Origin of the sequence: Bradyrhizobium nivariense (assembly GCF_029846695.2) — a bacterium.
In the GTDB taxonomy this organism is placed as follows: Bacteria; Pseudomonadota; Alphaproteobacteria; order Rhizobiales; family Xanthobacteraceae; genus Bradyrhizobium.
Genome location: NZ_JARWCR020000059.1, coordinates 1 through 56,186 on the forward strand (window position 1 = coordinate 1; position 56,186 = coordinate 56,186).

General features: G+C 61.3%; 53 protein-coding genes and 8 pseudogenes (1 of these 61 running past the window's edge). 10 read left to right on the forward strand and 51 right to left on the reverse strand.

What is annotated here, in order from left to right; all coding sequences use genetic code 11:
- Positions 1-107: 107 nt before the first annotated feature.
- The 3 genes and pseudogenes from istA to ald all read right to left on the reverse strand — a co-directional run.
- A pseudogene (gene istA / locus QCM77_RS33865) lies at positions 108-1,142 on the reverse strand (IS21 family transposase); the annotation flags it as partial.
- A 486-nt stretch (positions 1,143-1,628) separates the two neighbouring features.
- Positions 1,629-1,904, reverse strand: a complete 276-nt coding sequence (locus QCM77_RS33870) for a hypothetical protein (protein ID WP_279686344.1) — start codon at positions 1,902-1,904, stop codon at positions 1,629-1,631.
- Between the two features lie 523 nt (positions 1,905-2,427).
- On the reverse strand, positions 2,428-3,540 hold the full coding sequence (gene ald, locus QCM77_RS33875; RefSeq protein WP_279686345.1) for an alanine dehydrogenase: 1,113 nt from the start codon (positions 3,538-3,540) through the stop codon (positions 2,428-2,430).
- Between the two features lie 314 nt (positions 3,541-3,854).
- Between ald and QCM77_RS33880 the strand changes: the two are divergent.
- The 3 genes and pseudogenes from QCM77_RS33880 to QCM77_RS33890 all read left to right on the forward strand — a co-directional run bounded on the left by QCM77_RS33880 (position 3,855) and on the right by QCM77_RS33890 (position 6,272).
- Positions 3,855-4,573: pseudogene (locus QCM77_RS33880) on the forward strand (helix-turn-helix transcriptional regulator).
- A gap of 54 nt (positions 4,574-4,627) precedes the next feature.
- Positions 4,628-5,257 (forward strand): annotated as a pseudogene (locus QCM77_RS33885) (acyl-homoserine-lactone synthase); the annotation flags it as partial.
- 61 nt (positions 5,258-5,318) lie between these two features.
- Positions 5,319-6,272: a LysR family transcriptional regulator gene (locus QCM77_RS33890; RefSeq protein WP_279686348.1), complete on the forward strand. Its 954-nt coding sequence runs from the start codon at positions 5,319-5,321 to the stop codon at positions 6,270-6,272.
- On the opposite strand, the pseudogene QCM77_RS33895 reads toward QCM77_RS33890, so the two are convergent.
- From QCM77_RS33895 to QCM77_RS33940, 10 genes and pseudogenes are all read right to left on the reverse strand, one after another.
- Positions 6,269-6,487, reverse strand: a pseudogene (locus tag QCM77_RS33895) (DUF2274 domain-containing protein); the annotation flags it as partial. The gene QCM77_RS33890 and the pseudogene QCM77_RS33895 sit on opposite strands and share 4 nt — an antisense overlap.
- Before the next feature lie 6 nt (positions 6,488-6,493).
- A complete protein-coding gene (locus QCM77_RS33900; RefSeq protein WP_462804367.1) occupies positions 6,494-6,700 on the reverse strand; it encodes a TrbI/VirB10 family protein in 207 nt (68 codons plus the stop codon).
- Positions 6,679-8,621: pseudogene (gene trbE / locus QCM77_RS33905) on the reverse strand (conjugal transfer protein TrbE); the annotation flags it as partial. The pseudogene trbE (QCM77_RS33905) and the gene QCM77_RS33900, both read right to left, overlap by 22 nt.
- An 8-nt stretch (positions 8,622-8,629) precedes the next feature.
- Positions 8,630-8,893, reverse strand: a complete 264-nt coding sequence (locus QCM77_RS33910; RefSeq protein WP_279686349.1) for a VirB3 family type IV secretion system protein — start codon at positions 8,891-8,893, stop codon at positions 8,630-8,632.
- Entirely contained in the window at positions 8,893-9,216 is a 324-nt protein-coding gene (locus tag QCM77_RS33915) for a TrbC/VirB2 family type IV secretion system protein (protein WP_280095909.1), read from the reverse strand. Before QCM77_RS33915 ends, QCM77_RS33910 begins: the two co-directional genes overlap by 1 nt.
- Positions 9,217-9,218: 2 nt before the next feature.
- A pseudogene (gene trbB, locus QCM77_RS33920) lies at positions 9,219-10,185 on the reverse strand (P-type conjugative transfer ATPase TrbB).
- 618 nt (positions 10,186-10,803) lie between these two features.
- A complete protein-coding gene (dctA, locus tag QCM77_RS33925; protein ID WP_279686350.1) occupies positions 10,804-12,099 on the reverse strand; it encodes a C4-dicarboxylate transporter DctA in 1,296 nt (431 codons plus the stop codon).
- 541 nt (positions 12,100-12,640) lie between these two features.
- Positions 12,641-13,855: a TlpA disulfide reductase family protein gene (locus QCM77_RS33930; RefSeq protein ID WP_279686351.1), complete on the reverse strand. Its 1,215-nt coding sequence runs from the start codon at positions 13,853-13,855 to the stop codon at positions 12,641-12,643.
- A gap of 87 nt (positions 13,856-13,942) precedes the next feature.
- Positions 13,943-14,647 (reverse strand): MFS transporter, encoded by a 705-nt coding sequence (locus tag QCM77_RS33935; RefSeq protein WP_279686352.1) that lies wholly within the window; start codon positions 14,645-14,647, stop codon positions 13,943-13,945.
- A gap of 631 nt (positions 14,648-15,278) precedes the next feature.
- Positions 15,279-15,503: an amidase family protein gene (locus QCM77_RS33940; RefSeq protein WP_462804364.1), complete on the reverse strand. Its 225-nt coding sequence runs from the start codon at positions 15,501-15,503 to the stop codon at positions 15,279-15,281.
- A gap of 389 nt (positions 15,504-15,892) precedes the next feature.
- On the opposite strand from QCM77_RS33940, the gene QCM77_RS33945 reads away from it, so the two are divergent.
- From QCM77_RS33945 to QCM77_RS33955, 3 genes are all read left to right on the forward strand, one after another.
- Positions 15,893-16,615, forward strand: coding sequence for a helix-turn-helix transcriptional regulator (locus tag QCM77_RS33945; RefSeq protein ID WP_279686353.1), 723 nt, complete (start codon positions 15,893-15,895; stop codon positions 16,613-16,615).
- Between the two features lie 94 nt (positions 16,616-16,709).
- On the forward strand, positions 16,710-17,342 hold the full coding sequence (locus tag QCM77_RS33950) for an acyl-homoserine-lactone synthase (protein WP_279686354.1): 633 nt from the start codon (positions 16,710-16,712) through the stop codon (positions 17,340-17,342).
- Between the two features lie 72 nt (positions 17,343-17,414).
- Positions 17,415-18,368, forward strand: a complete 954-nt coding sequence (locus QCM77_RS33955; RefSeq protein WP_279686355.1) for a LysR family transcriptional regulator — start codon at positions 17,415-17,417, stop codon at positions 18,366-18,368.
- On the opposite strand, the gene QCM77_RS33960 is transcribed toward QCM77_RS33955, so the two are convergent.
- From QCM77_RS33960 to QCM77_RS34035, 16 genes are all read right to left on the reverse strand, one after another.
- Positions 18,341-18,583 (reverse strand): DUF2274 domain-containing protein, encoded by a 243-nt coding sequence (locus QCM77_RS33960; protein ID WP_279686356.1) that lies wholly within the window; start codon positions 18,581-18,583, stop codon positions 18,341-18,343. The genes QCM77_RS33955 and QCM77_RS33960 overlap by 28 nt on opposite strands.
- 6 nt (positions 18,584-18,589) lie before the next feature.
- Complete coding sequence (locus QCM77_RS33965; protein WP_279686357.1) at positions 18,590-19,795, reverse strand: TraB/TrbI/VirB10 family type IV secretion system protein; 1,206 nt, start codon at positions 19,793-19,795, stop codon at positions 18,590-18,592.
- Entirely contained in the window at positions 19,792-20,766 is a 975-nt protein-coding gene (gene trbG, locus QCM77_RS33970) for a P-type conjugative transfer protein TrbG (RefSeq protein ID WP_279686358.1), read from the reverse strand. Before trbG ends, QCM77_RS33965 begins: the two co-directional genes overlap by 4 nt.
- A gap of 2 nt (positions 20,767-20,768) precedes the next feature.
- Positions 20,769-21,449 carry a conjugal transfer protein TrbF gene (gene trbF, locus QCM77_RS33975; protein WP_279686359.1) on the reverse strand — a complete coding sequence of 227 codons (681 nt, stop codon included), beginning with the start codon at positions 21,447-21,449 and terminating at the stop codon, positions 20,769-20,771.
- Between the two features lie 51 nt (positions 21,450-21,500).
- The gene (gene trbL / locus QCM77_RS33980; RefSeq protein WP_279686360.1) at positions 21,501-22,736 is read right to left on the reverse strand and encodes a P-type conjugative transfer protein TrbL; all 1,236 of its coding nucleotides are present in this window, start codon (positions 22,734-22,736) and stop codon (positions 21,501-21,503) included.
- 3 nt (positions 22,737-22,739) lie between these two features.
- The gene (trbK-alt, locus tag QCM77_RS33985; protein ID WP_279686361.1) at positions 22,740-23,114 is read right to left on the reverse strand and encodes a putative entry exclusion protein TrbK-alt; all 375 of its coding nucleotides are present in this window, start codon (positions 23,112-23,114) and stop codon (positions 22,740-22,742) included.
- Entirely contained in the window at positions 23,114-23,848 is a 735-nt protein-coding gene (gene trbJ, locus QCM77_RS33990; protein ID WP_279686362.1) for a P-type conjugative transfer protein TrbJ, read from the reverse strand. The genes trbK-alt and trbJ overlap by 1 nt, the downstream gene beginning before the upstream one ends.
- Complete coding sequence (trbE, locus tag QCM77_RS33995; RefSeq protein ID WP_279686363.1) at positions 23,845-26,286, reverse strand: conjugal transfer protein TrbE; 2,442 nt, start codon at positions 26,284-26,286, stop codon at positions 23,845-23,847. The genes trbJ and trbE (QCM77_RS33995) overlap by 4 nt, the downstream gene beginning before the upstream one ends.
- 10 nt (positions 26,287-26,296) lie before the next feature.
- Positions 26,297-26,560 (reverse strand): VirB3 family type IV secretion system protein, encoded by a 264-nt coding sequence (locus QCM77_RS34000; protein ID WP_279686364.1) that lies wholly within the window; start codon positions 26,558-26,560, stop codon positions 26,297-26,299.
- Entirely contained in the window at positions 26,560-26,886 is a 327-nt protein-coding gene (locus QCM77_RS34005; protein ID WP_279686365.1) for a TrbC/VirB2 family type IV secretion system protein, read from the reverse strand. Before QCM77_RS34005 ends, QCM77_RS34000 begins: the two co-directional genes overlap by 1 nt.
- On the reverse strand, positions 26,883-27,803 hold the full coding sequence (gene trbB / locus QCM77_RS34010) for a P-type conjugative transfer ATPase TrbB (RefSeq protein ID WP_280095885.1): 921 nt from the start codon (positions 27,801-27,803) through the stop codon (positions 26,883-26,885). The genes QCM77_RS34005 and trbB (QCM77_RS34010) overlap by 4 nt, the downstream gene beginning before the upstream one ends.
- Positions 27,804-28,049: 246 nt before the next feature.
- The gene (locus QCM77_RS34015) at positions 28,050-29,084 is read right to left on the reverse strand and encodes an MFS transporter (protein ID WP_462804365.1); all 1,035 of its coding nucleotides are present in this window, start codon (positions 29,082-29,084) and stop codon (positions 28,050-28,052) included.
- Positions 29,030-29,347, reverse strand: a complete 318-nt coding sequence (locus QCM77_RS34020) for an MFS transporter (protein ID WP_462804366.1) — start codon at positions 29,345-29,347, stop codon at positions 29,030-29,032. Before QCM77_RS34020 ends, QCM77_RS34015 begins: the two co-directional genes overlap by 55 nt.
- 103 nt (positions 29,348-29,450) lie before the next feature.
- Positions 29,451-30,263 carry a ribbon-helix-helix domain-containing protein gene (locus QCM77_RS34025; RefSeq protein ID WP_280095886.1) on the reverse strand — a complete coding sequence of 271 codons (813 nt, stop codon included), beginning with the start codon at positions 30,261-30,263 and terminating at the stop codon, positions 29,451-29,453.
- Positions 30,264-30,499: 236 nt separating this feature from the next.
- Entirely contained in the window at positions 30,500-30,922 is a 423-nt protein-coding gene (locus tag QCM77_RS34030; protein ID WP_280095887.1) for a CopG family transcriptional regulator, read from the reverse strand.
- A 10-nt stretch (positions 30,923-30,932) separates the two neighbouring features.
- On the reverse strand, positions 30,933-32,909 hold the full coding sequence (locus QCM77_RS34035) for a conjugal transfer protein TraG (RefSeq protein ID WP_280095888.1): 1,977 nt from the start codon (positions 32,907-32,909) through the stop codon (positions 30,933-30,935).
- Positions 32,910-33,571: 662 nt separating this feature from the next.
- Here QCM77_RS34035 and QCM77_RS34040 point away from each other — a divergent pair.
- The gene (locus QCM77_RS34040) at positions 33,572-33,841 is read left to right on the forward strand and encodes a hypothetical protein (protein ID WP_280095889.1); all 270 of its coding nucleotides are present in this window, start codon (positions 33,572-33,574) and stop codon (positions 33,839-33,841) included.
- Between the two features lie 43 nt (positions 33,842-33,884).
- Here the strand turns inward: QCM77_RS34040 and QCM77_RS34045 are convergent, their stop codons facing one another.
- From QCM77_RS34045 to QCM77_RS34060, 4 genes are all read right to left on the reverse strand, one after another.
- Positions 33,885-35,612, reverse strand: coding sequence for a relaxase/mobilization nuclease domain-containing protein (locus tag QCM77_RS34045; RefSeq protein WP_280095890.1), 1,728 nt, complete (start codon positions 35,610-35,612; stop codon positions 33,885-33,887).
- A gap of 241 nt (positions 35,613-35,853) precedes the next feature.
- Complete coding sequence (locus QCM77_RS34050; RefSeq protein ID WP_280095891.1) at positions 35,854-36,549, reverse strand: lytic transglycosylase domain-containing protein; 696 nt, start codon at positions 36,547-36,549, stop codon at positions 35,854-35,856.
- A 204-nt stretch (positions 36,550-36,753) separates the two neighbouring features.
- Positions 36,754-37,260 carry a S26 family signal peptidase gene (locus QCM77_RS34055; RefSeq protein ID WP_280095892.1) on the reverse strand — a complete coding sequence of 169 codons (507 nt, stop codon included), beginning with the start codon at positions 37,258-37,260 and terminating at the stop codon, positions 36,754-36,756.
- Complete coding sequence (locus QCM77_RS34060; RefSeq protein ID WP_280095893.1) at positions 37,260-37,724, reverse strand: DUF2840 domain-containing protein; 465 nt, start codon at positions 37,722-37,724, stop codon at positions 37,260-37,262. The genes QCM77_RS34055 and QCM77_RS34060 overlap by 1 nt, the downstream gene beginning before the upstream one ends.
- Before the next feature lie 326 nt (positions 37,725-38,050).
- Here QCM77_RS34060 and QCM77_RS34065 point away from each other — a divergent pair.
- Positions 38,051-39,066: pseudogene (locus QCM77_RS34065) on the forward strand (IS110 family RNA-guided transposase); the annotation flags it as partial.
- A gap of 607 nt (positions 39,067-39,673) precedes the next feature.
- Here QCM77_RS34065 and QCM77_RS34070 read toward each other — a convergent pair.
- The 5 genes from QCM77_RS34070 to QCM77_RS34090 form a co-directional block, all read right to left on the reverse strand.
- The gene (locus QCM77_RS34070; RefSeq protein ID WP_280095894.1) at positions 39,674-40,576 is read right to left on the reverse strand and encodes a replication initiator protein A; all 903 of its coding nucleotides are present in this window, start codon (positions 40,574-40,576) and stop codon (positions 39,674-39,676) included.
- A gap of 3 nt (positions 40,577-40,579) precedes the next feature.
- Positions 40,580-40,858 (reverse strand): helix-turn-helix transcriptional regulator, encoded by a 279-nt coding sequence (locus tag QCM77_RS34075; RefSeq protein ID WP_280095895.1) that lies wholly within the window; start codon positions 40,856-40,858, stop codon positions 40,580-40,582.
- A gap of 124 nt (positions 40,859-40,982) precedes the next feature.
- A complete protein-coding gene (locus tag QCM77_RS34080) occupies positions 40,983-41,504 on the reverse strand; it encodes a DUF2285 domain-containing protein (protein WP_280095896.1) in 522 nt (173 codons plus the stop codon).
- Positions 41,505-41,562: 58 nt separating this feature from the next.
- Entirely contained in the window at positions 41,563-41,745 is a 183-nt protein-coding gene (locus tag QCM77_RS34085) for a transcriptional regulator domain-containing protein (protein ID WP_347882410.1), read from the reverse strand.
- Between the two features lie 158 nt (positions 41,746-41,903).
- The gene (locus QCM77_RS34090) at positions 41,904-42,182 is read right to left on the reverse strand and encodes a DNA -binding domain-containing protein (RefSeq protein ID WP_280095897.1); all 279 of its coding nucleotides are present in this window, start codon (positions 42,180-42,182) and stop codon (positions 41,904-41,906) included.
- A gap of 106 nt (positions 42,183-42,288) precedes the next feature.
- Here QCM77_RS34090 and relB point away from each other — a divergent pair, with 106 nt between their 5' ends.
- Positions 42,289-42,570, forward strand: a complete 282-nt coding sequence (relB, locus tag QCM77_RS34095; protein WP_280095898.1) for a type II toxin-antitoxin system RelB family anti-toxin — start codon at positions 42,289-42,291, stop codon at positions 42,568-42,570.
- A 161-nt stretch (positions 42,571-42,731) separates the two neighbouring features.
- On the opposite strand, the gene QCM77_RS34100 is transcribed toward relB, so the two are convergent.
- The 11 genes and pseudogenes from QCM77_RS34100 to QCM77_RS34150 all read right to left on the reverse strand — a co-directional run bounded on the left by QCM77_RS34100 (position 42,732) and on the right by QCM77_RS34150 (position 54,315).
- Entirely contained in the window at positions 42,732-43,052 is a 321-nt protein-coding gene (locus QCM77_RS34100) for a DUF736 domain-containing protein (RefSeq protein ID WP_275173028.1), read from the reverse strand.
- A 1,175-nt stretch (positions 43,053-44,227) separates the two neighbouring features.
- Entirely contained in the window at positions 44,228-45,151 is a 924-nt protein-coding gene (locus QCM77_RS34105) for a DUF2493 domain-containing protein (protein ID WP_280095899.1), read from the reverse strand.
- A gap of 329 nt (positions 45,152-45,480) precedes the next feature.
- On the reverse strand, positions 45,481-46,542 hold the full coding sequence (locus tag QCM77_RS34110) for a DUF7146 domain-containing protein (RefSeq protein WP_280095900.1): 1,062 nt from the start codon (positions 46,540-46,542) through the stop codon (positions 45,481-45,483).
- On the reverse strand, positions 46,542-49,838 hold the full coding sequence (locus tag QCM77_RS34115; RefSeq protein WP_280095901.1) for a strawberry notch family protein: 3,297 nt from the start codon (positions 49,836-49,838) through the stop codon (positions 46,542-46,544). The genes QCM77_RS34110 and QCM77_RS34115 overlap by 1 nt, the downstream gene beginning before the upstream one ends.
- A 343-nt stretch (positions 49,839-50,181) precedes the next feature.
- A pseudogene (locus QCM77_RS34120) lies at positions 50,182-50,899 on the reverse strand (ArdC family protein).
- A 492-nt stretch (positions 50,900-51,391) separates the two neighbouring features.
- The gene (locus tag QCM77_RS34125) at positions 51,392-51,574 is read right to left on the reverse strand and encodes a hypothetical protein (RefSeq protein WP_247438947.1); all 183 of its coding nucleotides are present in this window, start codon (positions 51,572-51,574) and stop codon (positions 51,392-51,394) included.
- A gap of 113 nt (positions 51,575-51,687) precedes the next feature.
- The gene (locus QCM77_RS34130) at positions 51,688-51,879 is read right to left on the reverse strand and encodes a hypothetical protein (protein ID WP_280095902.1); all 192 of its coding nucleotides are present in this window, start codon (positions 51,877-51,879) and stop codon (positions 51,688-51,690) included.
- Between the two features lie 33 nt (positions 51,880-51,912).
- On the reverse strand, positions 51,913-52,374 hold the full coding sequence (locus QCM77_RS34135) for a hypothetical protein (RefSeq protein WP_280095903.1): 462 nt from the start codon (positions 52,372-52,374) through the stop codon (positions 51,913-51,915).
- 158 nt (positions 52,375-52,532) lie between these two features.
- Entirely contained in the window at positions 52,533-53,297 is a 765-nt protein-coding gene (locus tag QCM77_RS34140) for an ImmA/IrrE family metallo-endopeptidase (protein WP_280095904.1), read from the reverse strand.
- Complete coding sequence (locus tag QCM77_RS34145) at positions 53,285-53,719, reverse strand: hypothetical protein (protein WP_280095905.1); 435 nt, start codon at positions 53,717-53,719, stop codon at positions 53,285-53,287. Before QCM77_RS34145 ends, QCM77_RS34140 begins: the two co-directional genes overlap by 13 nt.
- Positions 53,707-54,315 carry an RNA polymerase sigma factor gene (locus tag QCM77_RS34150; RefSeq protein ID WP_280095906.1) on the reverse strand — a complete coding sequence of 203 codons (609 nt, stop codon included), beginning with the start codon at positions 54,313-54,315 and terminating at the stop codon, positions 53,707-53,709. The genes QCM77_RS34145 and QCM77_RS34150 overlap by 13 nt, the downstream gene beginning before the upstream one ends.
- A gap of 337 nt (positions 54,316-54,652) precedes the next feature.
- Here QCM77_RS34150 and QCM77_RS34155 point away from each other — a divergent pair, with 337 nt between their 5' ends.
- Positions 54,653-54,940, forward strand: a complete 288-nt coding sequence (locus tag QCM77_RS34155; protein WP_280095907.1) for a nucleotidyltransferase family protein — start codon at positions 54,653-54,655, stop codon at positions 54,938-54,940.
- Between the two features lie 233 nt (positions 54,941-55,173).
- Here the strand turns inward: QCM77_RS34155 and QCM77_RS34160 are convergent, their stop codons facing one another.
- Both QCM77_RS34160 and QCM77_RS34165 read right to left on the reverse strand, forming a co-directional pair.
- Positions 55,174-55,362: a hypothetical protein gene (locus QCM77_RS34160; protein WP_187435958.1), complete on the reverse strand. Its 189-nt coding sequence runs from the start codon at positions 55,360-55,362 to the stop codon at positions 55,174-55,176.
- A gap of 335 nt (positions 55,363-55,697) precedes the next feature.
- Positions 55,698-56,186 carry the end of a redoxin family protein gene (locus QCM77_RS34165; protein ID WP_280095908.1) on the reverse strand. It continues 576 nt past the right edge of the window, so only the last 489 of its 1,065 coding nucleotides appear in the window; its start codon lies beyond the right edge, outside the window — the gene reads right to left on this strand; the stop codon is at positions 55,698-55,700.

Below are 56,186 nucleotides of genomic sequence, written 5' to 3' on the forward strand. Positions count from 1 at the left end.
TTGTCGGTCGAAGCGTCCGGCACCGCCAAACGTTGCTCACGATCGCCTGAAATCGCTGCTCACGATCCTCTGAAATCGTTGCTCACGATGCGCTGAAATCCGTGCTCACGATGCCGCGAAACGCGCATTGAAGGCACGGTATAGAACACGCGCCGCAGGATGAAGCCGCCTGACGACGTCACCGGGATTACCTTCTCCTCGAAGTCGGTCGTGCGGCCTTTCGGCAGTGGCGCCAGTGCTTCCTTCTCGAGCGCGATCCGCTTGGCGAGGTTGGCGTTGCGCCGGCCGACAATCTCGTCGACAAAAGCCCGGTAGGCATCGAGATTGGCGAAGTCGCGCGTGCCCCGCAGCAATAGCGCATCCTCCAGGGCTCGCTTGAGATGGCCGTGCGCACTCTCGATCGAGCCGTTCTTATGTGCGATGCCCGCATTGTTGCGCGTGGGTGCCATGCCGTAATGGCCCATCAATGCGGCGTAGCGCTGTGTCAGATCCTCACGCGCATCCGCCGCCAGATTGCGGAATGCTGCCGACAAGCTGTCGCTGCGATACTCCCGCGGCACGCCGCCGAGCGCCCACAGGGCGTTCTGCAAGCCCTCTGCCAGGGCGACGAAGCTTTCCCCGCCGAGCACGACATGGGCATGCTCGAAGCCGGAGAACGCCAGCCGGAAGTGATAGAGCCGGTGATCGAGCGCCTCACCCGCGATGGCAATGCCGAGCGCGCTCGTATCGGTAAAGTCGGACAGACCCAAACGGCCGGGCTCGTGCTCTTGGCGGAAGATCACGTCCTGTTCGGGGCCGTTGAGCGCTCGCCAGGCATTGATGCGTCGCTCCAGCGTGCGTCGGATGTTGGGGTTAAGGTCGGGATGCCGTCGGCGCAGCTCGTCCAACACGCCGATCACGCGGATGCCGGGCGCAGCCTTCAGGATCGGGACGATCTCGGCGTCCCAATAGGGCACGAGCGGATCTAACCGTCGCCGGCCCCTCGGCACCTTCTTCTGCGATGGCAGGCGCAAATCGTCCTCAATCCGATACGCGCTCGCTTTCGAGAATCCCGCTTTGGCCGCAGCGGCCTCGGGGGACAATGTCAGTCGGTAGTTCATGTACAGCCTCATCTGGTGGTCGGTGATGTGAAGGCCAGGCAAGGCGTCGATCCCCTCTTGTCGAGACGAATCAACAGCTTGCACCAGCCGCACCCGGCCGCCAGACGGGTTCGAAAGCGCGACGCCGATGGGGACGGTCCTTCGGTCGGGCTACGCCCTCCCTTCGGTCCGCCCCCATCGGCGCAGTCTCATCCTGATTGTCGCTAAGGTCTCACCTTGATCGCCGCCGCCCACCTGATCGCAACGAACTCGTCGAGGATGCGGCCCTTTCGACGCGGCTCGACATCCTGTAGCGCCGCGCCAATGCAGACTTCAGTTCCTTGCGCGTCGCCATACTCAATCGCCTCATCGTTGTCCCTGCGCTCCTTTGCCATTGGGGAGCAATTTACGTGAGGCAACAACTTCTGGCGACGCAATGCGCACAATCCAGCCCGCAGGTAGGGGCGGATCAGCCGCGGCACCCGTTGTCCGCAACCCGGCGCATCACTCGTGGCATGAGCGCGCCATGGTTCACCCAGTCGAAGAACTTCACCAAGTCGAGGTCGACGACGAAGCGTCCGCCCTCAGGCACATCCGATCGATGCCCGCAACGCCCTTGTTCGCTATCACCCCATGGTAGGCCGCCATCATGTTCACTCGGCTGACGATCTCCTCCGTCAGCCGCACTTCCACCTCCGAAGGGAAAGGGTGCTCTCTTGCCGTGGCGTTTGATGCACCCGACTCCTGCTCTGGCGGCTTCCGGCCGGTGCCCTCGGAGGGGGCATCACGCATCTCAGCGTCATCGTCTGCATCTGCGATCGCCATCGACAGACCGGCCTCCTCCGGCACTCGACGTTCGCCCCTTCACCGGCTCGGTGCTGCCGGCTACTGTGGCCCTCTGCCGACTTCTGCCGCCCCGTCGCCTTGCGACGTCGGTAACACACTCGTTGCCGGGGGCAGGACGGCAGACCTCCCAAGGTAAGTCGCGTGGCATTCGTGCCATCTACCTGTCGCATCTACGGCCGCGCCCTCCCGGGTGATACCGGCCCTCGGGAATTTGGGCTCCCTCGCGCGGATGCTGACGCCTCTTATTCGCCGGCTGTTCGTGAGGCCGGTACTTTGCTTACAGCTTCCTTCAGACCCCGCCTCGCGACGACGCCCTTGCTGTTCGGCTAACGGTTCCCATCATCAGGGTCCGCAGAGGACTCTCAACTCCGACGGGACACCACTCCGGTCAAATCGCGCCACTCACGCCGCTCCGCGCCATGCCTGGCGCCCCCAAAAAAAGGGCCACTCCGAGGAGTGGCCCCAAGTGAGGGAGGAAATGTCCCCGAGGGGACTTCTGGGATCAGGCCGCAGCCTCGTCGATTGGTGAGAAAGGCAGGCCGAGGCTCTCGGCCACCGCCTTATAGGTGAGACGGCCGCGATAGACATTCAGCCCCGCGCGCAGATGTGGATTTTCGAGCACGGCCGCAAAGCCCCTGTTGGCGAGAGCCAAGCCAAATGGGAGCGTAACGTTAGTCAGCGCTTGACTGGACGTCAGCGGGACGGCTCCTGGCATATTTGCGACGCAATAGTGGATGACGCCGTCTACATCGAAAGTTGGGTCTGCGTGCGTCGTCGTACGCGAGGTCTCGAAGCATCCGCCCTGATCGATAGCTACGTCCACAAGCACGGAGCCTTTGCGCATCGAACTCAGCATGCCGCGGCTGACAAGCTTCGGCGCGCTCGCGCCGGGAACAAGGACGGCGCCGATGACGACATCCGCCACGAATACCTCGTCCTCAACGGACTCTATGCTCGAGAACCTAGTGCGAACTCGCCCTTCGAACAGTTCATCCAGTTCGCGAAGTCGGGGGATCGAACGATCCAGGATCGTGACCTCAGCGCCGAGGCCTGTCGCCATCCGTGCAGCGTGAGTGCCGACAACGCCACCTCCGATCACCACGATCCGAGCGGGTTGGACGCCGGGCACGCCGCCAATCAGCAATCCCCGTCCACCGGCGTACCGCTTCAGCGCCGCACCCGCCGCTTCGATCGCAAGTCTCCCCGCAACCTCGCTCATTGGCGCAAGTAGAGGAAGTCCACCGCGCGCGTCGGTCACGGTTTCATAGGCAATTGCGGTGCAACCAGACTTGATAAGGCCTTTAGCCTGCTCAGGATCCGGAGCCAGATGAAGATAGGTAAAGAGGATTTGGCCTTCTCGCAGAAGTGTCCATTCGGACGGCTGCGGTTCCTTCACCTTGACGATCATTTCACTCGACGCGAACACCTCGCGAGCAGAGGCCGCAATCGCCGCGCCAGCTTTTCGGTAATTCTCATCTGTCGCGCCAATCCCGGCACCGGCGTTCGTCTCGACCAAAACGCTGTGGCCAGTGGCCACGTATTCGCGGACGGCCCCAGGCGTCAGGCCAACGCGGTACTCGTGCGTCTTGATTTCCTTGGGAACACCGACCTTCATGTGCAATCTCCTTGGTGAGTGGCTCTTTGTAATCGGAAGAGCGGTACAAACCTGCAACTCGGAAGTCAAAATAGCGCAGTAATCCGGCGATTTTCTGAGCGAACTTGCAGGACTTCAAACCAACGCCAGGCATAGCCTCGTTGGCAACGATCATACAGCGAAGTAATCATGAGAAACTCGGCGAGCCAATACCGCCTAAACACTCCTGTCCAGGCCCTCGCCATCAAGGTTGACCTACGCCTCGTTATTTTGCCTCATTCGCAGCGATGCTCGACCCGATTTTGGCGAATACCGCTGATGAGAGTTCATCAACGATGGATCGGGTTTTTCAAAATTTTGCTGAGCGACTGACCGAAAGCACACATCCAGATGCAGCTCAGAAGAGCATGGCCGATGTCACCGCTGCGCTGAAATTGTCTTGCTTCGCCTATCTTACGTTTCCGCGTGGGCCAGACCGTGTCCCCAACCTGATCTCGACATATCCATCCTCCTGGACGGCCCTTTATTTGCAGCGCGGGTACGAGTCCGTCGATCGGGTGGTACGTCGGGCGATCCACACGTATAAGCCCTTCCGATGGGGACTTGCATTCGAACCGCGAAATCAGTCCGATTCAGAACGCGTGCTGTTCGAAGAAGCAGCCAAATTTGGGATTCGCTGCGGATTTACCTTCCCAATTCATGATGACCAGGGCGCGATCGCCGCGTCGAGCTTGCGACAGACGAGCATCGACCGGGTTTTGAGCGTTCGTTAGTCGAGCACGCCCAGACCCTGCGGCTCATCGCAAGATTCTTCCATGCACATGCGAAGCGCTTTTGGATGACCGATCGCGGTCGGTGGGGTGGTGCTGTCTCCTCGCGAGCACGAATGTCTCGAATGGTCCGCGCGCGGCAAATCGGCCGGGGAGATCGGGATCATTCTCGGCATCGAGAGCGAACGGCGGGATTTCACCTGGACAACGCGCGTGCGAAGCTCGGTGTTAGCTCGCTTCGCCAAGCCATCGTGCTGCTAACCGAATCAAAATCTCGAAAATAAAGTGCCTGCCCGCCATGAATACTGCTTAGTTGCCGAAACAAAGCAGGGAGAAGGATGATGCAGCTTATCACACCGGAGCACTACGGCCAGTTCGTTCACGATCTCGCCGAGATGCACCGACTGCGCTGTCGCGTATTCAAACAGCGGCTGGACTGGAACGTCGAGATCAGCGGCGACATGGAGATCGACGAGTTTGATGTCCTTCGACCAGTGCATCTACTGAACCGCGCTCCTGCCGGACGTATTCAGGGCTGCGTCCGGCTTCTACCATCAACCGGCTCAACCATGCTGAGAGACACCTTTCCGATCCTTCTCGACGGGCAGCCGGCGCCCCGAAGTTGTCAGATATGGGAGAGCAGCCGATTTGCCCTCGATGTTCCAACGGATGCGCCGAAAGCGAGTGGCGGACTCGCTGCCGCCACTTACGAGCTGTTTGCGGGCATGATTGAGTTCGGCCTTTCTTTTGAATTGACCGAAATCGTGACTGTCACCGACGCGCGGATGGAGCGCATTCTTCGTCGCGCAGGCTGGCCCCTCCGCCCGATCGGAAAAGCTCGTCCTCTCGGAAGCACCATGGCGATAGCGGGATTCCTCGAGGTATCGACCGGTGCCTTGGAGCGTATCCGCAAGATGGGGCGCATCGCGGGTCCGGCGCTCTGGGCTCCGGTCATCCGAGCGGCCGCGAAGGACTTTTGGAGCAAGACTAGTTGCGGAATCGCTCCTTATCGGGATCCCACTGAGCAAGATGCACAGTTTCTTTCGATCAAGACCTTCTCTTCAGGCCGGCAAAGCGCTTGAACTGAAACATCTGAGATCGGCGGTTGCTGCGGCCGATTGCGGCAGCTTTCGTGGAGCCGCGGAGTTAGTGAGGTCGCAACAGTCGAGCCTCAGCCGGAGAATTGCCGAATTAGAACACCACTTGGGTATCGCTCTTTTTGAGCGACATAGCGGAGGTGTCCGCCCAACGCGGGCGGGCAGCAACGTTCTTCGGCTGGCTAGGACTATTCTGGAAGAATTCGACGCACTCATCGCGACTGCGAGATCCGCGGAAAACAGCGAAAGCGGGCGGCTGAGTGTCGGCTTCTGCCCTTCGCTTTCGCTAGGCAGTCTGCAACGCTCGCTACTCGAGTTCAAACACGCAGTCCCGCAGATCGAACTTGTCACAGTCGAGCGATCACGGACTCGCCTGGCAGCGGCACTTCGCAACGGCGGTCTCGATGTCGTGATCGTCACAGGGAAGCTGCCGTTACTCGACAACAAAGCAATATCGTTATGGAGCGAGCGTGTTCTTGTCGCCTTACCTCAAGATCATAGCCTCGCCGCGCGCGACATTGTCTACTGGACCGACCTACGCGGAGAGACGGTGCTGCTGAGCCATGACGATCCCGGAAACGAGTTGGAAGACCTGTTGATTTCCAAGCTCGCGTCACGCGAGGATCGTCCCAGAATCGAGCGGCATGACGTCAGTCGCGGAATGATCAAGGGCCTGATCAGCACGAACACAGGAATCAGCCTCGTGCTAGAATCCGACACGATCATCAACGATGCAGACCTCGTCTACTGCGAGCTGCGCGACGATGCCGGTCCGAGCCGTTTCGAGTTTTCGGCATACTGGCGAGCCGACAATGAAAATCCTGCCCTGGTCGCCTTCCTTAAGTTGCTCTCCGAGCGCCATCCCACACCTCCGCTTGGACGCTGACGCTGCCGGCGAGCCTTCCGGAAGCTCCTGTCGGCCGCCATGAACCGCTCCAACATGGGTGCGATAAGCTTGGCAGGATCTCCGACCGGTTGTCCTCTCTCTTTTGAGAGGATATCGGCGTAGGCCACGAGATCCCGGTGGATGCTCGCCGGCAGTTCGTGGGTGACCTTAACCGGCTTGTCGTCTTCGATTGCTCCGAGTTTGAGCTTCGGCATAGTTCTTCACCCTCTGTATGGCTCGAGCACCAAGTCGCGGTTTACAATCACGCGCACCGGAAATCCCGGACGGATCGTCAACGTCGGCTGGATGTTGAGATTGCGACGGACCACCTGCTGGCCCGTCTGATTGACCGATTCGCCTGCCCCGCGACGGAGCGCGGCGACGAGGTCGCTGTTGGCGTTACCGGTACCCTCATCGATAATAAGCAGCGTTGGACGACCATCGAAACGATCCTCAATCCTGTGGAACAGGTAGGCTAGCACTGCCGACGCGACGGGCGTCCCGATCAATCCGTCGGTCTCGAAGACCTGCACGGATGAATCCCCAAGCCGCTCGCCTTCGCCATCCAAGAGCCGCTGATATGGCCCACCTAAGCAATAAGGGTGTAGTGCGCGCTTCAAGGCATTGGATTGGAGAAGAACGGAAAGTCCCGTGAGCGTACGTTCTTGAAGGGGCGCCGAGGCGAGTGACGTCAGGGCCGATCAAACGTGATCCTTGGTTTCGGGGCCGACATCGATCCGTTCACGGGCGAGAATCGAGGCAATCCATTCGGATGCCCAGGCGCGCTCTGCGATATCATCGATGCGCGCAAGAGGCTGGAGAGCGACTAACTCACTGGTTTCGCTCCCAATCGCGCCGCCGAGATCGTGCCAGTCTCCTCCCATGGCGATGCTAGCTGCCCGGATCGACCCGCCAAAATCGAAGGCAAAGATCTGCGCATCGTCATAGCGGCGGAACTGCAGCGCCATGAGCGCGAGCAGAACCGACTTTCCGGCTCCCGTCGGCCCGACGACCAGCGTGTGCCCGACATCTCCAACATGCAGTGAAAACCGGAACGGGGTCGATCCCTCGGTCTTGCCGAAGAAAAGCGGCGGCGCTCTGAAGTGGTGGTCCCTCACCTCACCGGCCCATACGGCCGAAAGCGGGGTCATATGGGCGAGGTTCAAGGTGGAAAGCGGCGGCTGACGGACGTTGGCGTAAGTTTATCCCGGCAGGCTGCCGAGCCAGGCTTCCACTGCATTGACTGTCTCCACCATGCAGGTGAAGTCCCGCCCCTGGATCGCTTTCTCGACGAGCCGCAGTTTTTCGTCGGCGGCGCCGCCATCCCTGTCCCGGACCGTGACTGTCGCCGTGATAAAGGCCTCACCGATCTGATCCGAGCCCAGTTCCTGAAGGCGCTATCTGCATCAATCGCCTTGTTGTGAGCATCACTATCGAGAAGACTTGAAGCCTCGTTCGTCATCACCTCCTTCAGGATCGCGGCGATCGACTTCCGCTTGGCGGACCATTGCCGTCGGATCCGGGTCAGGACCCTTAAAGCATCCGCCTTGTCGAGCATGATGGCCCGAGTCGACCAGCGATATGGAAACGGCAGCCGATTGAGGTCGTCGAGAATCCCGGGGGTGGTCGCGGTCGGAAAGCCCACGACCGTCAGAACGCGCAAATGCGCCTCCCCCAAGATCGGCTCGAGCCCACCCGTGAGTGGCTGATCGGCAAGTAGCTCGTCGAGATACATGGGGATCTCAGGGACACGCACCCAATGCCGCCTGGCCGAGATCGTCGAGTGCAGGTAGGTCAGTGTTGCCTCATCATCGATCCTGCTGCATTCCGGCATAAAGCCTTCCACAAGCTGCAAGACGCGGTTGGTCCGGTCGATGAAGCCGCCCAACACCTCTCGTGCATCTACCACGCCCGTGCGATGACTGCCCTCGTACAGGAGCCGCTCAGCCATGGCGGCCCCCTCCGCTGGCGGCAAATAAAGGAAAGTCAGGTAGTAGCTTGATTCAAAATGAGCGCCTGTCTCTTCAAATTGCGCTTTCCGCTCCACGTCGACCAGGCTTGACGCCGCATCCGGAAAAGTACTCGCAGGGTAAGCCCCGGCCGAATGACGCTGAGCCTCGACGAAACTCGCCCAGCCAGAACCTAGCCGTCGGAGCGCATTGTTCAGCCGCCCAGCAACGGCGACGAGTTCAGCCGGAACGGCACTATCGAGATCTGGTCCACGGAACCTTGCCGTCCGCTGAAACGGGCCATCCTTGTTGAGAATGATGCTCTCATTCACCAGGGCCGCCCAAGGCAGGAAGTCGGCAAGGCGCGTGTTTGAACGCGATATTCGGCAAGATTCATCATATGCAACTCTAGGAGCTGAGGTGGCTTGGAATGCGGACGTGCCGGCGCACGACTTCCACGAAATCGGGATCGCGTTTTGCGGCCCAGACGGCGGCCATGTGGCCGACGAACCGGAAAAGAAGGCTGGCAACCCACAGGCGCAGCCCAAGACCGAGTGCAGCCGCTAACGTGCCGTTGGCGATCGCCACGGCGCGCGGCGCACCGCCCATCAGGATCGGCTCGGTGAGCGCACGATGCACGGGCGCGATAAAGCCTGCGACAGGCGCCTCCATCAGATCACCACGCCACCGCCGAAGGAGAAGAAAGACAGAAAGAAGCTTGATGCCGCAAAGGCAATGGACAGACCGAACACGATCTGAACCAGGCGACGAAAGCCACCAGACCTGTCGCCAAATGCGAGCGATAGCCCCGTCACGATGATAATGATGACGGCGATAATCTTGGCGACGGGACCCTCGACCGATTGCAAAATCTGAGTGAGCGGCTGCTCCCAGGGCATGTTTGAGCCAGCGGCCCAAGCCGGGACACTGCTCAGCCAAAGGGTCACAATGGCCGTGGCCGGAATGCTGGCGCGGCGGCGGCGAGATGAAGGCATCGTCATGACTGGTCTCCAATTGCAGATAGGATGTAATCACCTGATGCTCCTAAGCCGGTGACGCGGGCGAGCTCGCTCAAGCGGCGTTCGGCGCCGCGGCCGCTGAGCACCGCGATCACGTTGATTGTTTCGGCGATAAGCGGCCGCGGGACTGTGACGACAGCTTCCTGGACCAGTTGCTCGAGCCGGCGTAGCGCCCCGAGCGCCGTTCCGGCATGGATCGTGCCGATTCCGCCCGGATGTCCTGTGCCCAAGCCTTGAGCAAATCGAGCGCTTCGGCTCCGCGAACCTCACCAATGGGAATACGATCGGGCGCAGACGGAGCGACGAACGGACCAGGTCGGAGAGCGAGATCAAGCCGTCCTTCGTGCGGAGCGCCACGAGGTTTGGCGCCAAGCACTGAAGCTCGCGCGTATCTTCGATGAGAACGACCCGATCAGTCGTTTTAGCGACCTCGGCGAGAAGGGCATTGGTCAGTGTCGTCTTGCCGGTCGAGGTGCCGCCGGCGACCAGAATGTTCTTGCGGGCGCGAACTGCATCCCCCAATGCACCGGCCTGATCCGGCGTCATGATGCCGACAGCGACGTAATCCTCGAGGCTAAACACGGCAACCGTCGACTTTCGGATCGCGAATGTTGGCGCGGCAACGACCGGCGGCAGCAGCCCCTCGAACAGCTCCCCGTCTCGGGCAGCTCGGCAGAAATCCTTGGGCTCACCGGATGAACTCGGCACCAACGTAGTGAGCCACCAGGCGGATAATTCGCTCTCCATCAGAGGAGGATATATTCTCGCCAGTATCCGTAAGGCCGCTCGACAGTCGGTCGATACACAATCGCCTATTGGGATTGAGCATCACCTCGATGATTGCCGGATCTTCCAAATATCCTGCGATGGTGGGCCCCAGCGCGGTACGTAGCATGACGCGCTCCGCGCAAGTTCGCTTCTGAATCAAAAGGAATGGATCGCCACGATTGCCGCACGCTGCTGAGGCCGCTTCGGCGCCTCATCTAAAGGCAACTAAAAGGCAGGTCCTATATTACCGCAACAAAGGGAATATGCCGTTCGTAGCCTAGCGTAGAAGAAGAAGCATTTGAAAAGAGCTGGCTTGACGCGCCGACGCCGAGGCGAGAAATCAGCAATGACCAATGATCCAGCATTTACTATTTTTACGCCTCTCGCGGTAGCGACGTTTTGCTGAGGCTCCGTCGCTTTCTCCTGAAGCACTGTTCGCCCACGTGGGCACGATTGAGATCCCGCATTTTTTGAGGAATCTCAGCTCCGGGATAATGACCACGCCAGCCGGCGGGCTGCCGCAAACACCAATCCGAAAGGCTGGTCTGGTACACCACCCCGAGTGGCGCGCCCCCTGCAGGATCATTTCTTCCAAATCAGGACGGCCGACTACTGCGCGACAATTGCCAACGCAAAATGCAGGAGTTCAAAGAGTGATTTCTAGAAGTTCTGGAAATCTCAACGCCTTTAGCTGGCGCTCCCGAACAGGATTGAACTGCGACTTTGCTGACCCGCAGCATTACGTTGGCGACGGTATCGGCCGTCGCCGGGCCGAGCTGAGCTGAGCTCGCATATCTACTTGAGCTGCGCGTGTAGTGAGTCGTGATCCAGTTCGCCTTCCCACCAGGATACAAACACCGCGGCAATGCCGTTCCCGATGATGTTTGTAAGCGCGCGCACCTCGCTCATGAACTTATCGATCGAGAATACGATCGCAATGCCCGGCACAAGTTCAGGACTGACCACCGTCAACGTTGCGGCGAGGGTGACGAAACCAGCACCAGTAACACCGCTTGCGCCCTTCGAGGTGAGCATCGCCACAACCAGTATGGTGAGCTGCTGGCCGAAGTTGAGATCGACCCCGAGCGCCTGTGCGATGAACAAGGTCGCCAACGTCATATAAATGTTGGTCCCATCCAAATTGAAAGAGTATCCGGTCGGCACCACTAGGCCCACCACCGGCTTGGAACAGCCCAGCCGTTCGAGTTTTTCCATCAACTGCGGCAGCGCGCTTTCGGACGACGACGTTCCGAGCACGATCAGCAGCTCATCCTTAATGTAGACGATGAACTTTAGGATAGAAAAGCCGACCAAGCGCGCGATCAGGCCAAGCACAATGATCACGAAGAGCCCGGCTGTCGCATAGAACAGGGCAACTAATCCGATGAGTTTACCGAGCGCGGAGGGTCCGAATTCGCCGATGGTGTAGGCCATGGCACCGAACGCTCCGATCGGCGCGGCCTTCATCACGATCCTAATGACGCCAAACACCGCGTGCGCAGCATCGTCAACCAGACCGCGCATTCGCGCACCCCGCTCGCCAAGCGCCATCAGCGAGAACCCGAATAGGATGGCAAACAGCAGCACCTGTAGCACGTCGCCTCGCGCCAGGGCGCCAACCACGCTATCAGGAATGATATTGAGGAGGAAATCGACCGCCTTCTGCCCTTCCGCCCTTTTGACATAGTTGGCTACCGCCGCGGCATCAGCCCTGGGAGCGAGCCCATGACCGGCCTGAACTAGATTGCCCATCACGAGACCCAAGACGAGCGCGAAAGTTGACACGATCTCGAAATAAAGTAGCGCCTTGATGCCGACTCGGCCGACCTTTCGTGCATCCTGAACATGCGCAATTCCGGACACAACAGTGCAGAAGATGATCGGCGCAATCACCATTTTGATCAGCTTGATGAAACCGTCACCGAGGGCTTTGACCCAGCTGCTCGTGCCCACAGCAGGCCACAACCAGCCAACGAGAATGCCAATCAGGATCGCTATGAGTACCTGGACGTAAAGAACTTTGTACCAGGGGCCAGATGGCTGGGACAGGGCGGCGGCTTTGACAGAGCGGCGCTGGCGGCGATGGTACATCACGCTCGCCCCAGCGCCGTGGTAGCAAAGAGTGGTGTCAATGAAGGTACAGCTTCGCTCAGTGTTCCTTCGGTGCGGGGCGCAGGGGACTCTGACTGCTCCAGATGGACCCGTTCATTGCCGCGGATTGGCGCCTCTCCCGAATCAGCTTGCCGTCTAAGCGAAACGAGGTTCTGAATCGCTTCTGAGAGCAGCGATAGAATCTTGAGAAAGCTTCCTTGAGAGCTGGAAAGCATCGGCGTCACCACCCATTTCTATCTTTTTTGGTTGTTCGAAGATGCCATCCAGCAGCTTCTAAGACGCCAACCTTAGCAGCGGCGACCATTCTTCACTTCGACAGGCACTCTCGCCGCTATCGCGCCGGAGCGCGACGAATCTTGAGAAAACATTCGCCATAAAGAACTCGTGGTGGTGCGGCCTCGCCAGCGTTCACCGGCTCGCTCCTCCTGCCCTCAATTCATCGAATGCCCCGACATTCCCAATAGGCATCGATTTCGATCGCAAAACCACGAGGCCGAAAAGAAATGCCAAGCAAAATTGATCATGCTGCCTCCGTTCGCGATCTCGGTTCCGGTCTTTCGGGAGCCGTGTTTTCCGACGCTGAACAGCACTCCTCGTATGAGAGCTTCTCACTCCTGTAGCTGGCCAAGGCCTGGAGAGAGCCCTTCACGACGTCCCGTTTCGCACGATCCGAGGCAGGCGCTGCATCCAGCCACTTCAGCGCCAACTCGACCAGTTCGATCGCGCGATCCCTTTTACCGGTCTCGTAATAGTACTGAGCGATCGCCCCGTAAGACAGGAACTTCGCGCCCTCACTGCCTTTAGGCGGATTCGCCGCCAGGATGTGTTCGGAGAGGTCCTTGCCCATGGCAAAGCGCTCGGCATCTGGGAAACCGGAGTAGTCTTTCGCGGGGTCGAACAGTTGGCGGATGGCCACGCTCATCCAAACCACCGATTTCTTGTCGATCGCGTCGCGAACCAATTGGCGCAATACCGGCAGGCCGGCCCCCATGTCACGAATGTTGTGAAGCAACAATTCCGCATGAAGTCCACGGAAGGTGACCTCGTCCGGCATCAAAGCGAGTGCCTCCTCAACCTCTGAAACGGCTGCCGCCCAATTCTTACTCTTCATGGCGGAGTCAAGTCTGGCAAAGATCGGCTCCACCAGCGCTCGCTTCTGCGATAGTTCGCGCTTTCTGCGTCGGCCCATGTTTGTCCTGTCCGCATCGAGGGCTTTGGCTTCGTCGCTCACTGTCCAGGAGCCGTTCAGAACTTTGGGCAACACGTTATCGAGTTGCGTCGGATGGCCGACAAAGGCCAAGCGGCCGTCACGGTCGACCACGTATGACGTGGGAATCCCGACAGAAAAGCTGGGATCCATCCAAAGCTTGCTCGTTTCGCCCGCGTAGTCGAATGCGATCGCGTAGTTCAGATTCGGCACGCTCTTCGTCAACCAAGCGTCCAGGCTGGCTCGCGCCTCATCTGCTGTCGAAGCTTGTTCGTGAGCCGCGATGCCCACCACCTCAACTCCATTGTTCCTGTATTTGTCTTGCAGGGTCACAAAATTCGTCATCGAGGCGATACATGTTCCGGACCACGTCGCCCAAAATTCGACGATGTATACTTTCCCAGGCTCGAACATTGTAACCGGCTGGCCACGTAGCCAGTCCTCAACTTTGATCAAGGGGGCTCGCGAACCGACGCTCAGCACATTTGCCGCACCGACTTGACTTGCGCTCTCGGTCATACTGGTCATTGCTCGAACTCGCTTTACCTGGCTCTGCCGAGAAAAATAGCAAATCGCATGCCACCCAGCACTCATTGATATTACGCATTTTTCGTATCATTCCTGTCGACCTCGCGACGCATGTCGCATATCCGACCAGGTGTCTGGAGCATCTCGGCCAATCAGTCGGCCGGACGTTCTTGACGCACCTGTAGACCGACGGAGCGGGAAACCAGGCAGCGCAACGCCGAGTTCACCACTCCACATCCTGATCGGTTTCCAGGATGACCATTCCGGCGCTCGGGAACACGACGTGAACTGACCTGCTTTGGTCCGTCGACTTGCGCTCGAGGCGATCTGAGATTTCCAGTTCAACTCTTTGAGCCAAGGGGCGATGAACCAGACCAGGGCGGCCAGCTGCAGCAGCACATTGATACTGAACGCCGTCTGATACGCGATTGAGGGGTAGTGTCCGTCCTTTTCCGGCCATTGCTCGAGAATTAACCCCGTCCCGTACTGGACCAGGAAAGCCCACCCGAAATGCAGAACGTTGAGCACGGTGTTTGCGCGAGCGATCAATTCGGCCGGAAAGTAATCTCCGATGATCGCGTAGCTGAGGGCGATTGCTGATCCCACCACCGCCACAATGATCCATGACGGTGGCGGCAGGAAAGGTGGATGCAAGATCAGCGCGAGTTCGGCTGCAATGAACACAGCGGCTATGGTCGCGAACGACGTTTCAATGTTCTTGCCATGCCGGCGACGCACCGAATCGGCGACCGCACCGAGCAGCAATGCGCCAATGCTTAGGGCTACCGCCATGACGAGCATTTGTGTGACAAGGCTTGTTCGATCTAACTTTTCCACATCGCTCAGCCAAGACGCTGCCCACAAGGACTGCAGAGCCCATGCGGATCCGATGCATGTTGAAGAAATCGGCGTAATTCTCCAGAACCCCATCCGTTCGGACGGTCTTCAGGCTGACTATCTCTCGAGGGCTCTTCGTAGCTGCGTGTTGCTCTCGAAAAATAGATTACAGCGGCTGTGGTGGCACTGGATGCGGCAAGCACCTCAAATAGACCGCGCCAGCCTTCCAGTTACCAATGCCGCGGCTGGTGCGGTTGCCGTCACCGCGCCCAGTGCACCCAGAAACAGTGACCGATGCGTATGGCGGACTTCCACTACTTGCGCCCATGAGCCATACATTCAATAGTCTGCGCGCTTCCACTTTGTGTCGCCCCGGCACGAACTGAGTTCGACCGGCCGGTCTCCTTGGCATCGGTTCTCGGCCGGTCGAAATGCGCGTGACTAGAGCTTTAGGCTGCCCTCAGCCGATCTCGACGGGCTCGCCGCCCGACCGCTTGGCGACTTCGGCCGAAACTTGCCACATATCCTGGAGATCGCGGGCATGGATGCCTATGTGGCTTTGGCTAAAACCCTGCCGCTGCCCACATTAAGCGCCCCGTGTCGGCTTTGATCGCGCAGTTACTGAGCCAACGACCTGTGTTCGGAGCGCTGCAGGGACCTTGCCGGACACGGCCGCGGAACCGCTAGGTGAGCCCCCTGGGGTACGAAGCGGATCAAACGGATTCGTGGTCGGGCCGGGTGCGACATGCCGAGCTCGGTAGTCACTGTCTTTCCAAGCACAATAGCGCCGGCGGCCTGAGTGCTTGCTCAATTGATGATGTAGTTTCTTAGATCATTCGTCCTGGCCCCGGTAATTGCACGTCCAACTGAGTTGCGGCGCGGCGACCCAGATTGGAAAGAGCCGTACAAACCTGCAACTTGGAACGCAAAGGACGCAGCAATCCGGCGGTCTTCGCCGCTCTCTTGCAGGATTTCAAACAGACGACGGAGTTCGCGGAGTTAGGAGCGATGATATCACAGCGTGAGCGCGAGCAACTCGGCTGACGCGATACGCCTCAGCCCGCCGATGCAGGCTCTCACGATGAAGATTGATCGAAGCCGAAATCGATCGCCTTCTTCGTTGTTTTGCCCCATTCGCAGTGATGCTCGATCCGGTAATGCAAGGAGCGCCTGCGAGGGAGGCCCGTGGGCTCATGCGCCATGGATCGAGTTTTTCAAAGATTTGCTGAGCAATTGACCGAAAGCACGCATCGAGACGCAGCTCAGCAGAGCATGGCCGAGGTCGCCGCTGCGCTCAAACTGTCGTGCTTCGCATATCTCGCTCTTCCCCGCAGGCCAGGCAGTGCTCCCAACCTGATCTCGACATATCCACCCTCCTGGACCGCCACCTATCTGCAGCGCGGCTACGAATCCGTCGATCCGGTGGTACGTCGGGCAATGCGCCAGGCTAAGCCCTTCCGATGGGGACTTGGATTCGAAGCGCGAAATCAATCGGAGGCAGAACGCGCTCTGTTCGACGAAGCCGCCAAATTTGGGATTCGCTGCGGATTTACATTCCCTATCCACGATGACAAGGGCGCGATTGCCGCGCTGAGCTTTGCAAGCGACGATCGTCAAACTGGCTTCGAGCGCTCGCTGATCGAGCACGCCCAGAGCCTGCGGTTAATCGCAACGTTTTTCCATGCACATGCAAAACGCTTCTGGACGATAGATCGCATGGTCGGTGGGGTGGTGCTGTCTCCTCGCGAGTACCAGTGTCTCGAATGGTCCGCGCGTGGCAAATCAGCTGGGGAGATTGGGATCATTCTCGGCATCTCCGAGCGAACCGCGGGATTTCACCTGGATAACGCGCGCGCGAAGCTTGGCGTCAGCTCGCTTCGTCAGGCGATCGTGCTGTTGACCGAGTCAAAATCTCGAAAATAGATCAACCGCAAGCTGCAAGCACCTGTGCAACTCCACAGGATGTGCTTTCCTGCCTTCTCTGCTTGCTTGCCTGAAGCAAGGCAGGGAGGCAAGAATGATGCAGCTCATTATGCCGGGGTACTACGGCGAATTCATCGACGATCTCGCCGAGATGCACCGGCTCCGGTATCGCGTTTTCAAACAGCGCCTGGACTGGAACGTCGAGGTCAGTGGCGAGATGGAAGTCGACGAGTTTGATGTCCTTCGACCCGTGCACCTCCTGAACCGCTCGAACGCTGGACGTCTTCAGGGTTGCGTACGACTTCTGCCTTCGACCGGCCCAACCATGCTGAGAGACACCTTCCCGATCCTTCTGGACGGGCAGCCGGCGCCCCGAAGCGACAGGATTTGGGAGAGCAGTCGCTTCGCGCTCGATGTTCCTCCTGATGCGCCGAAGGCAAGTGGTGGACTTGCTGCCGCTACTTACGAGCTGTTTGCGGGCATGATTGAATTGGGCCTTTCGCTTCAACTGACTGAAATCGTTACTGTCACTGACGTCCGGATGGAACGCATTCTTCGGCGCGCGGGCTGGCCGCTCCGAAAAGTCGGAGAAGCTCGTCCTCTCGGAAACACCACGGCCATTGCTGGATACCTGGAGGTCTCGCCCGAAGCATTGCATCGCATCCGCAAAGCGGGACACATCTCAGGTCCGGTGCTCTGGGCTCCAGTCATCCAAGCGGCCGCCTAGGATCTGGAAGCAAGGACAATCCGGGGCATCGCCGCGCATTGAAGCGGAAAGCCCATCTGCTTAAGACTTACGATGCACAAACCACGTCGATCAACACCCTCCCTTCAAGCCAGCAAGGCAATCGAACTGAAACACCTGCAATCGGTCGTGGCTGCGGCTGATTGTGGCAGCCTCCGTCAAGCGGCGGAATTGCTGAGAACCCAACAATCGAGTCTCAGCCGAAAAATCAGCGAGATCGAATATCACCTGGGAATTGCGGTTTTTGAGCGCTTTAGCGGTGGTGTGCGCCCCACGCAGGCAGGCCGCAGTGTTCTTCGCCTGGCAAGGACAATTCTGGAGGAGTTCGATGCTCTCATCGCGACCGCGAGGGCTGTACGGAACAGCGAGGCTGGCCGGCTGAGTGTGGGGCTCTGCACCTCACTTTCCATTGGCAACCTGCAGACGTCCTTGCTGGATTTCAAGCAGCGATTCCCGCAAATCGAGCTTGTGACGATCGAGAAATCACGAACACGCCTCGCGACTGCACTTCGCAACGGCGTTATCGATATCCTGATCGTCACAGGGAACCTGCCGTTACTCGACAACAGAGTGATGCCGCTGTGGAGCGAACGTGTTCTGGTCGCCTTACCCCACGATCATCCCCTCACCGCGCGCGACACAGTCTATTGGACTGACCTGCGCGGCGAGACGGTCCTGCTGAGCCATTACGATCCGGGAAACGAGTTTGAAGATCTTCTGATTTCCAAGCTCGTGTCGCTTGAGGACCGTCCTAAACTCGAGCGACACGACGTCAGCCGCGGTATCATCAAGAGCCTGATCAGGATGAACACAGGAATTAGCCTGGTGCTGGAATCCGACATGGGCATCAACTATGCAGGCCTCGTCTACCGCGAATTGCGCGATGGAGCCGGTCCGAGCCGATTCGACTTTTCGGCATACTGGCGAGACGACAACGAAAACCCTGCGTTGGCTGCCTTCTTGAACTTGCTTTCTGAGCGCTATCCCTCGCCTCCGCTCCGACGTTGACGGCCCCGTCGAGCCTTCCGAAAACTTCTATCCGCTGCCATGAACCGCGCCAGCATGGGAGCGATAAGTTTGGCCGGCTCCCCGATCGGCTGTCCGCTCTCTTGTGCGAGGATTTCGGCGTATGCCACGAGATCCCTGTGGACACTCGCCGGCAGTTCATGCGTAATCTTGATCGGCTTATCATCTTCGATCGCTCCAAGTTTAAGCTTAGCCATCGTACCTCACCCTCTATACGGTTCGAGCACCAGGTCACGGTTGACGATCACCCGCACCGGAAATCCCGGACGAATCGTCAAGGTCGGCTGGATGTTGAGATTGCGGCGGACCACCTGCTGGCCCGCCTGGTTCATCGAGTCCCCCGCCCCGCGGCGGAGCGCAGCGATGAGGTCGCTGTTGGTGCTACCCGTATCTGACCCGGAATTCACCTCGGTGCCGACGGCGAGCAGCGTCGAAAGCGCAGCGGCCCCCAACAGCTCCTTCCAATGGTTGTCGACCTCATCCTCAAGCCCAGAATAGCCCGCGGCATCTGCGCCCGGCTGCCGCTCCAGTACGATCGACCGTCCATTTGGCATGATGAGGCGCGTCCACACCAGGAGCACGCGCGATTGGCCAAATGCGACTTGGCTATCATACGTCCCGATCAACCGGGCTCCTTGCGGGATAAGGCGAGCTCGCCCGGTAGGGGAATCATATACCGCTTCTGTGACTTGGGCCGTGATCTGCCCAGGCAGGTCGGACCGAATCCCCGTGATGAGAGCAGCCGGAATGAGCGTTCCCGCCTGGACCACAAAGGGAGAGACCGGTCTTGCCAGGCGATCGGGACTGGTGGTTCGACGGTCAACGGAAGCACTGACGAACGCAAGTTTTCGATCCTGGCCATTCTGGGCAAATGCTTCGTCGGATGATGGCGCTGCATTTGATTGGGCTTCACTTGCCGATGTGACAGGAGCCTGTGCGCGGACGTTCGTGCTGGCAAACACCTTGCTGGTGCGTGCCGCCTCGCTCTCCTGATTGACGCGCTGCTGTTCGGCGTCAACACCGAGCGGGCTGGACGTCGATGAGCCCTGTGCTGCAACGATCGGCCGGCCAAGATCGCCTGGTAAAGGCGGTCCAAGGCGCGGCACCTCCTTCGGGATTTCAGCATAATCCTTCGGCAAGTTTGCAAGCTGATCGGCGACATTGTGGTGGTCGGTCGCGTAAAGCTCCTCGGCGGCCGGCGTGCGCGATCGCTTCTCCTGCAGAGCCCAGAAGACCGCACCAGAGATGAGCACCAGCAAAAGGGCGCTGCCACCCGCAAGCACCTTGCGCGATAGGCGCGTAACTTGCGGCCGATCTGGCCGAAGCCGAAGCGTTTCGGCGATATCTTCCGGCGGCTTAACCCGAGGAGCGTCCTTGGGTGTGTCATTCGGCTGGCCAGTATCGGTCACAGCGACCTCCCGTCGGTTCGGACGATCCTGACCTTCCGCTGGTGCTCCTCGCCCAGCCTCAGTTCCGCGGCCGCAAACAGCCGGTCGACGATCAGCACATTGCGGTAAGCGCGATAGTTGACGAGCTCGGTCTTGCCGTCAGGCCCGATCACGAACAGCGGCGGCATCTCGCCCTGGCCGATGCCGGGTGAAAACTCGATGTAGACCTTGCGCCCATCGTCATAGGCATTGACAGGACGCCAAGGCGGGCTGTCTCCCTCGATGGCGTAGCGGTAACGGCGCTGCGCCTGGTCCGAGATGACGGGTGTGGGCGGCAGAGCTCGACCACGCGCGGTCCGATCCTCGGGATAGAACCATGCGACCTGTGGCATGTAGGGCTTTTCCCGGGAGCGGAGCTCGATCAGGTAAGTGCGCCGATCGGTGTTGACCACGAGATTGGTCTCGATCGCCGGACGTGTCGGCTTCACCATGATGTGCACACGTCGCGTGTCGCCGCTGCCGCTTTCGGTGTCGCCGACCACCCAACGCACGGTATCACCCGCGGCAACTGGTCCCGACCCGATCAGTTGCTCGCCGAGCTCCAGCGCAATGTCGGTGATCTGCCCCGGCGCGGCATAGACCTGATAGAGAGCGCCCGGACTATACGAAAACACCTGCACCGCATTGAAGTAGCCTGCCTTGCGCGGCTGCACACGTGCGGCGTCATTTGCGGTCTCAATCCGCTCGACGGGCTCTTTAGCTTCCGCGTTCTTGCCGCCGCGTGCCGCCTTCCAGGCCGGTGGAACATGCAGCGGCCGCGGCCGATCGTCGGCAAGCGCCGGCAGATCTGGAGCCGGCGGGACATCGCTATCGTAACTGATTTGCGGCGGCTTGAACGTGGTGCACCCGCCAAGGGTGGACACACCAATAGCGAGAGCCAGAGCCAGGCTCGGGCGGACCCTCTGTGACGCGATAACGAGACCTGACGGCATGACTAGCCCAGCTCCTTCGACCAGTTGATGGCGTTGACGTAAATGCCAAGCGGATTCTTGCGGAGGCGATCGAGATCGCGAGGCATCTCCACGATGATCGTGAGGATCGCGCTCCACCGCTCGGTTGCGGCCAGCTGACCGTTGTCGTAACGGCGTTCGACCCAGGCGAGGCGAAAACTCTCAGAGGACGCCCGAATGACGCTCGAGACCTCGATCGCAATTTGCGTCTTGCCGAGCTTGGCGAATGGATCGTTGTTGCGGGCATAATCATTCAGCGCGACGGCGCCGCGATCGGTTGTAAAGTCGTAGGCGCGGAGCCAGTTTTCGCGCAGCACAATGGCGTCCGTCGGCAGGCCTCGCACATGCTCGATGAAGCGCGCCAGGTGAAAGGCTACTTGCGGATCGGTCGGTTGATAGCTGGCGTTTGCCGGAGCAACCGCTTTTGCTTCCCCCAATTGATCGACCTCGACCACCCAGGGCGTGATCGTCCCATGCGCCGATTGCCAGACCAGGGTGCCGGCGAAACCAGCGGATAAGAAGAGGCAGCCAAAGGCCATCAGGCGCCAGTTCTTGGCCTGCACGCGCGCAGACCCAATGCGATCATCCCAGATTTGAGCTGCGCGTTGATAGGGGGTGACGGCTTCTGGCGTGCGGCCATAGTGAACGGCCGATCGTTTGAACATTGCGAGACCTCAAGTGACGGGTGAGAAAACGGAATCGGTCGATCAGAAGAGTCAGCGGTCATGTTGGGAGAGGTCGACAGATCCGCCGCCCCCGCCGGGATCACCCGAACGGATCGCGTGGGTTGCCGCTGATGCGCCATGGCTGATCGTCTGCGCTCTCTTCATGCGCCGAACCCAAGCGGGCGCATTGTCGGAAGGTCTCGAGGCGTCCCCTTCTCCCTTACCCACGTCGCTCGCCGCTCCACCAAGCCCAGCTGCGACCGAGCGCAAGGGACTAGCAGCCTTGGACGCGCTCGCCTCGGAGCCGGACTGGCTCCCCGCCCGAAACACGCCCATGGTGCCGCTTGCAATCGCACTTCCACCTCGTAGCGAGCCTCCAATCGCGCCGCCGGCGAGACCGGCAGCGCCGGCCGCAAGGCCAGCGCCAGCCGCAACGACTCCACCGGCGGCAAGTCCCGTCCCAACTGCGCTGCCTGCGCCGAGCTGGGGACCTCCGGAGACGATGCCGTTGGCAATCCCGGGTCCGAAAATGCCTAGGCCCAACAAGGCGAGAGCGCCGAGCACCAGCGCCATCGCGTTCTCGATGGTCGGCTGGTTGCCGCCGAAACCTGCCGTGAACTGCGAGAATAGGGTCGATCCAATGCCGACGATGACGGCGAGGACCAAAACCTTGACGCCGGAGGAGATGACGTTGCCCAGCACCCGTTCGGCCGCAAAGGCGGTCTTGCCGAACAAACCGAAGGGGATCAGGACGAAACCTGCAAGCGTCGTCAGCTTGAACTCGATCAGCGTGACGAAGAGCTGGATCGCGAGAATAAAGAAGGCCAGCAGCACCACGATCCAGGCGAACAGCAGGACCGTGATCTGGACGAAATTCTCAAAAAAGCTGACATAGCCCATCAGCCCCGAGATCGAGTCCAGGATCGGGCGGCCGGCATCGAGCCCCACCTGCGCGATCCGGCCTGGCCTCAAAAAATCGGCCGATGACAGACTCGTGCCCGAGGCTTTGAGGCCAAGACCAGCAAAGCTCTCGAAGACGATGCGGGCGAGGCTGCTCCAGCTGCCGATCAGATAGGCAAAGACACCGACAAACAAGGTTTTCTTGACGAGCCGGGCAAGAACCTCCTCATCACTTCCGAGGGACCAGAACAGGCCCGCAAGCGTGAGGTCGATTGCAGCTAACGTCGTGGCGAGATATCCGACTTCGCCCCCGACCAGGCCGAACCCGGAATCGATATAGCGGGTGAAGGTTTCCAGGAACTGGTCGATGACGGAGGTGCCGCCCATTGCTCACTCGCTTTGGCTTGGAATGGAGGGTGAGAGGGAGGGGACGCGGCTTTCGTCCTTGCGCGGCAGCGCGGAGGAAAATGGCGCCGTTCCCCGGCCACTATCCAAAGGGTCTACCGATCCGCTTTTCCCCAAGAACTGGCTGCGCCGTTCCGCCCAGATCCTCTGGCATTCGAGCAGAGCCTCTCTCTGCTCGTAGGTGACGGTGCGGCATTGCTCGAGCTTTGCCGCCGTCGGATCGGGCTTCGCGGCGGGCGAGGCGGAAGATTGGGTCCCGCTTTCGTCGCCGCGCAGGCGAACGGCGCAGGCGGCGACGACCAGGACCGTGAGGCTAACTGCCACCGCCATCGGCAGCCGTTCAAATCTGTTCTTTATCATCAGTGGAACATCTGCACGGTTGTCGGTTGATAGCCCTGACCTTGGGTCAGAAAGCGCCGCAGCTGCTCCCTCCCCTGATCCTGGGCACTTGCTCTTTGCGCGGCTTCGAGCGTTTGCGCGCGACCTTGCGAGGCCATGGTCGCGGTGAGATCAGCAAGCTGCTGCGCTTGCAGCGCAAGGAGCTGGTTGCCGGCTTGGCTTGCCTGCAGCGCGCCCGACGCGCCCTGGCTCGCCGTGACCAGGGCCGACATCTGGGTCCGGTTGGTGTCGAGATTGCCGACGACGGTTGCCTGCACCCGCATGGCGTCCTGCAGGGCGGCAACCGCATTCTGCCAGCGTGTTTGGGCGTTGGCGACGAGGAGCCCATTGGACATGCTTGCGGATGCCGGCGCATAAGTCGTTGAGAACGCGCGATCGATCTGCTGGACATCGTAGGTAATGCGCTGCGCTTGGCTGAGCAGCTGCTGCGTGCGCTGAATCGATTGTTCGAGCTGCTGCAAGGACGAGTACGGCAGGCTCGCCAGGTTCTTCGCCTGATTGATCAACATCTGCGCTTGGTTTTGCAGCGAGGTGATCTGGTTGTTGATCTGCTGCAGCTCGCGCGCCGCCGTGAGCACATTCTGCACATAGTTGTTGGGATCGAACACGATCCACTGTGCCTTCCCTTCGCGGGGCGCTTGGGCCAGGCTAATTGCGATGATACTTGCTGCCAAAAGCGGACGAAGACGGCTCATGACAAGCCTCCTTCCTTTGCGAGCTGCGGAATGAGATTGCAGGCCCAGCCGAGGTCGCGCGCCCGAAGCCAGCCGGTGACGAACTCGTCTCGTCCGTGCTCGGCTAGCACCCGCTCGATGAGGGCCTGATCGGTCGTGGACGACGCGGCCACAAAGGCCAGCGCGATTTCGCCAAGACCAAGCTCGAACAGCCGGTTGCCCCGGCGCGACTGGCAGTAGTAGTCGCGCTTTGGCGTCGCGCGGGCCAGGATCTCGATCTGACGATCGTTCAGTCCAAAGCGCCGGTAGACGCCTAAGATTTGCGGCTCGATAGCGCGGTCATTGGGAAGCAGGATCCGGGTCGGACAGCTCTCGATGATGGCCGGCGCAATTGCGGAGCCGTCGATATCGGCCAGCGACTGGGTCGCAAACACGACGGAGGCGTTCTTCTTGCGCAGCGTCTTCAGCCATTCGCGGAGCTTGCCGGCAAAATCGGCATCGTCGAGCGCAAGCCAGCCCTCATCGATGATGAGCAGGGTCGGACGGCCGTCGAAGCGATCCTCAATCCGGTGGAACAAATAGGAGAGAACCGCCGGCGCGACACCGGTCCCGATCAACCCGTCGGTCTCAAACACCTGGAGGGAGCCCTCTCCCAGCCGCTCGCCTTCCGCATCGAGCAACCGCTCAAACGGACCGCCGAGGCAATAGGGTTGCAGCGCGCGCTTCAAGGCATTGGACTGGAGAAGAACGGAGAGGCCTGTCAGCGTCCGTTCCCCAACTGGCGCCGAGCCGAGCGAGGTCAAGGCCGACCAGACATGATCCTTGGTCTCGGGCGTGACCTCGATGCGCTCGCGCGCGAGGATCGATGCGATCCAATCGGCAGCCCAGCCCCGCTCCGCGACATCGTCGATGCGCGCAAGCGGCTGGAGCGCCACGAATTCTGCCGAGTCTCCACCGACCGCGCCGCCGAGATCATGCCAGTCGCCACCCATGGCGATCGCCGCCGCACGGATCGACCCACCGAAATCAAAGGCAAAGATCTGCGCTTTCGGATATCGCCGGAACTGCAGCGCCATGAGCGCGAGCAGCACCGACTTCCCGGCGCCGGTCGGTCCAACGATCAGAGTGTGTCCGACATCGCCGACATGGAGCGAGAAGCGGAAAGGCGTCGATCCTTCCGTCTTGCCGAAGAACAATGGAGGCGCCTTGAAATGATGGTCCCTCACCTCTCCCGCCCAGACCGCCGAGAGCGGGATCATGTGGGCGAGATTTAGCGTTGACACCGGCGGCTGGCGCACGTTTGCATAGACCTGTCCCGGCAGGCTGCCGAGCCAGGCCTCAACGGCATTCACTGTCTCGGTCATGGAGGTAAAGTCCCGGCCCTGGATCACCTTTTCAACGAGGCGTAGCTTTTCGTCCGCCGCGAGCGGATCCCGGTCCCAGACCGCGACGGTTGCCGTCACAAAGGCCTCTCCAATTTGATCCGAGCCGAGCTCCTGGAGCGCGTGATCTGCATCCAAAGCCTTGTTGTGGGCATCGGTGTCCAGAAGCGTGGACGCCTCGTTGGTCATCACCTCCTTCAGGATCGCGGCAACCGACTTGCGCTTGGCAAACCATTGCCGCCTGATCCTGGTCAGGAGTTTTGTTGCATCCGTCTTGTCGAGCATGATCGCTCGCGTGGACCAGCGGTACGGGAATGCGAGGCCGTTGAGATCATCGAGGATCCCGGGCGTCGTCGCGCTCGGAAACCCGACAACCGTCAGGACACGCACATGCGCGTCACCCAGCATCGGCTCAAGCCCGCCCGTCAGCGGCTGATCGGCAAGCAGCGCATCGAGATACATCGGGATTTCCGGCACCCGAACACGATGCCGCTTGGTCGACACCGTCGAGTGCAGGTAGGTGAGCGTTGCCTCGTCATCGAGCCAGCCGCATTCCGGCATAAAGCCCTCGACGAGCTGCAGCACGCGGTTGGTCCTGTCGAAGAAGCCACTCAGCACCTCGCGCGCATCCGCTCCCGCGCTGCGATGGCTGCCCTCGTACAGGAGACGCTCTGCCACAGCTGCACTCTCTGCAGGCGGCAGATAAAGGAAGGTTAGGTAGTAGCTCGATTCATAATGGCTGCCGGCCTCCTCGAATTGCGCTTTGCGCTCCGCATCCACCAAGGCGGATGCGACATCCGGGAATGTGTCGGGCGGATAGCGCCCTGCCGAATGCCGTTGCGCCTCTACGAAAACCGCCCAGCCCGATCCGAGACGCCGGAGCGCATTGTTCAGGCGGCTTGCGACGGCAACAAGCTCAGCCGGCACGGAACTGTCGAGATCCGGCCCCCTGAACCGCGCCGTCCGCTGAAGCGAGCCGTCCTTGTTCAATACAATTCCCTCGTCGACCAGAGCAGCCCAGGGCAGGAAATCAGCAAGGCGCGTGTTTGAATGGCGGTATTCGGCAAGATTCATCATGGGACTACTCTCAAGCGCTGAGGTGACCGGGAACACGAACGTGCCGGCGCACGACTTCGACGAATTTCGGATCGCGTTTTGCGGGCCAGACCGCGGCCATGTGGCCGATGAAGGCCAGCAGAAGGCCGGCCAGCCACAAGCGCAGACCGAGGCCGAGTGCTGCGGCCAATGTGCCGTTGACAATGGCAACCGATCGCGGTGCCCCGCCCATCAAGATCGGCTCGGTCAGCGCACGGTGGACAGGGGCGACAAAGCCCGGGACTGCCTCATCCATCAGATCACCACCCCGCCGCCGAACGAGAAGAACGACAGGAAGAAGCTCGAGGCGGCAAATGCGATCGACAGACCGAACACGATCTGGATCAGCCGCCGGAAGCCGCCCGACGTGTCGCCGAATGCGAGCGAGAGACCGGTCACGATGATGATGATGACCGCGATGATCTTGGCCACGGGTCCTTCGACCGATTGCAGGATCTGATTGAGCGGCTGCTCCCAGGGCATGTTCGAGCCGGCGGCCCAGGCCGGCACGCTGGCCAGGTACAGACAAGCGAATGCCGCAACCGATGTGAGACTTCGCCTGAGAGAGGATGGTGCGTTCATGATTGATCTCCGATTTTCGACAGGCTGTAGTCGCCTGATGGTCCAAGCCCGGTGACAGAAGCGAGTTCGCTCAAACGCCGTTCGGCACCACGGCCAGAGAGCACGGCGATGACGTTGATGGTCTCGGCAATCAGCGCGCGCGGGACCGTGACGACGGCCTCCTGGATCAGCTGCTCGAGCCGGCGGAGCGCGCCAAGCGCGGTGCCGGCGTGGATCGTGCCGATTCCGCCCGGATGTCCCGTCCCCCAGGCCTTGAGCAGGTCGAGCGCCTCGGCCCCGCGCACCTCGCCGACCGGGATACGATCAGGGCGCAGGCGAAGTGACGAGCGCACAAGTTCGGACAGCGAGACGACACCATCCTTGGTCCGCAGCGCCACGAGGTTCGGCGCCGTGCACTGAAGCTCCCGCGTATCTTCAATGAGAACGACGCGATCCGAACCTTTGGCCACCTCCGCCAGAAGCGCGTTCGTCAGCGTCGTCTTGCCGGTTGAGGTGCCGCCGGCGACCAGGATGTTCTTTCGCGCGGCAACCGCATCACGAAGCGCGTTCGCCTGCGCCGAGTCCATGATGCCGGCAGCGACATAGTCGTCCAGGCCGAAGACAGCGACCGCCGGTTTGCGGATCGCGAAGGCGGGCGCGGCAACCACCGGCGGCAGCAGGCCTTCGAAGCGTTCCCCGGTCTCTGGCAGCTCAGCCGAGATTCGGGGCGAGCCGGCGTGAACCTCAGCGCCCACATAGTGCGCGACGAGCCGGACAATTCGCTCGCCGTCGGCAGCCGACAGACTCTCGCCGGTATCGGTAAGGCCGCTCGACAGCCGATCGATCCATAGCCGGCCATCAGGGTTCAGCATCACCTCAACGATCGACCGATCTTCCAGAAAGCCCGCGATGGCAGGCCCCAGCGCGGTGCGGAGCATGCGCGCTCCGCGCAACTCGGCTTCCGAATCAAATGAATGGATCGCCACGACTGCCCCCCAGTTGAGTGAGGCAGCTAGCGTCCAGCCACCTCACATGAGGACAGCTAGAAAAAGCAGAACCTGCGCGACAGCAACAATGGGACCATGTCAATCGTAGTCTGGCGTAGAAGAAGAAAGATTCGGGACGATCGCTTTTTAACGCCCCTAACATCATGAGCCGGGACATCAGTCGGCGACATGCTGGCTTCACCACTCCGCATGATCGTCCGCTTCCAGGATGGCGAGCTCGGCTGGTCGAATAACGGCCTCAACCGAATTCCAGCCTCCCGCCGGTTGACGTGTGACCGAAGTGCCAACCGTCCGTTTCCGGCGCTCGAGCCACGGGACGGCGGCGAACCAGACCAGCGCTGCCACCTGTAGCAAAACGTTCACACCGAATGCGGTCTGATAGGCCGTTAAAGGATAGTGCCCCGCCTCCAGAGGCCATTGCTCCAGAATCAGGCCCGTCCCGTACTGCACGACGAAAGCCCAGCCGAACTGCAGGACATTCAGACCGCCATTGGCGCGCGCAACCAGTTCGGCCGGGAAATAATCCGCTATCATGGCGTAGGCCAGAGCAGTCGCTGATCCGGCCACCGACACTACGCACCACGGCAAGAGTGATGGCCAGGGCGGATGCAGGACCAGCACAAGCTCCGCCACAATCAACATCGCCGCGACCAAACCAAACAGGGCCTCGATCTTCTTAGCCCGGCGGCGCACCCAGTTGGCAAGGACGCCCAAGACCACAGCGCCGAGACTCAGGGCGACCGCCATCACGAATAGTTCGTTGACGAGTGTCATTCGATCCAGCCGCTCCACATCGGAAAGCCAGGGCGCCGCCCATAAGGATTGCAGTGCCCAAGCGGACCCGATGCAGGTCGCCGATAAGGGCGCCATTCTCCAGAACCGCGCATCCGAATAGACGGTTTTCAGAGTGGCGGGCGTCCTGGAGCGCTGTGGCCCAGTGGTTCGTTCGGGAACCACGAGATAGATCAAGATGGCAGCAAGCGCGCTTGCGGCGGCCAGCACGCCGAATAGACCCCGCCATCCGATCCAGTCCAGGAGCGCCTCCGCAGGTGCTGTTGCAGTGACGGCGCCCAATGAGCCCAGCATAATCATGTAGCCATTGATGAGCGCCATGCGTTCTCTTGGAAACCAGAGGACAATGATTTTCAGCCCGGACATCAGGGCTGCTGCACTCCCAAGTCCGACAATCGCGCGAGCAAAAAGAAGCGACAAAAATCCCGTCGATAGCCCAAAGAGTGCGGCCCCCCTGCAGCAACAGCCAAGAGCACGCTCTGGACCCGGCGCGGCCCAAAGCGATCAAGCAACATGCCGACCGGAATCTGGGCCGCCATAACCACCAGGAAATAGATTGACGTGAGCAGCCCGACATCGGCAGCGCCAAGCCCGAGATCAGAGGCGAGGCGCCCAGCAATGAGCGTATTGATGGTCCGGAACAGGTAGGAAAGGTAGTACCCGGCCGCGAAGGGAAGAAACACGCACGCGATGAGCCGCCAGAAGGGACAAGACTCAGCGCGCTTTGCGGGCGATGTTTTCGCGCTCGTTCGCTTCGGCGCGTTTCTGCCGGGCTGCTTAATCGCCTCAACAAAAGGAGTTCGGAAGGTTTCGAAAGTTTGGATTGCTGCCGCCCTCCTCGGCGGCAGCGCTCGGCTCGGAGTTCCCATCCGCTGCGACTGCGGACAGACCTTCCTTTCTCGGCTGTTCTTCTGCCGCGCCTTGTGGCGCGCCGCCATGAGCTTCACCGGCAGGTCGACTGCGCCTGCCCAGCTGATCGATCGTCTCCTGGATCAATGGCTGACCGAGCCGTACCCGCCGTTCGACCTGTTCCGCCAATACCTTGAAACGCTGCTGCCCGAGCAGGCACGCCTCCCGCTGCCCGGATGGCAGCATGGGCGGCGTCACGGTGAGGTGATAGCGCGCATGCAGGGCTACCGTCTCGCCGATGATCGCGATCTCGCGCTCGAGCCTGGCCATCTGGCCACTTATCCGGACCAGAGCCTCATCAACGAGCCCCTCGATGGGTGGTGCAGGATTCAGGAATCGTTCAAGCGCCGCCTCGACGACCATGCTCTTGCCGAGTCCCGGGCGTTCGGTCGCAACTTCAAGCCGCTGAAACATGCTCTCGGAGAGCTGAACGGTGACCTTCTTGGTTCGCTCTCCTTCGTTCGGGCTCGGCTGCGCATCGCTGTCGGATTGATTCACGATCGAGCTGGGCTGGCCTCCAGGCTCTCCATCGACTTGCATTTCTGTCACTCCCCGATTGGCGACCGCGACCTGCCCGCGCACCCCGGTACGCGCGGCGTCGATTTCGGAATCGAAACGGCTGAATCGCCCCCAGCGATGATGGACTTGACACAAGGGCCAATCGGAACGTCGCTTCAACCGCACCGACATCTGTGTCGTAGTCTGGCGTAGCCAAAGAAAGACAAGGCGGTCTCAAGAAGAGCTGGATCTGTCAGTCTGTGTCATTCGCGGGCAGCTAACGGCCTGTTGGGGGCCCCGGAGCTTTGAGTGGCGCGCCCATCGTTTGCGGGCTTCATGGCGTGCTGCCGATTTGCGGGTCGGCTTATCTGACCCAGCGCCGCATACTGCCACAAGCTGCCAGCGCGCATTTGAGGCGCGCGTACTGATTACTCGGGCGTCTCAGAGGCGTGCATGTCGATGCTCACCTCTTTCAGGACCGTGGATCCGCTTGCGAGCCGCCGTCCGAGCGCCTCAACAAAGCGATCGTAACGTTCCGCGCCCTTGGCGCGCGCGGCGGGCGTCGAATGCTCGGGGAGCGCGGGCGTTGAGGTCAGCCAGAAGCGGATGAAGAGCGCGATGGTCTCAAGCGTGATGCCATCATTGCGCTCCAGGCGTTCGAGCACGCGCGCGATGCGGTCCAGACGCTTGGCGATTGTCGCCTCGCGCCGATCGGAATCATCCGGAGAAAGAAAGGCGGAGATCGCGGCCTCGGCGACCAGGGACTTGGGCTGCCCCCGGCGTTGTGCGAAGGTCTCAAGGGTTTTGAAGGTTTCCGGATCGAGATAGATACTGAGCTGAATCTTTTTCACGCTGCCCCGATCATAGGTCCATCCCATCGTCTGCGTCGAGGCTCACGGTCCGCGCGACGCCCTGCATGGAGCGGCTCAGAGCTTGTGCCTGGACGGCATCGGCATCGCCTTCATCGAGGTCGGCGTCGAACTCATGTTCGCCGAGCGGCGCCTTGATCTCGATCTCCTCATGTTCCGGCAATTCCGGCTCGCGACGCAAACCACCGTTGGCCTGGTCGCTCCTGCGCTTGCGTCTGGTCAGTAGCTCGACTGATGGCGGAATTGGAGCGCCGGCCGACCAGTCATCCGGTCCTGCGGGCAAGGTACGCGGTTCGAAGCGCGGCGGCTTCAACACACGTCGCTGGAACTGCGGATCCTCATAGTAGCGGACTTTGGTGGCGCGCACCGGGTGCACCCCGGAAATCATCACGATCGCGTCTTTAGGCGAGAGTTGCATGACCTCGCCTGGCGTCAGCAGCGGCCGCGAGGTCTCCTGACGGCTGACCATGAGGTGTCCAAGCCACGGGCTCAATCGGTGCCCGGCATAGTTCTTCATGGCGCGCAATTCGGTCGCGGTTCCGAGCGCGTCGGAGACGCGCTTGGCGGTACGCTCATCATTGGTCGAGAAGGCGATCCGGACGTGGCAATTGTCGAGGATGGCATGGTTCGGCCCATAAGCGCGTTCGAGCTGATTGAGGCTCTGGGTGATCAGAAAGCTGCGGATGCCGTAGCCTGCCATGAAGGCGAGCTGGCTCTCGAAGAAGTCGAGCCGGCCGAGTGCTGCAAACTCATCCAGCATGAGAAGGAGTTTCCGCCGGCGCCGGTCTGGATCCAGGCTTTCGGTCAACCGCCGCCCGATCTGGTTGAGGATGAGCCGCATCAAGGGTTTGGTACGAACGATGTCGGATGGAGGCACGACGAGATAGAGTGAGACGGGCTCGGCGCCGTCGACGAGATCGCAGATCCGCCAATCGCTTCGCGCGGTGATCTTGGCAACCACCGGATCGCGATAGAGTCCCAGGAAGCTCATCGCGGTCGAGAGCACGCCGGAGCGCTCGTTCTCGCTCTTGTTGAGAAGCTCGCGCGCGGCCGAGGCGACAACGGGATGAGCGCTACCTCCAAGATGCGGGGTTGCGAGCATTGCGTTGAGCGTAGCGTCGATCGGGCGGGAGGGATCGGACAGGAAATTGGCGACGCCTGCGAGGGTCTTGTCGCCCTCGGCGTACAGGACATGCAGGATTGCGCCGACCAGGAGAGAGTGGCTGGTCTTTTCCCAGTGGTTGCGGCGTTCGAGTGCCCCTTCCGGGTCAACAAGGATATCGGCGATATTTTGGGCATCTCGCACCTCGCAATCACCACGACGGATCTCGAGAAGTGGGTTGTAGGCAGCGCTGGCCGGATTGGTCGGGTCGAATAGGAGCACTGGCCCAAATCGCGCGCGCCAGCCGGAAGTCAACTGGAAGTTCTCGCCCTTGATGTCATGAACGATGGTGGACGCCGGCCAGGTCAGAAGGGTCGGTATGACGAGGCCCACGCCCTTGCCCGAGCGCGTCGGAGCAAAGCAGAGCACATGCTCCGGTCCGTCATGCCGTAGATAACGCCCCTCAAAACGTCCGAGCACGACGCCATCAGGCCCCAAGAGTCCCGCGCGCCTGACCTCGCGCGAATCGGCCCAGCGCGCTGAGCCGTAGGTGGTGACGTCCCTCGCCTCATGGGCCCGGAACACCGAGAGCATCATTGCCAGCGCGATTGCCGCAATTCCTCCGCTTGCGGCGATGGCGCCGCCCTCAAGGAAGATCACGGGCGCGTAAGCATCGAATTTGAACCACCAGGCGAAGAAGGCAGCCGGCTGATAGATCGGCCAACCCCCGAGACTGAACCAGGCGGGTCCAAGCTGCGGCTGGAAGGCGAGCCGCCAAGCCGTCCATTCGGTCGCCGCCCACAGAAAGGCGAGCACGACCAGACAGACCAGGATAACCTGATGCCAAATGATCTTTGTCGCGGACATTGTGGAGATCTGGACGGCATCCATGAGCCGAGCGCAACCACAGCGCCGGGATGTCGCAGTCCCGCGCACAAAACTGTAGCGTTCGGCGGGTCGGGGTGAAACGTGTTCGGAGCTGCCCTCTGGGCGAGCGACTGGGAGGACACAAGTCCAGACCAGGAGCCAAGATGCGTGATCGAGCGGTTAGAGTCTGCAAGAACGTCATTCTGTTTGCACGATGCCCAGACCTGGACCGCCGCGATGATACGGGGCTTCCTGCGTTACCTGCATGGCAAGGGCTATCGGGGTGGGCATTTGGCGCCAGCGGCCTCGACCGGGACGAACGCCGAGATGGCTCGTTGGTCGTGGCCCCGGGCCGCGTGGCGCGCACACCGCGCCACAGAATTAGCGTGTCAAAGTGAAAGGCCGCTCTTGCCTCAGCTCGCGATCGCCATCTCTGCACGATCGTTTGTTGATCTTGGTGTCCTCGCTGGATGCGATGACGGCTCTCACTCTGGCGGAGGAGAAGCAGCGGCTCCAGCCGACGTTCCTGGTGCGTGCTTTGTGCCGCAGCAGGAGTTCCAAAAATGGCCTGCATCTTGCTTCGACGATCGCATATGAAACCGGACTTGTGAAGGCGACCACCGAACCCAAAGCGCATGACTTGCAGCACGGAGACAAAAGGAATGAACGATGCAATGGCCGATCTGTTGTTTTTGGCCGCGGCGAGCGAAGGCGAGGTGGCTAACCTGGTTCCGGATAAAAATCTGAATCGTCTTGCGGCCAAGGAGCGCGCGTTGAGGAAAGGCTGGATCGTGCTCAAGCGTAAGGTGAGAGATCCGGCTTGTGGTGGGCAGGTCGAGGTCTTCCGCGTGACCGACGTCGGCAGAGCGCGCCTGGAGGAGCTTGGTGCTCGCAATGGTGCCGTCGAGCGCTTCAAAGTGATGCTAAACTGAGCCATTGGCCGCCAGATCACCGATCGCCGCAGAGATCGACGGATCAAATCGAAAGTCCGCGCTTCCGGCCAAAGCTCCAGTCCACCCCTCCGGGACCAGCAATACCGTTCACCTGGCGACCCAGTTCGTGCTCTAGCTTGGGTATCCAAGGCACAAGCTGAAAGCCGAGGCCGTTGTCGATCATGGCAAAGCGGCCCGAGGCAAGCGATAACCTCCGGCGATAAATTCCCGAAATAGATTCGCCTGCCTCCGCAGGCAAGTGCGCCAGCCCCGTCTCGGAGGCCAAACGCCGGCCTATCCCCTCGAGTTCGCGGCGGCGGAGTGTCTCGATCAAGTTGCGGCCGAGCATCACCTTGTCTCTCGCCCGGCGTGCCAGCCCCTGTCCTGCCAGCACGTCGATGCGCCGATCAAGCGCATGCCGCACATCTGCACCAAAACCGGCGCGCGAGAAATCGGCAGACTGGCGCGCCACAAGCTGCCGGTCGAGCCACGTCGCGCCTTCCGCTGCGACCTGCTGGTCAATGGCGAGTTCGGAGCGTACCGCGAGCGCGATCCGTGTTCGGCCACGCGCGTCCTCGAACCGCCGGAGCTCCACAATCCCACCGATCGGCCCATCGCCGGCCGCCTCGATCTCCGACAGCTTCAGGTGATGCACGCGACCGTCGACACCGTCGACGATGGCAAACGCTGAGCCCTTCAGCTCGTCATCGTGGCCCCGTGCGAGGAGACGGCCGACAATGGGCTCGCCGTGGCGTTCGGCTTCGAGCGCCCAGGATGATGGTGGGCGCGCGGCGCCGTCTTTCGCGAGGCTCTTGTGAAGCCGCTTGATGATATCGCCGCGCTCGCCCAGGTTACGCAAACGCGGTTCCACGTCCCCGGGGAGTACCCAGCGTGCAGGCCCCGCAGGCTCCGCCAAGCCGAGCCGCTCAAGTGTCCGCAACCGCCCGATCCGAATCTCCCGTAACGGGTCACCCCCGGCATCCCGGTCTGGCCTCAAATCAATCACTCCGTCCGCCGCGCCAGCTTCCCGAGCCAGCCCCCGGTCAAGCCTGGTCCAGCGTTCGGCCGTCACCTCCGCTTCGAGGACTTGGCGGACCTCGAGCTCCGATCGCGGGCCAAGCTCGCGCGTGACGAGATCGCCAGCGCGGGCGCGCAAGCCGGTTGCGATATAGTCGCGGCTGATGACGAGGTCTTCTCCATCATCGGCCCGGCCGCGCACGAGAATATGGATGTGCGGATGCTCGGTGTTCCAATGATCGACCGCAACCCAATCAAGGCCAGTACCGAGGTCGCGAGAGGCCTGATCCATGAGCTCACGCGTGAAGCTGCGCAAACTGGCGAGTTCGCCCGCATCGTCGGGCGAGACGATGAACCGGAAGTGATGCCGGTCGCCCTCGCAGCGCTCGGCGAACGTGCGGCCATCGGCGTCATCGCCCGCCGCGTCAAAGAGTCTGCCCGGTGTCCCATCGCGGGTGACCCCGTCGCGCTGGAGATAACCGATATGCGCGCGCAGCGCGCCCGGCGAACGCATCGGACGCACGACCCGCGCCTTGACCATGGCGGTTCGTGCGCGGTTGTTGAGGAGCCGCGTCGCTGCAAGGCTCGCTGCGCGACCGCGCCCAAACCTGCTGCCACCGACGCGGCTGCCCCGCGAGAGACCGCCGGCCTTCTGAGCAGCCTTGAGCGCCTGCGCCAAGAACGGCTTTATCCGAGGCGCGCGCGTCGAACGGATGCGGCCTGGGCGGATGCGGAAATCGTCGTTGCCGGTCATCTTGCCCGCCGGAACGTGTCGAAAACCGAGCGATAACGGGGAGTTGCCGCAAATCGCAAGTTGCGTCGCCCATTCCCAATGTTTTGGGGGTCATTGAAATCGAGGCAGTTTCGCCCAGAACCGACCGGCCGCACCTTGCGGCTTTTATCCTGCCCTCCCCGGTCGCTCACTCCCGGCTCTCTGCCGACCCCTCTCGACGTTGCGACCAGCTTCGACATCATGCGAGGAAATGCGATTGCGATCATCGGGACCGCACCTCGTCTGATCGCCGCACAAACAGGCCCGTCGCACGAGGGACGAGTGCAGTCTTACCCGCCTTAGGCGCTGCTTTCGACGACTTCATTGTGCGGACGCTAGATGCCGAGTTGCCGTCAGGGGATAAGCTCTCGGACCGCTCAACAAGGACTGGCGCTTGCTGCCACGCGGTGAAGCGTCTGGCACCCGAACCGCTGCTGTTGCGCCGCTCAATGCCGATCGATGGTGCGAGTCTAGCGATGTAGATTTGTGTTTCATCCGGAAGCGGTCGACCAGTGGCCAGGTGCTCCTCGTACCGTTTTGGTCCCGCATTGTAGGCCGCGAGAAACCCTCCCGATCCGAAACGATCGAGCATCTCGCGAAGGTACGCTGCCCCAGCCATAATGTTGTCGTGAGGCTCAAACGGATCGATACCGAGTTCGTAACGAACGCTCAGCTCGACCCAGGTCGCGGGCATGATTTGCATCAACCCGAGCGCTCCCCGAGGCGATATGGCCTGCGCATTCCCGCTGCTTTCGGCCTGCATGACAGCACGAATCCAACGCTCCGGGATCGCGAACCGATGCGAGGCTTCGGTCGCGAACGCGGCGTATGCAAGGCTGGGAAGCAGGTTTGAAGAGCGCGCAGCTTGTGCGCGCGATCCAGCCTCCGCTCTGCTGGCCGATGGCGCCGCGAACGTCATGAGAATTCCCAGAGAGCAAGCAGCGGCTCCCGATAGCAATGTGCGGGCAGCCGCCAAGGACAAAGCCCTTCCCGGCCGGCCCTGAGGCAGCGCGAGACTGCCGCGAGGCGCGCCGATTGCCGGCAATTTGGCCGGGATGGAGCAATGATGTTCCGATCGGCCGATTAGAGAAACCGCAAGCCAGTGGAGCAAATCCGGCATATGTCAGTCCTCCCTGGTCCACACCGGCACCGCTTGCCCGATGACGGCCGATGTCGGGAGCGGTCCGAAATATCGGCCGTCAAAGGACTCCGCCGACTGCCAGTTCATGAGAAAGACCTCGTCCTCAGCGACGACCCGGCAACCCTGCCAGGCCGGCAACGGCCTGCCACGGCGGTCGCGCTCGCGTGCCTGGCCCATTTCGATCCCGTCGACGACGATTTTGAGTCCCGTTCTGCAGACGGTTTGTCCGGGCAACGCCAGCACGCGCTTGAGCATGGGAAGGCCGCTCGGCAAATAGCCATTGAAGTCGAGGAAGCTCGCAAGCGGCTCTGGTGGCCGGACAGCCACGAGCTCAGTGATGCGCAAACGTGCGGTCCCTTGCAAACGGTAGAGGCCGATCGGCACACTTTCGGAAGCGTTCCAGATGTACGACAGTGAGGTGTCGGTGACCGGCCAAAGCGCGAGCGTTGTGGCCCCACACATTGCAAGGACGATCCTTAGCCGCCGCATCAGAACACTATCCTGCGCCGGCGGAGCCACGCCTGGTGGCGCGCACGCGTATAAGGTCGTGGCGTTTCGTTGACGGAAAGCCGGTTGTGGACGTGATGCCAATACTCGGGGGCTGCATCGGCAGGATCGATGCCGAGTGACTCCACGGCGTCGATCAACTGAAGAACGCGCTCGACCTTTCGCCAGCCACCTAGCCGCAGCAGGCTTTCGCCGCCGGGGCTGACCCAAGGCACGGTCGAATACCGCTGCCCCGGCGTGATCACGCGCAGAATGTCGATGCGAGACAGGATGGTTCCGAAGTCATTGGACGTCCAGCGCACGAACGCAAAGATGCTGCCCGGGACAAAGGAGAGAATGCGCCTGTGATGGTCAATGACCTTTTCCGATACAGGCTTGCCGAACCGGATTCGGTTCTCGATCCGCTTCTTGAGCCACAAGAGTTCAACAGTTGTGAGGTCGCTCACCTGGCAACTCCATAGTCATGAGAGAAATCTTGGACATGCCAACGGGTGCGCCGTCGCCAGCGCATCGACATCAGAGCCTTCGTTTCGGCAGAATCGTCGTGATGAAGCGTCGATGATCGGCGTTGTCGAAGCGATGCAGCGCTCCTGCTGCTGCCGAGGATCGCAGCCGAGTGGCTCCAATTCGTTACAAGGAATCCAAAGGATTCCAGGTTAGCCGGGGCACGGACCTGCGCCCCCTGGCCGGCCGTGCTGCTGCGAAGATGCTTCGCAACGACCCGCGAACGGAACCCGCGGTGCGTTCCGGCGGTCGGGGGTGGAGGCGAATGATGGACTTCTATGCAGGGGTCGATGTGTCGCTGAAGACGATGAACGTTTGCGTGGTGGATGGCGATGGCAACGTCGGCAGGGAGGCGAAGCACGAGACCGATCCGGATGCGATCGAGCCGTCTCTGGCGGAATGGGGCATTCACTTGAAACGTGTCGGTGTTGAGGCCTTCTCCTCCAGCGGCTGGCTGTTCACGGCGCTTGCCGACAACCGCCTGCCCGTGATCTGCATCGAGACCCGGCACGCCAAGGCGGCGCTGAACGCGATACTGAACAAGACCCACCGCAACGACGCCGAAGGCGTTACGCAGATGATGCGGGCCGGCTGGTTCCGCGCGGTTCTTGTCAAGTCGGAGAGCGCACAGACGTTGCGGGCGCTGCTGGTCGGCCGCAAGACGATGCGCGGCAAAATGCTGGATATGGAGAACATGATCCGCGGCCTGTTGCGCCCGCTCGGCCTCAAAGTCGGCGAGATCTCGGTCGGCCGTTTTGACGCGCGGGTGCGCGATCTCGTGGCCGGGAAGAAGGAATTGGAAGCGATCGTCGCGCCGCTGTTGGACGCCCGCAATGCCATGCGGCTGCAGTTGGCAAAACTGTACCGCATGTTCCTGACGGCGGCGCGCAGCGACAGCGCCGGGCGACGGATGATGATCGGGCCCGGTGTCGGCGCGCTCGTGGCGCTGACGTTTCGCGCGACCGTTGATAATCCGGCGCGATTCAAGAAGTCGACCAATGTCGGCGCCCATTTCGGGCTGACGCCACGGCGCTTTCAATCTGGCCAGACCGACCGGATCGGCAGCATCTCCAAATGCGGCGATGAGCTGACGCGGGCGATGCTGTACGAGGCTGCGGTTGCGATCCTCACGCATTCCGAAGAACCTTAAACTGCGGCTGTGGGGCCTGCGGCTGGCCAGGAAGAAGGGTCTGAAGCGCGCGGCGACGGCAGTGGCCGTGCTGCTGCACAAGATCGGGATCGATGGCACGACCTTCCGGTTCGGCGTCGGCGGCAAGCGCGGCCGGGTCGCTGCGGCGGCTTAAGAGCCTCCGCAACCCGGCCGCTTTCGCGCGCGCCTTCGCGTTCCGCCACGGCGGAGCGGCGTCTCCCGAGGGGACGGGGATGTGGGTGAGATCGCGACCTTTCCTGCCGGCGGCTTCATACCGACCTTTGAAGCCATCAAGCACGGCGCTGGTTAGCCTGACCGCCCATTCTCCAGATCCCGGCATGTGGTAGCCGTCGTGCCAACCACGGACGTTAGCGAGTTCTCCAAGACCAGCGAGCTGCGGCAAAGGAAAGCAACGCGCGTGATGCGGTGATGCCGATGTTCGTGATCGCGTAATTTTGCGCGCGACCGTGCTTGCACGCGCAGATTGGAGAACAGGTTCGCATTGCAGGAAAATTTTGCGCGTGACAGAGTAAGCGCATGAAGCATCCTCGTTGCACGCGCGGCCGACTTGTTCACAACGTACTGATTCACAACAAGAAGTTAGTGTCAGTATGTTAGTAAAGTTACGGGAGCAGCAAGTCTTGGCGCCGCAAAAACTTAGCTCCGATTCCGGTCCTCGATAGCACGAGCATCGCGTCCCCGATGGCACGAGGGTTCTGGTCCCTGATAGCACGAGCGAATTCACAGCTTATCCCCAGCAGGAAGGACGAGGCCACGCTTGCGCAGTCGCTTGCTCAACGGGCCGATTGGGACTGGTGCGAAATTCAATCTCTCTTCGCCATTCGGATGATGCGTGATGATGAGCCGATAGCCCGGCAATGTCTGACGAAGGACGATCTGACGCAGGTCGTAGGCAAAGTGTTTAAGCGGCGATACGCTCCCGGACTTCGCATGCAAGTGCACGAGATCGAAGCTCCAACCGCCATTCTGACGGCCGCCGTGTTTGCGGACGAGCCGATAGAGCCAGCGCTCCAATCCACCGGTCAGATCGAAATAGGCGCGGTCAATCGTCAGCACGAGCGCTTCATCGAGAACGCCCGTGTAGAACCAATCGGGCAGGATCAGCTCAATTCCACGGGCATGCCCGTGCAGATCGGCTGTCTCTTTCCATTCGTTGATCCAGGAGAAGCGATGCCGCCGCCGTTCGCTCGGCTGCCGGATCGATGTCATCACAGTGGTCGATTGCAGCCGGTCGAGCGCAGCCTTCAGGCGGTCATAGTCGCGCACGCTGGTGCCGCGGCCGACGAAGGTCAGGATCTCGTAAGGGGTCGCTGCCATAAGTCGGGACGTTTTCAGGCCGGCATCACGGGCTTGGACAATCTGCGAGGCAGCCCAGATCAGAACGTCCGCATCCCAGATCGTCGCCATGCCATGTTCCGGCACGGCTTCGACACGAATGGTGACGGCGCCTGCGCGGAAGTCGATGGGAACATTGCGCTTCGATTTTGCCAGCGAAAAGAAGGGATAGGCCATCAGGTCTTGCGCGTCCCGTGGCGCCAGATCGCCCGGGAGGGCGCGAAACAGATCGAGTTGGCCGCGCTCTGATCGCCGCCTCCTGCTTGCAGTGGAGTTGCTGTCCGGCATGCGTCAGCGCCGCTCCTTGCCTGCATACGGAATCGGTGTGTGCCGTTTCGCGGGCAGGACGGTGCCTGTGCCGGGATCGCTGGTGGACGTTTTGGCGCCGCGGTCAGCCCACGCCTTCAGGTCCTCGAGCGCATACACAACGCGACCGCCGAGCTTGCGGTAGGTCGGGCCTGTCCCATAGGTGCGGTGCTTTTCCAGGGTTCGGCCGGAGAGTCCAAGAAAGCGCGCCGCTTCGGGCGTGCGCAGGTATCGCGGCGGCAGGCCGGCGTTCGGATCGGGCATTTGCAAGGCTCCGTGGTCGTCTGGAGCGCGGCCGGCTCGGGCCGCGCGTCGACGGTCACGATGGCGCAGTAGGAGTGCTTAGGGGGATGCCGAAGATCGAGCGATGATTTTCGGCACCCCTGCTCTACTCCTTGCGAGATGAGGGACGTAGCAACGCGCGATAGCCGCCGCGCATTAGCGCCAAGCCAGCCTGCACCAGGCGAATGGTGCGGCTGCGCAATTCGTGGGTTTTCCAGGCGCGTTCAGGGATTCGTTTTCGGCCGAACAGCACCTCGGCGATGACGCGATATGAAGCACCATCCATGCGTCCATCGAGCGCTCGCAACACCAAGACGAGTCGTTCGCGCCGCTGCGCCGAAAGCTGATGAAAGGGAGGTCCTGGCGGACGGCCGTTGATTGCGCGCCACAACCGCTGTGAGGCGTGGGCGCGGATCTCAAAGTCCGCATCGAGCGGCAGTTCGGCCGCATATGAGACACCAAACTGCGGCGCCTCTTTCAGCCAGAGATGATGTTGTGCTCCTTGAATGCGCAACACAGCATGCCAGCCGTCAGATGCCTGTCTGATGGTGCCCGACGAAAGCTCGGCAAGTGGTAGACCCGCGCCGACCGCTTTTGAGCTGGCCGCGCTCTGAACGACCGGCACCACCGTCGGCAACGCCTCAGGTGCCCAGAAGATTGTCTGTTGGTAAAAGGACCCCTGCGGGTCATGAGCGAAAGCAGACGCCCCATCTCCTTCTGAATTCGGAAGTCATCTGCGATCGATTTTCACGATAGGAAGCTCGATAGTTGGGGCTACGCCGCAGTGACTCCCAGGCGAAATCCGCCATCTCGCCCGACTTGATAGCTTGTTGATACGCCCGGGGTGAGCGCCAGTCGAACTCAGACATTGCTATGATTTCCTGCCGTAGGTCGATTGCGGCGCAATGTCTATGAAGCTTGGGGTTGTCTGGCAAGTCACCAATTGTGCATCGCGTGATGCATGCAGGCGATCACGCGTCAGCGGAGAACACTGCTCTCGAGTGCGAACTCACTATGACAGATTTTGCTATTTAGTGGCGCCGCCGCGAAGCAAGTCACGGTAGCCGTGGTCTGCCATCCATTTTGCGCGGGCCAGATGACTATCAAATGCATTGCGGGCGCGCGCCGCTTCGCGAACCGGGTCGATATGCAATACGATCCGGGTTACCTCTTTCCAATCCGCGCCATCAGCTTCGGCGTCAAGAAGTCGCCAATACGTCACCAGATGCTGCTCGTCATAGGTCGTCAGCACCGGCTGATCCGGCGCGACATCCGCGACATCGGGATCTAACGGTGGCTTTGTCATGTAGGCTTATGCGCGCACTTCGCTGATCTGCATTGTAGCCAAACTTAGCGGAATAGTTTGGTTATAGCCAGTGGTTTGATGGTCTGCCTAATGGCTGTTTGGGCGCATGAAAGCTCGTGCGCTCGTGGCCTGGAATGTGCGCCGGATCCGCGTGGATCGCGGCATTCCGCAAGAGCAACTGGCGTACGATGCTGGGATTGACCGCTCATATATGAGCGGCCTTGAGCGGCAATCTGAGAATCCGACAATTGATCTTCTCGACAGACTCGCCGAGACGCTGGGTGTTCATTTATCTGAATTCTTTATTCAGCCACCCAAGGGAGCGGCGACACCCCAGACATTACCTAAAGGCCGCCGGTCAGCGCGTCTACGTTCCCAAAAACAATAGCTTGAGTGAGTTCAACCAATGTGGACAAGCGCCACGGAAGGGCGCGTCTTAAACAAGTGAAAATCAACTCGACCAAGCCGATGCAGCTGCAACTTTGGTCAATCGGCGTTTCTCCAAGAGTGAACCCCGCCCGAGGCTGTCGGGCGGGGCGATGACGACCCTCACTCTCCGTTCTTGCGGGGCCGCGACCAGAGCAACGTGTAGCCTTCGCCGCCTTCGTCATCGAACAGGTTCGCGTAGATCGGTGAGTTGAAGGAGGGATCGTCGAGCTTGAGCGAGAGATAGTCGCGGCCCTCCTCGGAGCGCTTCGACCAGGCTGCCCCGATCTCCGCGCGGCCCACGTAGATGCGGTGGCTGGGCGCGTTGTCGCTGGAGCGGTTGGTTTCGGCGACGATGCGGACCCCCTTGGTCTGAAGGCTCAGGGTGACGATCTCGCCGTGAAACTCGTTACCGACCTTCTTGAACGAACCGATATTAGCCATGTTACTTCTCCTATTGTGTTTCGAGCCCGCGACCACCGCGGCCTCGATGGCGATCTGGAAGCCGAAGACGATCGGCGACGCACCCGCTCGCGGGCCGGAGCGCAGCGGAGGACGCCGTTGTGGCGACTTTCTTGTCTCGCGAGGAATGGGCGAAGCCCAGGGGAAGAAAGTCGCATCAACGGCGTTGCGGCTCAGACGATCGAGGCGCAGCCGGTCTTCGGCTAGATCAAGCCATCAAAGAGGCCACGTGGTCCGCGTGCTGAACCGCAAGCTTAAGGAGAAGATTGGCAAATCTCGGTTGTGCTGAACAAGAGGTTGGTACGGTTCGGCGCAGAAAGAGAAACAATCTGCCGCAAAGGGCGGTATCGTCCCGGAAGGAATGACGGAGCGCGGCGTGCCGCTCCACCGCAGTCATGTGGGCCAGACAGAGATTGGTAGGACTTGTTTAAAGCCCTCTGAGGAGAAGTGCGGTTACCTCTCCTCAAGCTCGACTACCCTCCTTCAACGTGCCGCCCTGTGCGACCTTGCTCGACCGGTGATGGCGACGACGCGTCATTGCTCATGCGTGGCGGCTGTAAGAACTGGGTCGAGGCATATTCTCCACCACCCCGCCCGACTCCAACGGGCGGAGCTCCGCCAACAAGGTCAAGCGCGTCCATGCCGTGCCGCCAATGCAAACCGCACCTCCGCAAGCGAAGGCCTCGCGCCAAGTCAGCGAAGGCACCCCGATCTGCGACAGGGCAAACACCACATGATAGCCAGCGATTGCCGCAGGGACGGCGAATGCGGTTGCGATCGCGACGCGGAAGGTCAAGGACCGACTCACGGCGACGGCGACCTGACCAGCGGCAAGCGTCAGCGTGCCAGAAGCAATTCCGATAAGCGGTGCGCCGAAGACGCCCGCGCCATCACGAAACGCCAACATCCCGACACCGAGTGCGACGAAACGGCAACGCATACACAGCGAGCGCGAAGATCGCCCAGCAGAACAAGCCGATGCCGAGTGTGTTGAGAACAAGCCCAAGGGCGAGCATGGTCGTGGCTCCATGTGCATAGATCTAGCAGTCGCGCCTTCCACCACCACCACAGCGCAGTTTCAGAGGTAAAATCGAAACGAGGCGGAGTTGCGGCGTGCAACTCCGGCTTGGTTGTCTCGATATCGAGAACGACGGCGCTCATGCACCGCCGAACTTCCAGACGGGGATGCCGAGCCGCTTCGCCTTGTCAGCGAGATTGTCCTGAATTCCCGTGCCCGGGAAATGCATAACGCCGATCGGCAGAAGCTCGAGCAAAGCATCGTTGCGCTTGAACGGCGCCGCCTTGGCGTGTTTCGTCCAATCGGGCTTGAAGGCGTTCTGTGGCACCTTGCGACCGGTCGCCCATTTGGAGGCTATCAGTTCAGCGCCTTTCGGGGAGCCGCCATGGAGGAGGACCATGTCGGGGTGCTTGGCATGAACCTTGTCGAGGCGATCCCAGATGAGGTGGTGGTCGTTGAAGTCGAGCCCACCGGTGAGTGCGATTTTCGGTCCTGGTGGCAACATGACCTCAGTCTCGGAATGACGCTTGGCAGCGATGAAGTCGCGGGAGTCGATCATTGCCGCGGTCAACGTGCGGTGGTTGACCAATGATCCGGACCGCGGGCGCCAGGACGAGCCGGTATGGACCTCAAATCGCTCGATGGCCTGGTCACGGAAGAGCTCCAGGCAGTTGCGCCGCTCGATCAGCGTGATGCCCTCGGCCGTCAGGCGCTCGAGTTCGACCGATCGCACTTCCGAGCCGTTCTGCTCGCGTTGGCTCTTATGCTGTGCTTGTTCGTTGTGATCGAGCTGCCGTTCGATGCGATCGAGGGCCCGGTGGAATAGGTTGACGGTCGACCAGAGCAGATCGTCAAGGTCCGGCTCAAGCCGGGTGTCATTCAGGGTCGCAACGAGGGCGTCAAACATATCGACCACGGCGCCCGCGATCATCTTGCCCTCCGGAAGCGGCCGTGGATCGGGCTGGTCGTCGAAGGGACGATGGCCGAAGAGCTGTAATTCGGTGAGGACGTGGTCGGTCGGGGAAGAGGCGTGCGGCCATTCGATGTCGTCATGGTCGGTCATGGGAAGAGGTCCTTTGCCGGATCGGCCGCGACCATCGCGGCCTTCGTGGCGATCCTCTGACGGCAGGCGGAACGGGACAGAACCCGAAAGGGCCGAAGCGGCAGCGGAGGATGGCGGAGGCCGGCTATTTTGCTTCGCGATGCAAAGCGCGCGGCCAACCGTATGATGTGTCTGCACATCGCTGGCGCGCGGCGGAAAATAGCCGGACGCAGCCATTGCCGGCCCGGGCCGCTTGCCGTCCGATCGCCCTCTGGAAGGCCGTGGTCGCGTCCTCTTCCGCACGGGCCTCGCCTATGACCGGCCTATCAAAGTCGATCGAAGCCCGGGAGCTATTCCGCGGCTAGCGTTGAGAAATGCAGGAAGCTCACGACATCCTCTGGTGCGAGCTGAAGCCGCAACGCTGCTCGGAGCGCCTCCAGCCCAAAGATGTGCAGATCTTCGTTGAAGTCGCCCAGCCGGGGCGATAGCGGAATCGCTTCAATGCCGGCGTCTGCTGCGCGCTGGCTGAGAGTCGCCTGCACCGCATCGCCGGCTGCATCGACATCGCGGGCGATGTACAGGCGGCGCAGGCTCGACGGGAGCATCATGGCTGAGAGGTGATTGGCCGAGAGTGCAGCGGCCATAGGCATGCTCGGCAGCAGGCAGCGCAACGACAGCATGGTTTCGATACCCTCGCCGGCAGCGAGCACGTCATCCACCAAGCCGAAGCGAACGGCATTGCCGAGAAGGTCGCCCATGGCGCGTCGTGGGGTATCGATCGGAGCCTTGCCGAGACGGACACGGTCAAAGCCATCCGGGTCGAGCCAAGTCCGGTGCACGCCGGTGATCCGACCATCGAGATCCGTGACGCCGGCGATCATCGCCGGCCAGGTTTCGGTCGGCAAATGTTCATCCGGCCGATAATAGCAGCGTGGGAGGAAGCGCAGGCTGCCACCATGGTGGATGCGGGCTATTCCGCGACGCTGCAAGTACGTCTCGGCCACCGTCCCTTCAATCGGGCTGGACATCGCAAAGAGCCGACGAGCCGCCTCTTGTGATCCGGTCGGCGCCGGCGAACGAACGGGTTTTGCGCTCAGTTGCTGCTCAGAACGAGGAAGCTTGAGAAAGCGCCTTGCCTCCTCGGCGACGTCACGAAAGTCTCGCAAGGCCAGACTTTCGCGAATGATGTCGAGGAGATCGCCGTGTTCTCCGGTTGCGGCATCCGTCCACTTGCCCGCCGGCCCCTTCGGCGATTCCTGGAGCCGCACGAACAGTGAGCGGCCAGGGGTGTTGTGCACATCGCCGACCACCCAGTACCGCCCCGCCCGCTTGCCATTGGAGAGATAATGTCGGCACACCGCCTCCGCTTCGCGCGCGAGCCGGCCTGCCAGTTCGGAAGCATCGCGGGACATCAAGCCGCCTCCCGCTCACCGATGCGCGCAACCGGATAGGCGTCGAGCACCTTCGACAAGATCTCGGCGCCGCTCGCGTCCGTGGGCACGAACATGCGCAGCTTCCAGGAAATGATCTCGAAGCGGCCGTAAGCCCGCAAGCGATCGCGCATCGTGTCGTTGAAGCCCGAGCGTTCGATGCGGTGTGCGCCCATCATCCGGACACGGCGAAGCTGGAGCCCCTCCGCAAGCTCAAGAACGGTCCGCCCCTCCATGAGCGCGGCAAAGGCAGCTTCCGGCGTCAACGCCAGCGCGCCAGCCGCAAGGACATTCGCGACCCAGGTAGCGGAGACCTTGCGGCCGACGATCCGCTCGCCCGCATCGGTCTGGAGCCGGTAGACCGGGGTCGATTGGTTCGGCAGCCGCTTCCAGATCGAGAGCAGCAGGCCCGCCACGACATGGATCGTGCTGTCCGTGAACTCGGGTACCTCGGTAAGCTCTGCCGCCCAGGCGACTGAAAAGCGTTCATGATCAATTTCCACCCAACGGCTCTCTGCCATGGCGGTCAAGGCGACGCTGTGCTGCCCCATCGGCCGGATCAAGCGGACGCGCCGCTCGATCTCGCCATCGTCGAGCATCGCGCTCGCTGCCGGAACCTGCACGGCGGCCCGTCCCGAGCGCTCATTGATCAGCAGGACGGCACGAAAATCGGAAAGACGACCAAGAGCGTCATCCAGGCTCACAGGATGATTGCGCTGGCGCTGGGTGATCGTAAGAAGCCGGGTTTCGGCACCAGTGCCGGGATGAATGTAAATCGTACGCAGTTCCAGCCCGACGTCATAGCTGCCCGACGCGACCGCGCCTTCGATCCGAGCCGTCAGCAGCTGCTCGAAGACGGTGAACAGGATGTTCTGAAGATCGATCGTGAGCGCCAGCAACCTGTTCAGGAAAGTCGTGATCGGCGGCAGGTCATCCCTGAGCCCATTAGCATCCGAGAGCTTCAGGCCGGTCGCATCCTCGAACCTCTCGAGCGAGCAATCCGCGACCTTGCCTCGCGCGAGCAACGTATAGAGCTGACGCAACGCATCGCGGCCGTACTGGCTTTCGAGATTGTCCTCGGGCCGGAACAGGCCCTGTCCTCCGGTCTGGCGCTGGCCGCGCGTAATGGCTCCCAACGTGTCGAGCCGGTGGGCAATGGTGCTCAAGAAACGTTTTTCCGCCTTCACGTCAGTCGCGATGGGCCGAAACAGCGGCGGCTGCGCCTGGTTGGTCCGGTTGGTGCGGCCGAGCCCCTGGATCGCGGCGTCCGCCTTCCAGCCGGGCTCGAGCAAATAGTGGACCCGCAGCCGGCGATTCCGGGCAGAGAGTTCCGCATGGTAGCTCCTCCCCGTCCCGCCCGCGTCGGAGAACACGAGGATGCGCTTGCCTTCGTCCATGAAGGCGGACGTCTCAGCGAGATTGGCCGAAGCTGCTCGGTTTTCGACCACCAGCCGCCCGCCCTTGCGAACGATGCGACGCGAGCGGCCGCTCACCTCGGCGACCATAGCGGTCCCGAAGCGCTGGACGACCTGGTCCAGAGCCCCAGGCAAAGGCGGCAGCGAGGCGCGCTTCTCGATCAGCCGGTCGCGGCGAGCGACGGCCTCCCGGCTCTTGATCGGTTGGCCTTCGCGATAGACGGGCCCGGAGCAGAGATTCCCCTCCTGGTCAGTGAAAGGCTCGTAGAGGTGGACCGGAAAGGAATGGGCGAGATAGTCGAGGACATACTCGCGTGGAGTAATGTCGACCTGGACGTCGCCCCAGTCCTCCGTCGAAATCTCGGCGAGCCGACGCTCCATCAATGTCTCCCCGGTCGAGACGATCTGGATGACGGCGGCATGGCCGGCGTCGAGATCGCGCTCGATCGAGCGGATCAGTGACGGCGTCTTCATTGAGGTCAGGAGGTGACCAAAGAAGCGCTGCTTGGCGCTCTCGAAAGCCGATCGCGCGGCCGATTTAGCCTGGCCGTTCAGCGTACCGCTCTCGCCCGTGATGTTTGCGGCCCGCATCGCGGCGTCGAGATTGTTATGGATGACGCTGAACGCGCCGGCGTAGGCGTCATAGATGTGAACCTGTTCGGGCGTGAGCTCGTGCTCAATGAGCTCGTAGGCGACGCCCTCGTAAGATAGAGCCCTCGCCGCGTAGAGACCGAGCGCCTTGAGGTCACGAGCCAGCACCTCCATGGCCGCGACGTCGCCCTCCTCGATTGCCTCGACGAACTCGGCGCGGATGGCGAACGGAAAATCGTCGCCGCCCGACAGGCCCGGCCGCTGGGCGTAGGCGAGATTGTGGACCGGCGTGGCACCGGTTGCGGAAACGTAGACGACGCGGGCATGCGGCAACGCGTGCTGGAGCCTGAGCCCCGCACGCCCGTGCTGGGAGGCCGCCCCCGGACGATTGCAAGCAATCGCGTTGAGGTCACCGCGCTCACCCTTCTGGCCTGCCGCGTTCTGCATCGCGTGGCTCTCGTCGAAGACGATCACTCCGTCGAAGTCGGAGCCCAACCAATCGACGATCTGCCGCACGCGCGAAAGCTTCTCGCCGCGCTCATCGGTGTGCAGCGTAGCGTAGGTGGTAAATAGGACGCCTTCCGAAAGCCGGATCGGTGTGCCCCGCCGGAAACGTGACAGCGGCGTCACGACCAGCCGCTCCATGCCGAGCGCGGACCAGTCGCGCTGTGCGTCTTCGATCAGCTTGTCGGATTTGCTGATCCAGAGGGCGCGGCGGCGGCGCTTGAGCCAATTGTCGACAAGGATGCCTGCGACCCGCCGTCCCTTGCCTGCACCGGTGCCGTCGCCCAAAAACCAGCCGCAGCGACAACGCACGGCATTTTCTGCATCGTCACGCGCGGCCGCCACAACATCAAAGGTCGCATCCACCGTCCAGGAGCCCGCAAGAAATTCGGAGTGCGCCTCGCCCGCATAGATGACGCTCTCGAGCTGAGCGTCTGACAGCCAGCGCGCGATTTTCGCGAGCATCGGCAGCATCGCGGCCGTTGACCCAGCCTTGGTCCGGATGGCCGGGCCAAACTCGCGCAGGAACAGAACGGTTGCCGCCTCGCAGACATCATAGGCGGTCTTCCAGTTCCAGACGCCAGTGGCGTCGGAAGCGCCGAACGCAGCTTCCATGGCGCTACGCAGGACGGCGGCATCGATGCGACGACCGTGCTCGAGATCAATCACGAGCTGTCGCGCGGCCCTGACGGCGGCGGAGGTGATAGTTGCAGCGGCACGCATCGAGAGCGGCGCGGCGGCAGCACCGCCGGCGAGAGATTCGGTCATGACAGGATTTCTTTCGGAGAGCAGGAAGGGTCGAACCATCAGGCGCTCTCCTTAAGACCCGACGGCTCAAACCCTTCCCGGCCCGACTCTCCCTCTCAGTCCTGCCCCATAAATGGGGACCGGCGCAGCACACCGGTCCCCAAGCAATTGCCGGACGGCCGGAGCCATCCCGCTCTACATGTCACTCGGCCCCGTCGAGCTGTTGCCGATCATCGTCGCCCGCGTTCTCCTGATCCTCGTCATCGGCGAGGAATTCGGGCAGCGGGCCTGCTTCACTCTCTTGCCCGTCGCGAAAACCGCCGCTCCCCTCTCACTCTCTTGTTCGAGGCAACAGGTGAGAAACTCACGCCGCCTCCTGCTCCGCTCTCCCGGTCGTCATGTCGACAGTCACTTCCGGCAGGAAGCCCAGGAGATAGTCCGCAACCTTGCTGGCCTGCGAAGCAGCTCGCACGATCGCGCGATTATCCTCTCGCAGCACCTCCAACCAAGAGCCGATATAGTCGGCGTGCCGCACCGTGGGCACGATACCGAGCGAGGCGCAACTGAACGCAGACGAGATCTCCGCGACCAACTCCTCAAAGGCATACTTTCTGGTACCGTAACTGCCTGACAAGTCACGGTTGAGACGTGATGGATGGCCGCTGGCATGTGCCAATTCATGCAGGGCCGTTCGATGCCAATTGATCGGTTCGAAATAGGCTTGGGGTGGGGGCACCTGTACATAGTCTTCCGTCGGCGCATAAAAGGCGCGGTTGCCGCCGATGCGGAAGTCGATCCCGGTCGCCTTGATCAGGTATTCGACCCGCGGCTCGATCAGGCCTGGCGGCGGAGGCGGCGCCGTAGTTGCGATCTCTGGAGGCAAGCCGTCGCATTGATCGCTTTGAGGAACGGAACGCCGCGCTCTTCGGGAAGGCCAAAGGCGACTTCGCCGCCGTGGTGCCCCAAGGCTGCACCCACGGCACTCGGCCAGCCTCCAGCTCGGCGATGATCTTGTTGGTGATGTCGTCATAAAGGCTTGCCCGGTCCTCACCGGTGCGCGCCCGAGGATAATGTCTGGACATCGCGGGTCTCCGCGACGGGCGCCGCGAGCCTCTCTCGCAGCCTGTAACCCGTCACGGCAAAACCGCGCGACACTCTGACTCTCGCCTCTACCTGCGAGAATGCGAAATCTGCGCCGCCCTTCCATCGGATGTTCATGGGAATTGCGTTGAGCTACCTGGGGCCGCAGGCCCGACCAGGCGTGCGCCAGGGGCGCATCGCCTCAACGGAAAATGGCACCCGGAGAGCGTGAGCATAGCGACCCGAAGGGGCACGCGGGTCCGAGTGCAGCGACGAGACCGGTTCAATAGCGGCACCCGGGAACGGGGCAGTGATAGCGATCGCCGCAGGCGAGCCCCTTTCCCGAGTGCCCCCGGCGAGGAGCTCCGCATCCCTTGGCGCGAGGGATCGACGCCGCACGGCCGAGACGCAAAGCGGCTCGGTTCGAGAACCCGGTGCGGCGGCAGCCGCACGCGCTCTGGCCGAGCAACTCCGCCAAGACTTGAACAGCGGATCTAGATTTCCTCGCGCGCATGCGTCTGCGCGTCGTAGATCCTGATCTGAAGCATGGGAAAACGCTTCTTTAGTTCTTCGCCGCCTGCCCTGGCGCCGTCTCTGGTTGCAAATTCGGCTTTGAGCCGACCGTCCACTTCAAGCGCGTAACCAGAGGCCGGCAATTCACGGGTGGCAGCAACCATTTCATTCTCATTGTGCAGTGATGTGATTGAGAATGATGGGTAGCATGAGTCGCCCAAACCGCGCGAGATTCGATTGCCAAAGGCCGTGATTGGCTATCACATTTGTGGATTGATTAGATGGGGCTGGCCGCTTTCGCCCAAGGCCAGATGCCTTCCACGATGTCGTGATCGAGAAACGTCTTGTCACGTCTCTCCAGGGTCTTGTCCATCGCTCGCTTTAGTTCCGCTCGGTTGAGCCGCACATGTGCGAATTTAAGGGCAAAGAAGCCGTCACTGTTGGCTTGTCCTTGCAGATCATCGCGCATCCAGGTCCAGGCGCGCGCGGAGTTTGGGGCGGTCTACACCGATGATCCGGGCCGCCCACCTCGTTGCTTAGAGTGAGTCTCCCAGTGGGAGCCCCCCCTCCGCGTCTTGTCTTGCGGAAGCCAAGTAGCCGTCCCTGTCATCTTCGAAGTGGACGCCTTCCCTGACGAGTTCCTTTGCCCAATGGTCGTGTAGTCGTCATGAGCATCGCCCTGATCATGAGCGCGCCCCGGAAATTCGATGTCGTACGCGATCGTGCCCGCGACCTCGATCAAAACAAGCGTCCGAATATATTTCTTCTTTCGCTCGGACTCATCGAAATGGCGAAAACCGCCCGGAGGGGCATCCTGCTCAAATTCCGTCTTGCCCACGGCGCCCTTGACGTCCGCCACGATCGACACCGAAATCGGAAGACGTTCAAGCAAGCAGCCCATAACCGCATGTCCCGCTTCGTGATAGGCCGTCTCTATCTTGTTTTCTTCCATTTCATCCGGCACGGTCGCGTTTCTGCCAGTTGGCCTGCGAGACCATTGTAACCTGGTCATCCTTGAAAACAGCCGGCTCGCGAGCCTGAGCGGCTGTGTTTTGCTGCGCGTCCAGATCCACCAGCCTCCGCTTCAGATCGTTGTTGCGGCGTGGTGACTCAGGCCAAAATCTACGCGATCGCCTGCCGTGGCAGCGTGAGCACCGTGAGGATCTCGTCGTCCGGCAGAAGGAACGACTGCTCTTCTACCTCGTACCGATCGCATCCCTTGAAATCGAACCAGGCATCGGCCGGATTCTTTCGGGGGAAGTTTTGTTCGTCGGCGCCTCGGAGCAGCATGTCGGCGGCGAACGTCTGATCGTCCAGTGCCCTGACGGGCCGCCACCATTCCGCGATCATCGGTGACGTTTTGTACCAGACGCGATCCCGCCTGTTGTGGCAAACAATGACCATGGGGAAATGGTTCAACGCGATCATCTTCACGAGCGTGGCCGTGAGACTGACGTCGAACTCATCGGCCAACTCCCTGGACGCCGCCAAAGTGAGGCGCTTCATCTTCCGAAGTCGCGGAAGAACCATAAAATTAGGAAGAATCAGATCGGAGGCGAAGTCGTCGGCACGCCGCTCCGGACTGAGCGCGTCATGCCTGAAATTGCAGACGTCGTTCTTGCCGCAGAAGAGAACCTTTCCGCGATCGTAGTGCCAATGCCCAAGCTCGTGTCCAAGGGAGAAGCGGCGACGCTGTCGCATGCTGAGGCTATTGACCGAGATGACGGCGCGCTTCTTCGATCCCAAGATCGTGGCTTCGCAGTTGTCGATCGGCCTGTAATTGACCACTGCGCCCTGCGTCCATGCGATGGCATCGAGGTCGATATCCTTGGGCTCCGCGATCCCGAGCCCGACAAGCAGGCGCTCTGCCGGGGTCATTCTTCCCATTCTTCCTTGTCCTCGTTTTCAAGCGCCTCGAGCTGCGCCAGATCCTTCAACAGGTTTTCCTCATCGCGCTCAGAAAGTTTGCCACCCTTACGCGCGGCCATTATTGAATCAGCGACCTCACCGGATCGCATCCCATCGAAACGACGACGCGCTTTCGCAAGGTCGAAGCTCTTGACGTTCTCCTGCTCACGGTATGCCTTCGATTCATCCTGAGCCCGCTCGAAACACATCCGAGCGGAACGCGCCTTCGCCTGCTCCAAAGCGCGGCCGGCGCGGGCCACCGCCTTCTCGAAATCCTCACCCGCTTCCTTGAAGTCTTCGCGCAGATCGGCTTCCGAGGCTTCCAGTATGCTGTCGTCGATGGCCCGGTCGAGCTTCGACAATTTCTCGCGGTCTGTCGGATCTCTGCTCATCGCCGCCATCCCTTCGGATACTCCCGACGGGCGATGCGCCGGATTTTCTTGATCACGTAGTCCAGGCGCGCCTGGTCGACGCCAAGAAAATCCCGCAGCGTCTCGCCCCTCATGTCATTCTCCCAGCCGAGTAGCACCATGCTCATCTCCTCGTCGGCGCCGTAGTGCACGTTCAGTGCCGCACAGACCTCCGATGCCCCCCGATCCTGTTCCGCCCGGATCGCCGCGTCCTCCGGGCTCGGTCCCGACGCTTTCAATTCGAACTTCGGCTTGCGCTCGCCGGTCGTCACGTCCTCTATCGGAACCTGCTGCTGCAGACGATCGCGCCGGTTGCCGGCGATGTTCCGCATCGACTGGACCAGGAAGGCTATGAACCTGGTGATCCGCGGGCAGCGCTTCTCCTCGAAGAGCGCGGAACACATCGCCTCCTGCAATAGGTCGCCCTCGGCGAAGTCGGTCCCACCAAGGTAACGGCGTTCGACGGCGTCCAGACGAGCGAGGTCGAGCGGTGTCAGCCCGTCCAGCGCCGACGCCACCTTATCGTATGTGAGGTGCTCGGTCGCGGAGGCCGATACTTCGGGAGGCGGCACGCTGATGTCGTCCATAGCTTCACGCATCCTATGCCGGCCAAAAATCTCTTTCGGACAAAAAACTCGAGTCCGAAACGCGCAGCTGGCCGGCATGCAGGTGTAGAGGCGACCGGTTTCGATGGTAACCGGGGGCAACCATTCGAACCGGTGATGAAACAATGAATTACATAACAGAACGGGCGCAGCTGCGCCAATCGCAGCTGGCGGACCCCATCGAGGAGGCCTGCCAGCATCTCGAGCCGTCGTCCTATCAGCGCGAGATCGCGCAGCAGCGCTATGAAGGCGTCGGCGACTGGCTCTCCCAGTACGACGACCGCTGCCGGCCGAAATCGCCATCCGGCTTCAGGGCTCCGTGGCGATCGGCACGACGGTCAAGCCGATTGGCATCGCCGAGTACGACGTCGATCTGGTGGCGCACGTGCCGGATATCGACACCGCCATCTCGCCCGCGATGCTTAAAGCGCGCATTGGGGACCGTCTTCGGGCGAACGGCCACTACGCCCCCCTGCTGCTGGAGATGCCCCGCTGCTGGCGGCTCAACTATGCCGACGAATTCCACCTGGACATCACCCCCAGCATCCCCAACCCCGGCTGTACGCTCGGTGGCGAACTCGTCCCCGACAAGACATTGAAGTTCTAAGGCATCCAATCCCATGGGGTACCGCGCGAAGTTCGAGCGTCGCGCCAAGCTGCGTGCCCGCATCCGCTCCGCCTTCGGATGGACCCTCGCCAGCACCATCGCGAAGGACTCGGTAGAGCCCTATCCCGAGCAAATGAAGCTGAAGGGCCTCTTGCGCCGGACCGTGCAGATCGCAAAGCGCCATCGTGATCTCGAATTTATCGACGACACCGACGGCCTGGCGCCGCTGTCGATCATTGTCTGCGCTCCAACACGATCCCACCGAGCAAGTCGGCGTTGCCGCCGAGTTTCCGGTCTATGTCGCGGATGATGCGGCCGAGATAGGTCTTGAGTTTCTTCGAGGCCCGGTTGGCGCGCTTGAACTGTTTGGCGTGGGCATAGCGCTGGTGCTTGGCCGATGTTGCAAGCTTCTGGGCAGTCAAAGCCAGAAAGCTTGCAATCTCAAAGCCAATCTGGCCCGGAAAATCGATTCTTGATCAACCGCTTGGATGGTTCTTCACGAACGACTAACTAGACACCCAGCAAAGACGGGCCGCAGGGCGTCGCATCGCTCGTTGTGGGCTAGGCCTTCCTTGTGACTTGCATGTTGCAATCGCCCTGAATGATTCTGCTGGTCGCGAGCACTTCGAAGGCGCTTACATAGCCCCGATCGTGCATTTCCGACTAACATCTCTCTTCATGTCTTCTCCTGCGGCTGCACTTTGGGAGCTCCAGGAGACTTTTCCTGCGAAATCGAATAAGACCCGCTGCAACAAACCTACTCGCCCCTGTAGGTGGCCAAGGTTTGGAGCAGCCGCGGCATATAATACTGTTTTGTATCTTCCGGCACGATTTCCGGATCGTCTAGCCATGTCATTGCCCGCTCGATCAGCTCGATTGCGCGTTGCTTGTCACCACTCTCGTAGTAATACTGAGCGACCACTCTATAAGAAGTAAAGGTGGGGCCGCCGCTGTCTTGCACTGAATTGAGGATATGTTCCGACACCTCCCTGCCGATCGCAAAGCGCTCGGCACGCGGAAGGTGGGCCTTATCGTTCTCCGGATCAAAGAGTTGCTTCATCACGGCAATCAGCCCACGCACAGCGTCTGACCGTTTCTCAATCGCATCTCGAACCAGTTGGCGCAAGACCTGGAACCCGGTCGCCGTGTCGCGCATTTGAAGCAACAGACCCGCCTGAATCTCGCGGAAGTGTCGATCGTCCGGCATCATGGCAATGCCCTCTTCGGCCGCTGAGAGCGCTGCCGG

Excerpts from the sequence above, each read along its gene's own strand:
- QCM77_RS33870 (WP_279686344.1), bottom strand. The coding sequence starts at position 1,904 with ATGGCGATCGCAGATGCAGACGATGACGCTGAGATGCGTGATGCCCCC.
- ald (WP_279686345.1), bottom strand. The coding sequence starts at position 3,540 with ATGAAGGTCGGTGTTCCCAAGGAAATCAAGACGCACGAGTACCGCGTT.
- QCM77_RS33890 (WP_279686348.1), top strand. The coding sequence starts at position 5,319 with ATGCACAGTTTCTTTCGATCAAGACCTTCTCTTCAGGCCGGCAAAGCG.
- QCM77_RS33910 (WP_279686349.1), bottom strand. The coding sequence starts at position 8,893 with ATGGAGGCGCCTGTCGCAGGCTTTATCGCGCCCGTGCATCGTGCGCTC.
- QCM77_RS33915 (WP_280095909.1), bottom strand. The coding sequence starts at position 9,216 with ATGCCTTCATCTCGCCGCCGCCGCGCCAGCATTCCGGCCACGGCCATT.
- dctA (WP_279686350.1), bottom strand. The coding sequence starts at position 12,099 with ATGTACCATCGCCGCCAGCGCCGCTCTGTCAAAGCCGCCGCCCTGTCC.
- QCM77_RS33930 (WP_279686351.1), bottom strand. The coding sequence starts at position 13,855 with ATGACCAGTATGACCGAGAGCGCAAGTCAAGTCGGTGCGGCAAATGTG.
- QCM77_RS33935 (WP_279686352.1), bottom strand. The coding sequence starts at position 14,647 with ATGGCGGTAGCCCTAAGCATTGGCGCATTGCTGCTCGGTGCGGTCGCC.
- QCM77_RS33945 (WP_279686353.1), top strand. The coding sequence starts at position 15,893 with ATGGATCGAGTTTTTCAAAGATTTGCTGAGCAATTGACCGAAAGCACG.
- QCM77_RS33950 (WP_279686354.1), top strand. The coding sequence starts at position 16,710 with ATGATGCAGCTCATTATGCCGGGGTACTACGGCGAATTCATCGACGAT.
- QCM77_RS33955 (WP_279686355.1), top strand. The coding sequence starts at position 17,415 with ATGCACAAACCACGTCGATCAACACCCTCCCTTCAAGCCAGCAAGGCA.
- QCM77_RS33960 (WP_279686356.1), bottom strand. The coding sequence starts at position 18,583 with ATGGCTAAGCTTAAACTTGGAGCGATCGAAGATGATAAGCCGATCAAG.
- trbG (WP_279686358.1), bottom strand. The coding sequence starts at position 20,766 with ATGCCGTCAGGTCTCGTTATCGCGTCACAGAGGGTCCGCCCGAGCCTG.
- trbF (WP_279686359.1), bottom strand. The coding sequence starts at position 21,449 with ATGTTCAAACGATCGGCCGTTCACTATGGCCGCACGCCAGAAGCCGTC.
- trbL (WP_279686360.1), bottom strand. The coding sequence starts at position 22,736 with ATGGGCGGCACCTCCGTCATCGACCAGTTCCTGGAAACCTTCACCCGC.
- trbK-alt (WP_279686361.1), bottom strand. The coding sequence starts at position 23,114 with ATGATAAAGAACAGATTTGAACGGCTGCCGATGGCGGTGGCAGTTAGC.
- trbJ (WP_279686362.1), bottom strand. The coding sequence starts at position 23,848 with ATGAGCCGTCTTCGTCCGCTTTTGGCAGCAAGTATCATCGCAATTAGC.
- trbE (WP_279686363.1), bottom strand. The coding sequence starts at position 26,286 with ATGATGAATCTTGCCGAATACCGCCATTCAAACACGCGCCTTGCTGAT.
- QCM77_RS34000 (WP_279686364.1), bottom strand. The coding sequence starts at position 26,560 with ATGGATGAGGCAGTCCCGGGCTTTGTCGCCCCTGTCCACCGTGCGCTG.
- QCM77_RS34005 (WP_279686365.1), bottom strand. The coding sequence starts at position 26,886 with ATGAACGCACCATCCTCTCTCAGGCGAAGTCTCACATCGGTTGCGGCA.
- trbB (WP_280095885.1), bottom strand. The coding sequence starts at position 27,803 with ATGCTCCGCACCGCGCTGGGGCCTGCCATCGCGGGCTTTCTGGAAGAT.
- QCM77_RS34025 (WP_280095886.1), bottom strand. The coding sequence starts at position 30,263 with ATGTCGGTGCGGTTGAAGCGACGTTCCGATTGGCCCTTGTGTCAAGTC.
- QCM77_RS34035 (WP_280095888.1), bottom strand. The coding sequence starts at position 32,909 with ATGTCCGCGACAAAGATCATTTGGCATCAGGTTATCCTGGTCTGTCTG.
- QCM77_RS34040 (WP_280095889.1), top strand. The coding sequence starts at position 33,572 with ATGAACGATGCAATGGCCGATCTGTTGTTTTTGGCCGCGGCGAGCGAA.
- QCM77_RS34045 (WP_280095890.1), bottom strand. The coding sequence starts at position 35,612 with ATGACCGGCAACGACGATTTCCGCATCCGCCCAGGCCGCATCCGTTCG.
- QCM77_RS34050 (WP_280095891.1), bottom strand. The coding sequence starts at position 36,549 with ATGACGTTCGCGGCGCCATCGGCCAGCAGAGCGGAGGCTGGATCGCGC.
- QCM77_RS34055 (WP_280095892.1), bottom strand. The coding sequence starts at position 37,260 with ATGCGGCGGCTAAGGATCGTCCTTGCAATGTGTGGGGCCACAACGCTC.
- QCM77_RS34070 (WP_280095894.1), bottom strand. The coding sequence starts at position 40,576 with ATGCCGGACAGCAACTCCACTGCAAGCAGGAGGCGGCGATCAGAGCGC.
- QCM77_RS34075 (WP_280095895.1), bottom strand. The coding sequence starts at position 40,858 with ATGCCCGATCCGAACGCCGGCCTGCCGCCGCGATACCTGCGCACGCCC.
- QCM77_RS34085 (WP_347882410.1), bottom strand. The coding sequence starts at position 41,745 with ATGTCTGAGTTCGACTGGCGCTCACCCCGGGCGTATCAACAAGCTATC.
- QCM77_RS34090 (WP_280095897.1), bottom strand. The coding sequence starts at position 42,182 with ATGACAAAGCCACCGTTAGATCCCGATGTCGCGGATGTCGCGCCGGAT.
- relB (WP_280095898.1), top strand. The coding sequence starts at position 42,289 with ATGAAAGCTCGTGCGCTCGTGGCCTGGAATGTGCGCCGGATCCGCGTG.
- QCM77_RS34100 (WP_275173028.1), bottom strand. The coding sequence starts at position 43,052 with ATGGCTAATATCGGTTCGTTCAAGAAGGTCGGTAACGAGTTTCACGGC.
- QCM77_RS34105 (WP_280095899.1), bottom strand. The coding sequence starts at position 45,151 with ATGACCGACCATGACGACATCGAATGGCCGCACGCCTCTTCCCCGACC.
- QCM77_RS34110 (WP_280095900.1), bottom strand. The coding sequence starts at position 46,542 with ATGTCCCGCGATGCTTCCGAACTGGCAGGCCGGCTCGCGCGCGAAGCG.
- QCM77_RS34115 (WP_280095901.1), bottom strand. The coding sequence starts at position 49,838 with ATGACCGAATCTCTCGCCGGCGGTGCTGCCGCCGCGCCGCTCTCGATG.
- QCM77_RS34125 (WP_247438947.1), bottom strand. The coding sequence starts at position 51,574 with ATGGTTGCTGCCACCCGTGAATTGCCGGCCTCTGGTTACGCGCTTGAA.
- QCM77_RS34130 (WP_280095902.1), bottom strand. The coding sequence starts at position 51,879 with ATGCGCGATGATCTGCAAGGACAAGCCAACAGTGACGGCTTCTTTGCC.
- QCM77_RS34140 (WP_280095904.1), bottom strand. The coding sequence starts at position 53,297 with ATGGGAAGAATGACCCCGGCAGAGCGCCTGCTTGTCGGGCTCGGGATC.
- QCM77_RS34145 (WP_280095905.1), bottom strand. The coding sequence starts at position 53,719 with ATGGCGGCGATGAGCAGAGATCCGACAGACCGCGAGAAATTGTCGAAG.
- QCM77_RS34150 (WP_280095906.1), bottom strand. The coding sequence starts at position 54,315 with ATGGACGACATCAGCGTGCCGCCTCCCGAAGTATCGGCCTCCGCGACC.